The following is a 55168-nucleotide window of genomic DNA, read 5'->3' on the forward strand; positions in this document are numbered from 1 at the left end:
TGTTCTGTACTGCCTTGCTGCACTTGCGAATCGTTGTGTTCGTCAGCAGCAGAGGAGTGAGATTATGGGGGAGCGGCTGATCCGCGTCAACCCCATTTTTTGCGCAAGCGCACAATTTTAGCCCGCCCTAGACATATCGGCCGCGCCGACGGGCGGCGTACAATCTCTCCTTTCACCGACCCGCCCCGCATCATGACGATCCTGCTCTCCACCCTCAATGCGCGCTACACGCACGCGTCGCTCGGCCTGCGCTACCTCCTGGCAAACATGGGCGAACTGCAGGCGCAGACGCGGATCCAGGAATTCGTCATCGGCGCCAAGACCACCGACCTGGTCGAACGCCTCCTGGCCCACCAGCCGCGGATCGTCGGTTTCGGCGTCTATATATGGAACGTCGAGGAAACGACCAGGCTGGTCGCCATGCTCAAGCGCGTGGCGCCCCAGCTCACCATCGTGCTGGGCGGCCCGGAAGTCTCCTACGAAACCGGCGAACAGGAGATCGCCCGCCTGGCCGACTACGTCGTCACCGGCTGGGGAGACGTCAGCTTCCCCAAGCTGTGCAAGGAGATCCTGAACGGCCCCAAGCCCCTGATGAAGGTGCACGCCGGGGTCCAGCCGCCGATGGGCGACATCGTCTTGCCCTACTCCTTATATGACGAGGACGACATCGCCCACCGCACCCTGTATGTGGAAGCCTCGCGCGGCTGCCCGTTCAAGTGCGAGTTCTGCCTGTCCTCCCTGGACAAGACGGCCTGGCCCTTCCCGCTCGCGTCCTTCCTGGCCGAGCTGGAGTCGCTGTACGCACGCGGCGCGCGCCTGTTCAAGTTTGTCGACCGCACCTTCAACCTGAACGTCAGGACCAGCCTGCAGATCATGCAGTTCTTCCTCGATAAGATCGAGGCCAACCCGACTGATCCGGTCTACGCCCACTTCGAGCTGGTGCCCGACCACTTGCCGGAAGCGCTGAAGGAGACCATTGCCAAATTCCCGCCGGGCGCGCTGCAGTTCGAGATCGGCATCCAGAGCTTCAATCCCGAGGTCCAGGCATTGGTGAGCCGGCGCCAGAACAACGAGAAGGCGGCCGACAACATCCGCTGGCTGTGCGAGCACTCGACCGCCCACCTGCACGTGGACCTGATCGCCGGCCTGCCGGGGGAGGACGTGGCCAGTTTCGCGCGCGGCTTCGACCAGCTGGTGGGCCTGGGCGCGCAGGAGATCCAGTTCGGCATCCTCAAGCGCCTGCGCGGCACGCCGATCATCCGCCACACCGAAGCCTTCGGCATGGTCTACGATCCCTATCCGCCCTACACGGTGCTGGCGACGAACAAGGTGGACTTCCCCACCATGCAGCGCCTGGTGCGCTTTGCCCGCTACTGGGACCTGGTGGCCAACTCGGGCCGCTTCGCCAACACCACCCGTGCGATGCTGGCCGATGCGCCCTTCGAGCACTTCATGGCCTTTTCGGATTGGATCTATACGAAAACGGACGCCACCCACCGCATCGCCCTGGACCGCCTGGCCAAGCTGGTGCAGGAATGGCTGCAGCTGCGCGGCATGGATCGCGCGGAGGCGGCCGCCCTGCTCGCCAGCGACTATGCCGGCAAGGCCGACAAGCCCGCGCCAAAGGCGAGCGAAGCCGCTCACGCGGCCGCCGTCGCCCCGCAGCGCCAGGTGCGCCACCTGGCCGCATGACACGGTAGAGGATCGTCGCTGGCGGCGCAAACGATTCTCTTTTACACTGCGACAATGCAGATTGAAAATGCGCCAACATTAACTATCCAGCATTCCGCCTCTGGAGCGGGTCAATCTGTCGTGGCGAACGGGGTCTGGCAGGTGCATGCGCTATCGCGGCGCGGCACCCTGAAAGGCATCACGCGCCAGCTGGCCACCCTGAAAGACAAGGGCGCCTGCGACTGGGACCTGTCCGGCATCGAAAGCCTGGACCACATCGGCGCCCAGATGTTCTGGAACGCCTGGCACAAGAAGCGCCCGCCCCACCTGAAGCTCGACCCGCGCCAGGAAGACCTGTTCGCGCGCATCGAGAAGGCGAGCAGCATCAAGCTGGCGCGCCACCGGGTCAGTCCCCTGCACTGGATCATCACGCTGGGCGGCGGCATCCTGAATTTCTTCGAGCACCTGCGCGCCTTCGTGGGCCTGATCGGGGTCGTGGTCCAGGACCTGGGACGCTTCGTGCGCCGCCCGCAGACCGGTCCCTGGCGCGAGATCTCGGCCAACATCTATCATTCCGGCTTCCAGGCGCTCGGCATCACCGCGATGGTGGGCTTCCTGATCGGGATCGTGCTGTCGTATTTATCCTCGCAGCAGCTGCGCATGTTCGGCGGCGACATCTACCTGGTCAACATCCTCGGCATGGCCGTGATCCGCGAGCTCGGCCCCATGCTGGCCGCGATCCTGGTGGCCGGCCGCTCCGGCTCCTCGATCACGGCGCAGCTGGGCGTGATGCGGGTGACGGAGGAACTCGACGCCATGCTGGTGATGGGCATCTCGCATGGCTACCGCCTGATCATGCCCAAGGTGATCGCGCTGGCGATCTCGATGCCGCTGCTGGTGGTGTGGACCGACGCCATGGCCCTGATCGGCGGCATGGTCTCGGCCAAGATCGAATTGAACCTGTCCTTCCGCTACTTCATCCAGAAGCTGCCGGACGCCGTCCCCTACGTGAACTACACCATCGGCCTGCTCAAGGGCGTGACCTTCGGCGTGCTGATCGCGCTGATCGCCTGCCATTTCGGGCTGCGCATCAAGGCCAACACCGAAAGCCTGGGACGCGGCACCACCACCTCGGTGGTCACCGCGATCACGGTGGTGATCCTGGCGGACGCGGTGTACGCGATCATCTTCAGCGGAGTGGGGTTCTGATGCCGAATACCCATCGCGGCCCCCAGCGCCTCAACATGCGCCCCGAGGAGGAAGTCGGCGCCCCGGTGGTCCAGATCCGCAAGCTGTGGACGCGCTTCGGTCGCACCGTGGTGCACCAGGACCTGAATCTCGATATTTACGCGGGCGAGATCCTGACCATCGTCGGCGGCTCGGGCACCGGCAAGACCGTGCTGCTGCGCCAGATGCTGGGCCTGGAGCGCCCTTCGGAGGGCACGGTGCACGTGTTCGGCGAGGACATCAGCGCGGCCGAGCCGGAAGACCTGCAGCGCATGCGCAACCACTGGGGCATGCTGTTCCAGCAGGGCGCGCTGTATTCGGCCCTGACCGTGTTCGACAACATCGCCCTGCCGATGCGCGAGCTGCGCGCCCTGCCCGAGGACGTGATCCGCGACGCGGTGCTGCTCAAGATGGACATGGTGGGCCTCGGCCCCGAGCACGCCAACAAGATGCCGTCCGATTTGTCGGGCGGGATGGTCAAGCGCGCCGCGCTGGCGCGCGCCCTCGCGCTGGAACCTCAGTTATTGTTCCTGGATGAGCCCACCGCAGGCCTCGACCCCGATTTGTCGGATGCCTTCGTGGCCCTGATCCAGACCCTGCACCGCGAGCTCAAGCTCACGGTGGTGATGGTCACCCACGACCTCGACACCTTGTTCGCCCTGTCCTCGCGCATCGCGGTGCTGGCCGAAAAACACGTGCTTGCGGTCGGTCCGTCGTGCGACGTGCTGCGCGTCGACCATCCGTTCATCAAACACTTTTTCCTGGGCCCGCGCGGCCAGCGGGCGCTGGAAGTGCTCGAAGAGCGCCAGGCCCAGAACGATTCGGAGACTTGATATGGAAAACAGGTCATATGCCCTGATGACCGGCGTGTTCACGATCGCACTGTTGATCGCAACGGTGCTGGTGGGCCTTTGGCTCAATCGCGACAAGACCGATTTCGTTCCCTACGAGATCGTCACCACCCAGTCGATCCCCGGACTCAACCCGCAGGCCACGGTACGCTACCGCGGCCTGGAAGTGGGCCGCGTCGACGAGATCGTGTTCGACCCGCGCGTCACCGGCCAGATCCTGATCCGCCTCTCGGTGGACGAGAATTCGCCGGTCACCACCACCACCTTCGCCACCCTGGGCTACCAGGGCGTGACCGGGATCGCCTTCATCCAGCTCGACGACGACCGCACCGGCTCGCCGCGCCTCAAGACCGGCGCCGACCGGACCGCGCGCATCCCGCTGCGTCCGGGCCTGCTCGACATGCTCGAAAAGCGCGGCCTGGCGATCCTGGAAAAGACCGAGCAGATCACCGACAGCCTCTCCAAGATGGTGGGCCCGGAAAACCAGCAGACCATCATCGGAGCGTTCGACAGCATCGGCAAAGCCGCCGACGCCTATGCCGCGATTCCGCAGAAGCTGGAGCCGACCATCGAGCGCCTGCCGCAGCTATCCGCCAAGCTGGAGCGCAGCCTGGACTCCTTCGACACCGTCGCCGGCAGCGCCAACAGCATGATCAAGAACTACGACCAGCTGGCCATCCGCCTGCAGTCGCCGGACGGCCCGGTCGAGCGCCTGAACACGGCCATCGGCTCGCTGCAGGCCGCCACCAGCGAGTTGGAACTGGAAACCCTGCCGCACGTGGTGCAGATGACCGACGAAGCGCGCCTGTCGCTGCGCGCCGTGCGCCGCACCGCCAATTCGCTGTCCGAGCGCCCGCAAAGCATCCTGTTCGGCGCGCCGGGCGAGCAGCCCGGCCCGGGCGAGCCCGGCTTCGCGCCCCCGACCAAATGAGGACCATCTTGAACGCACAATTGAGCGCACAGCGCCTCCTGCCTCTCCTTGCCTGCGCCGCCATCCTGGCCGGCTGCGCCAGCAGCAAGAACTCGACGCCGTCGACCGTGTTCGACTTCGGTCCCGCCCTGCCCGCCGCCCAGGCCGCGGCAGCGCCGCCGGCCCTGCCCGCCATCGTCGTGATGGACGCCACCGGCGCCGCCATCCTCGACAACGAGCGCATGTACTACCGCCTGAATTATGCCGACGCCCTGCAGGCGCGCACCTATGCCAACAGCCGCTGGAGCGGCAACCCGCTGTCCCTGGTGACCCAGCGCATCAAGGCGCGCCTGTCGCAGTCGGGCATGAAGGTGCTGTCCGCCACCGACGCCTCGACCGGCGTGCCGATCCTGCGCATGGAAGTCGACGAGCTGATGCACAGCTTCTCGGGCGTGGCGCAGAGCGAAGGCCGGCTGGTGCTGCGCGCCTCCGTGTTCAACGAGCACCGCCTGGTCGATCAGCGCACGTTCTCGCGCACGACGCCGGCCGGCAGCGCCGATGCCGCAGGCGGCGCGCGGGCGCTGGCCGAGAGCCTGGACGCCAGCGCGGCCGACATCCAGGCCTGGCTGGCGACCCTGGCGCCGCAGACCGTGCGCAAATGACCGAGCCGGATGTCGCGGGCCGCCCGCGCGGCTCGCCGATCTCGCGCGCCACGCTGCTGGCCTTCCTGCTGCTGATCGTCTACGCCAGCTGGTATCCGTTTTCCGGCTGGCGCGACAGCGGCGTGCCGCCCTTCGCCTTCCTGAACCTGGTCAAGCAGCGCTACTGGACCGGCTTCGACGTTACCGTCAACATCGTCGGCTACATCCCCTTCGGCATCCTGCTGGTGCTGTCGCTCTACCCGCGCATCCGCGGCGTCTGGGCGGTGCTGGTGGCGGCCCTGGCCGGTGTGCTGGTGTCGGGCGCGATGGAGGCGGTGCAGAGCTACCTGCCCAGCCGCGTGCCCTCGAACCTCGACTTCCTCACCAATGCCGGCGGCTGCCTGATCGGCGCCATCCTGGGCGCCCTGTGGGCGCCGGTGCTGCTCGACCGCAGCCGCCTGTTCCAGCTGCGGCGGCGCTGGTTCGCCCCGCACGCCAGCCAGGGCCTGGTGCTGGTGGCCTTGTGGCCGCTCGCCCAGATCTACCCGCAGAGCTACCTGTTCGGCCACGGCCAGGTGCTTCCCGTCATCTCTGGCTGGCTGTCGAAGTGGCTGGACGAGGACATCGACCTGGTCGCCAGGCTGCGTCCCGGCGCCATCATGAGCGTGGAGCAGTACTGGCTGTCCGAGACCATCATCACCGCCTGCGGCATGACGGGGGCGGCGCTGACTCTGATGTGCCTGGTGCGCCGGGGCGCGCCGCGCTTTTCGCTGATGCTGGCCCTGCTGGCGGCGGCCCTGGTGGTGAAATCGCTGGCCAGCTCGCTGCTGTTCCGGCCCGATAACGCCTTCGTGTGGGTGACGCCGGGTGCGGAAGGTGGTTTCCTGATCGGCCTGATCATGCTGTCGGGCCTGGTGTTCGCGCCCCAGGTGGCCCAGCGCCGGCTGGCCGTGGTCACGCTGGTGCTCAGCCTCATCGTCGTCAATACGATCCCAGTCAACCCGTATTTCTCCTCGACCCTGCAGGGCTGGGTGCAGGGCAAATTCCTGAACTTTAACGGGGCGGCCCAGTTCCTTGCCCTGATGTGGCCGTTTTTCGCGCTCTGGTTCCTGCTGCTGCCCTCGCATAAACTCAATCGCCAGTGACAAGGGTTATCATTGCGCTTTGGCGCGCACCATCTTTTCGACGAGAACACCATGACGGACGACAAACAGTTTTATCAGTACCACGTGTTTTTCTGCATGAACGAGCGCGAAGGCAAGGATGCACGCCAGAGCTGCGGCAAGTGCGGCGCCGAGAAGGCGCAAAAGCATGCCAAGAAGCGCATCAAGGAACTGAACCTGAGCGGTGAAGGCAAGGTGCGCATCAACCAGTCCGGCTGCCTCGACCGCTGCGAGGAAGGCCCGGTGGTGGTGGTCTATCCCGAGGGCACCTGGTACACCTATGTGGACAATGCCGACATCGACGACATCATCGACCAGCACCTCATCGGCGGCAAGCCGGTCGAGCGCCTGAAGATTTAATCCAGATTTGACAAGAAGGACAATGAATATCCATTCGCACAAGTTCACCCTGGACGGCCACGCCGGCAAGATGCAATGCCTGCTCGACCTGCCCGATAGCGAACCGCGCGGCATCGCGCTGGTGGCCCATCCGCACCCGCTGTACGGCGGCACCATGGAAAACAAGGTGGCCCAGACCCTGGCGCGCACCTTCGTCAACATGGGCTATGCCGCGGCGCGCTTCAATTTCCGCGGCGTGGGCGAGTCCGAGGGCGTGCACGATGACGGCAAGGGCGAAGTGGACGACATGGCCATCATGTACGCGCACATGCGCGAACGCTACCCGGACCTGCCGGTGACCCTGACCGGCTTCTCTTTCGGCACCTTCGTGCAGGCCCAGTTCCAGCAGCGATTGACTGCCGAAGGCCGCCCGGCCGAGCGCCTGGTGCTGGTCGGCACCGCGGCCGGCAAGTGGCCGATGCCCCCCGTGCCCCAGGACACCATCCTGATCCACGGCGAACTTGACGATACGATCACCTTGCAGGAAGTGTACGACTGGGCGCGCCCGCTGGACATCCCGGTGATCGTGATCCCGGGCGCCGACCATTTTTTCCACCGCAAGCTCGGGCATATTAAAAATCTCGTTGCACAAATGTGGCGGCGGTGAACATTTCGGCGTAACACTGTCCTATAATGTTTGACTTCTCTTGAGGCAATGCTCTGAAGCATTGTCTTGCGCTTTACCACCTACTGATTGACGACACACTCCCATGAAAAAACTGTTCGCGGCCTTTGCCGCCAGCCTGGTGATGGTTTCGGCCAGCGCGCAAACCGTGCCGGCCCCGGCGATCGCCGCCAAATCGTGGCTGCTGCTCGATGCGACGAGCGGCCAGGTCATCGCTTCGCAGGATCAAGCTGCGCGCATCGAACCGGCCTCGCTCACCAAGATCATGACTGCCTATGTGAGCTTCGCCGCGATCCGCGACAAGCGCCTGGCGCTGAACCAGATGGTGACCGTTTCGACCCGCGCCTGGAAGGTCGACAACTCCAGTTCGAAGATGTTCATCGATCCGGCCACCCCGGTCTCGGTGAACGACCTGCTGCATGGCCTGATGGTCCAGTCGGGCAATGACGCGGCCGTGGCGCTGGCCGAAGCCGTGGCGGGCGACGAGGGCACCTTCGTCACCCTGATGAACCGCGAAGCCCAGCGCATGGGCCTGAAGAACACCCGCTTCGCCAACCCGCACGGCCTGCCGGACGCGAACAACTATTCGACCGCGCAAGACCTGGCGACCCTGGCCGCCGCCGTGATCCGCGACTTCCCCGAGTTCTACAAGATCGATTCGGTCAAGCAGTTCACGTATAACAAGATCACCCAGCAGAACCGCAACCGCCTGCTGTGGCTGGACCCGACCGTGGACGGCATGAAGACCGGCCATACCAATTCCTCGGGCTATAGCATGATCGCCTCGGCGCGCCGCCCGAACGGCACCACCGGCCAGCGCCGCCTGATCTCGGTCGTGCTGGGCACCAGCTCGGACGCCGTGCGTACCCAGGAAAGCCAGAAGCTGCTGAACTGGGGCTTCCAGAACTTCGACACCGTCAAGCTGTACGCCAAGGGGCAAGCGATCTCGACTCCGGAAGTGTGGAAGGGTTCGCAATCGACCGTGAAAATCGGCTTCACCCGCGACGTGCTTGTGACCGTGCCGAAGGGCGTGGCTGGCAAGCTCAAGCCGGTGCTGGAGCGTAAGGATCCGCTGGTCGCGCCGCTGGCCCTGAATGGCCAGGTGGGCACGCTCAAGATGATGGCGGACGGGAAGCCGCTGCTGGTGCTGCCGGTGGTGGCGCTGGAAGAAGTGGGCGAGGCCAGCATCTTTGGCCGTGCGTGGGATTCGATGCGGCTCTGGCTGAAGTAATTCTTTGTCATTGCTGATGAAAGCCCGTCCGTGCGTGAAGCCGGGCGGGCTTTTTCTTTTCGTGGCTACTCGACGGACTTGGGTCCCCGCCTTCGCGGGGATGACGTTCGGAGGGCGCGGGCCAACAAAGCTTATCGCAGTACGCGCCGTGTAAATGTCATCCCCGCGAAGGCGGGGATCCAAGTTTGCTTGCGCAGCCAACAACATTTCCCCCTCCCGCTATAATCGAGCATCCCGCCACACGAAGGATCGCACGATGACCGCCCAGCTCCCCGCCGACCTGCACTGCCCCCGCATCACCACCCGCGAAGGCGGCCCGGAACTGTCGCGCATCGTGGCCGGCATGTGGCGCATGACGGAATGGGACATGACGGTCGAGCAGCGCGTGGGCTTTATCGAGCAGTGCGTCGCCTTGGGTGTGACCACCTTCGACCACGCCGATATCTACGGCGGCTACGGCGTCGAGGGCCTGTTCGGCGAAGCCCTGCGCGCCCAGCCCTCGCTGCGCGACCGCATCGAGCTGGTGAGCAAGTGCGGCATCAAGCTGATCTCGTCCGCGCGCCCGGAACACACGATCCAGCACTACGACACCAGCGCGGCGCACATCGTCGCGTCCGCCGAGGAATCCCTGCGCCAGCTGCACACCGACCGCCTCGACCTGCTCCTGATCCACCGCCCGGACCCGCTGATGGACTTCGACGAGATCGCCGACGCCTTCACCCGCCTGAAGCAAGGCGGGAAGGTGCTGCACTTCGGCGTGTCGAACTTCACGCGCCACCAGTTCGAATGCCTGAACCGCCGCATCCCGCTGGCCACCAACCAGGTCGAATTCTCGCCGCTGTTCACGGCGCCGATGTTCGACGAGACCTTCGACGGCCTGCAAGACCTGGGCATCGCCCCGATGGCCTGGTCGCCGCTGGGCGGCGGGCGCCTGTTCAATGCGGGCGACGCCGGCGCCGAGAACCTGCGCCTGGTGATCAAGGAAGTCGCCGACCGCCTGCGCCAGCCCTTCGCCAGCGTGGTGTTCGCGTGGATCATGCAGCTGCCGAGCCGGCCGATCCCGCTGACCGGCACCGGGCGCCTGGAAGCGATCGGGGTGGCGGTGGCCGGCGCCGGCTTTACCCTGGCGCGCGAGGACTGGTTCCGCATCCTGCGCGCGGCGCGCGGCCACGAGGTGGCCTGAGATGGCGGAAGGCCAGCTGAAGATCGTGGAAGGCCGGGCCCTGAGCGCCCAGCAGAAGAAGGACCTGCTCAATCGCCTGGCCCGCATCGAAGGCCAGCTGCGCGGCGTGCAGAAGCTGATCGCGCTGGCCGACGCGCCCTCGGATTGCGATGCGGTCGCCCAGCAGATGGCGGCGGCGCGCAAGGCCCTGGACCGCTCCTTCGTCCAGCTGCTCACGGCCTCCATCCTGACCCAGACCGGCGACGCGGCCGACCTCGAGGAAGCACGCGCGCGAGCCGCCCACCTGGCGGCGATGCTGGATAAATTTGCGTAAACGCTTAGTCTTCGTAGACTTTCGGCGGAGCCACCCCGGTCCAGCCGGTCTTCCAGCCGATGTTCAGCAGCAGGGTGGCGCACACGTACAGCAGGAAGAACAGCACGAAGAAGCGCGTCTGCAGCAGCGCCAGCAGCACCGCGCACACGGCCAGCAGGCCGATCATCACCTTGCCTTTCGGGTGCTTGGAGCTGGGGAAGCGGATGGTCGACACCATCAGCGCGCCCACCGCCACCATCAGGCCCGCGATCAGGAAGGCCTGGGTCATCGAGGTGGCCGGATCGGGCCAGGCCACCACCACCGAGGCCACGCAGGCCGCGCCGGCGGTGATCGGCATGCCGACGAAATAACGCGGGTCGGTGCGCCCATGGCTGATATTGAAACGCGCCAGGCGCAGCGCGCCGCAGGTGACGAACACGAAGCAGGCCAGGCCGCCCATGCGCACCAGGGTCGGATGCGCGACGCTCATCTGGGCAAAGCCGTAGCAGTACAGCAGCAGGCCCGGGGCGCAGCCGAAGTTCATCACGTCGGCGATCGAATCGAGCTGCACCCCGAAGCTGGACTGGGTATTGGTGGCGCGCGCCACGAAGCCGTCGAGCGCGTCGAACACGCCGGCCAGCACCAGCAGGATCGCGGCCAGGCGGTAGTCCGCCGGATTGCCGATATGCGCATTGTCGACCGAAATCACGATGCTGCCGAAACCGCAGGCGATCGAGAGCAGGGTCACGAAACTGGGCAGGGCGAACTTGGCGCGCGCGAGGCGCTGCTGGCGGGTGGGGTTCAAGTTAGTGGCTCGGCAAGAGGATTGATGCCTTATTCTACAGGGAGCAAAATAAGATTGTGGCGCAGACGCAGACACCCCGTCACAAAGGATGGATTTGCCCTAGAATGTGGCATCGTTGCTGTGTATTGACGGGAGTTGCAAGATGAGCTATGTGCCTCGCTGGCGGACAATTGTTTCGGCATTGGGCGCCGCCTTGGCCCTGGCCGCGTGCGGCGGTGGGGGCAGCGACGGCCCCGCGGCGGCCACGCCTTCCGCGACCGGCTCCGTCGCGCCACCCTCGGGAGGCACGGCCATCCCGCCGGCGGCGGATGCCTCCGCGCCCAGCCTGAGCGGTAACATCGCCTCCGACGGGCGCAACTGGATCAACTACCGCCGCGCCCAGGCCGGCGTGCCGGCCGTGACCGAGAACGCCCAGATCAACGCCGCGGCGCTGGGCCACTCCGAGTACCTGCGCGTCAATAACCTCATGAGCCACGACCAGGTGCCCGGCCGCCAGGGCTTCACCGGCGCCACGCTGACGGACCGCCTGGCCGCGGCCGGCTATACCCTGCCCGCCAACGGCGGCTATGCCTACGGCGAGATCATCTCGGGCACCACCAACCGCTCGGGCTTCTACATGGCCGAGGAACTGATCACCGCGATCTACCACCGCTTCGTGATGTTCGAACCGATGTTCAAGGAAATCGGCACCGGCGCGGCCACCTCCGCGAGCGGCTACAACTACTTCACCGCGGACTTCGGCGCGCGCGGCGGCTATGGCACCGGCATCGCGCGCGGCACCGTGGTGACCTGGCCCTTCAACGGCCAGGCCCAGGTGACGCCCAACTTCTACAGCGACACCGAGGCGCCGGATCCGGTCCCGAGCCAGAACGAAGTGGGCTACCCGATCAGCGTGCACACCAACCTCGATACCTCGCTCACGGTGCAAAGCTTCACCGTGCGTCCGCGCGGCGGCGCCAACCTGACGACCCAGCGGGTCGACCCGGCCGGCGGCCAGAAGACCGCCGCCGCCATCGTCCCTCTACAGCCGCTGAAAGGCGGTACGACCTATGAGGTCAGCTTCTCCGGCGCCGTCAACGGCACGCCGGTGACGCGCGAGTGGGCGTTTACGACGCGCTGATGCTGGAAACCCGCCCACGACAGGATAGGCTGGAAGCCCCGGCCCAGGCGCTCGACCTGGCGGCCGGCCTCGAACGGGTCATGGGCGACCGCGCCATGCACCTGCGGGTGCTCGGGCGCTTCCGCACCGACTACCGCGATACCATCCCGCGCCTGCGCCAGGCGCTGCTGGCGGGCGACACGGTGCTGGCCCAGCGCATCACCCATACCCTCAAGGGCGCCGCCGCCATGATCGAGGCGCGCAGGCTGCGCCAGCTGGCGCTCGACACCGAACACGCCGTGCGCGCACAAGGCGGCGCGGGCGCCGTCCCGACCGGCGAACTCGAAGCGGAACTGGCGCGTGTGCTGGCCGAGGTGGACGCGGCGCTGGCGGCGCCGCATGCGGCCACCGGCCTCCACGGCGGCGGCGCGGCCAGCAACGGCGAACTGGCCAGCCTGCGCGCCATGCTCGACCTCGGCGACGGCGCCGCCCCTGCCCTGCTCGAAGCACGCCGCGGCGCCTTCCTCGCGACCCTGGGCGCGGAACGCATGCGCCGGCTCGACGCCGCGGTCAGCAGCTTCGACTTCGAACAGGCACTGGCGGTACTGGAAGAAAAAGGCGGGAACTGAAGCGTCCGCGCGCTGAACGCTTCAGCGCGTGTACTCGGCTTCCTCGTCGAAGGAATCGGCGCAGGTCTTGCCGCAGAATCGGCGCACGCTGTCGAGCGGTTTCTCGCAGTACCAGCACGATCCCTTGGCGGGAAGGCTTTGCCGGGAGGGCGCGGCGGCATGGACTACCCCGGCCACTGCGGCCATGGGCGGCTCAGCGGGCAGCCCGTTGTCCGGAAAACTCTCGTGTGTCGTTTCCAAGATCCACCCCCTAACACGGCTGCCTGAAGTCTAAAAAGATTACTTCGGCGGAATACCGTGTGCATGAGAAAGCTCAATCAGCCGGACACAGTGTGCGCCCAATGCCGAAGCTGCGCAATCCTGTGCTTATCGACAGGCTTGGTTTTGAGCATCATCGCAACAGCTTCCCTGGAACGTGCTCAGCGCGCCGGTTCGAGCGTGACCAGCAGGCCGCGCCGCGTCGTCTGGATGCGGGTCGGCACGAACTGCACGCCGGCATAGCGCAAGTCGTCCATGTTGAAGGAATAGACAGGGATGTCGCGCGCCAGCATGCCGATCATGCCGTTGGCGACGTTCGCGACCTGGCGCTCCGCCAGGCCGCTGCCGGCGCCGAAATCGAGGCGTTCCACGCGCGGCTCGGCCATCATCACCGCCGAGCGGCCGGGATCGACGAACAGGCGCCCGGAAAACGCCAGGCTGCCGTTCCAGGACTGGCCCGTGAAAGGCGGGCTGACCGAGGCGTCGAGCGCCAGCGCGACGCGGTCGAGCTCGGGCTGGAGCGAGAGCATCGGGCGAGACAGGCGGACGTTGAGCACGTCCAGCATGCGGTTATCGAGCGGGAAGCGGCGCTCCAGGCCGGCCTGCAGCTTGTGCAGGGGCAGCTCGACCTGGCGCGGCCCGGCCAGGTTGGCGCAGGAAGCCAGCATGCCGGACAGGGCCAGCATGCCGGCCAGGCGCAAGACGGTTCGGCGGGGAAAAGCGGGGGCCTGCGGCATCGTGGCGGTTCTCCTTGTCGGCATGCGGCAAGCCTAGCACGATTGCCGGGGACTCATTTTCCGATACAGAAGCGGCTGAAGATCACGCCCAGCAAATCGTCCGGCGTGAACTGGCCGGTAATGCTGGAGAGCTGGTCCTGGGCCAGGCGCAGCTCCTCGGCGAACAGGTCGAGCGACTGGTCGTCCTGCATCGCGTGCTGGCGTGCGAACTCCAGGTGCTCGCGCGCGGCGCGCAGGGCGATCAGGTGGCGTTCGCGCGCCAGGTAGAGCGATTCGCCGGTCTGCTGCCAGCCGGCGATGCGCAGCAGCTCGGCGCGCAGCAACTCGATGCCGATCTTCTCGTGGGCCGACAGGTACACGTGGGTGGCGTCCGCGCCTTCTTCCTTCGAGGGCTTGTGGCCCGACAGGTCGATCTTGTTCCAGATGCGCACCACCGGCACGCCCTGCGGGAAAGCGGCCACGATTTCCTCGTCGGCCTTGCTCGGCCCCAGGCTGGCGTCCAGCAGGTGCAGGATCACGTCGGCCTTGCCCACTTCGCCCCAGGTGCGCTCGATGCCGATCGCCTCCACCACGTCCACGCCTTCGTCGAGCGCGCGGATGCCGGCGGTGTCGATGATGTTCAGCGGGATGCCTTCGATCTGGATGGTCTCGCTCACCTTGTCGCGGGTGGTGCCGGCGATCGGGGTCACGATGGCCACGTCGGCGCCGGCCAGGGCGTTCAGCAGCGAGGATTTACCCACGTTCGGCTGTCCCACCAGCACCACGTTCAGGCCTTCGCGCAGCAGGGCTCCTTGCGCCGCCTGGCGGAATACGTTCTCGAGTGCCTCGATGATGCCGGCCAGCTGGCCGCGCGCGTTGGATTTCTCGAGGAAGTCGATTTCTTCTTCCGGGAAGTCGAGGGTGGCTTCGACCAGCATGCGGAGGTTGATGGTCTGGTCGACCAGCTTGTGCACCACCTGCGAGAAGGCGCCGGACAGCGACTGCGAGGCCGACTTGGCGGCAGCTTCGGTGGATGCGTCGATCAGGTCGGCCACGGCTTCGGCCTGGGCGAGGTCGAGCTTGTCGTTCAGGAAGGCGCGGCGGGTGAATTCGCCCGGTTCGGCCAGGCGCAGGCCGTGTTCGGCGCCCGCCTCCAATACGCGTTGGAGCAGCATCTGCAGCACGATGGGACCGCCGTGGCCTTGCAGTTCGAGCACGTCTTCGCCGGTATAGGAATGTGGGCCCTTGAAGTAGAGGGCGATGCCCTGGTCGATCACGGCGCCGCCGGCATCCTTGAAGGGGATGTAGGTGGCATGGCGCGGGGCGAGTTTGGTGCCGGGGAACAGGGCGTCGATCAGCGCGGCCAGCGACTTGCCGGAAGCGCGCACGACGCCGATGCCGCCGCGGCCGGGGGCGGTGGCGATGGCGGCGATGGGGGAGGTGTCGAGTTTCATGGGGGGATTGTAAAGGATACGGGTGCGAGCGGGCTGCGGGGGTATGCGGCAAACTTGGGCGGAACAATGCCAGTGGCATTGTTCCGGCCTTCGCCGGAACGACGGGCTGAGGGTGCGGGCCGATAGCAGGTCCGTCATCCCGCTACTCATGAACGTCATCCCGGCGAAGGCCGGGATCCAAGTTTTCCCGCTCAGTGAAAACGCATAAAAAAACCCGCGCATCGCGCGGGTTTTTCACGACCAGGCGAACAACTTACTTCGCCGTCTCGTACTTCTTGGTAATCACCCACTGCTGCGCGATCGACAGGATGTTGTTGACCACCCAGTACAGCACCAGTCCCGACGGGAAGAAGAAGAAGATGACCGAGAACGCCAGCGGCATGAACAGCATCATCTTCGCCTGCACCGGATCGGTCGGCTGCGGGTTGAGCTTGGTGGTGATGTACATCGACACCGCGTACAGGATCGGCAGGATGAAGTACGGGTCCGGCTGGGTCAGGTCGGTGATCCAGCCCACCCACGGCGCACCGCGCATCTCGACCGACGCCTGCAGCACCCAGTACAGGGCGAAGAACACCGGCATCTGCACCAGGATCGGCAGGCAGCCGCCCAGCGGATTGATCTTCTCGGTCTTGTACAGCTCCATGGTGGCCTGCTGCATCTTCATCGGGTCGTTCTTGTAGCGCTCGCGGATCGCCTGCATCTTCGGCGTCACCACGCGCATCTTCGCCATGCTGCGGTAGCCGGCGGCCGACAGCGGGAAGAAGGCCAGCTTGATCAGGATGGTCAGGGCCACGATGGTCCAGCCCCAATTGCCCAGCAGCGAATGCAGCTGGTCCATCACCCAGAAGATCGGCTTGGCGATCACGGTCAGCATGCCGTAGTCCTTTACCAGCTCCAGGCCCGGGGCGATGGTTTCCAGGGTCTTCTCGTCCTGCGGACCCGAGTACAGGCGGGTGTCGGTCGACACGGTCGCACCCGGCGCCACGCTGCCCAGCGACTGGACGGTGCCGATCGCGTACAGGTTGGTGGCGATCTTCTTGGTGTAGATGTCGCGCTGGACCTTGTCGGCCGGGATGAAGGCCGAGACGAAGAAGTGCTGCGAGATCGCGACCCAGCCGTTGTCGGCCTTGGCCGAGTGCTCGGCCTTGTTCTTCTCGATTTCCTCGAAGGTCAGCTTCTGGTACTTGTCGGCGTCGGTGTACAGGGTCGGGCCGGTATAGCTCGACATGAACCACGAATCGTTGGCCGGCGCGTTGCCGTCATGCTGGAGCTGCAGGTAGAGCGAAGGCTGGACCGGCGCGGCGCTGACGTTGGTCACGTCGTGGCGGATGCCGATCACGTAGTCGCCCTTGCGGAAGGTGAAGGTCTTGGTCAGGCGCACGCCGCCCTGCTCCGCATCCATCACCAGCTGGACCTGGTTGCCGCCATTCAGGCTGCGCACGCCCGGACGGACGGTGTACACGGTGTTATGGTTCGGCAGCACGCCCGCCGGGCTGTTGCCGATCAGGCCGGTCTGGCCGAGGTAGACGTTGTTGCCGCTGACGTCGAACAGGACCTGGTTCCGGGTCTTGTCGGTATGGTCCGGATAGTGCAACAGTTCCAGGCGCTTGATGACGCCGCCGGCGCTGTCGATGTTGACCTTCACCACGTCGGTGGTGATGGTGACGATCTGGCTGACCGGGGCGGCGGGCGCGGCCGGAGCGGCGCCTGCGACGGCGGGTGCGCCAGGCACGGCGGTGCTGCCCGGCTGGGCGGCGACCGGCACATCGGACGGCTTGGCCGGCTGCTGGGCGACCTTGGCCGGCGGCGCCGGCGAGAACAGCGACTGCTTACCGTTGGCCACCATCCAGTTGTTCCAGAGAACAATCAGGGAAATGGCGAACACGATCCACAGGATGGTACGTTTATTGAGTTCCATTGGGGGTCTAGTCAGGAATGATGACAGCCTTTGGGGGCTGAGGAAGAATCCTTGGTGCGCGCGGGCGGCACCAGGTCGACGCCACCCGCATTCCACGGATGGCAGCGGCACACGCGGTGCGCGGCCAGCAGCGAACCGCGCGCGGCGCCATGGGTGCGCAGCGCTTCGATCGCGTAATTCGAGCAGGTCGGGTAGAAACGGCATTTCTGCCCGAGCATCGGGGACAGCAGCAGCTGGTAGCCGCGGAGCAACCAGACAAGCAGCGTCTTCATGATGAAGGCTGGGCAGGGTTGCCGGCGCCGCGGCGCGGGCGCTGCGAAGCGAACAGGCGCGCCAGCTCGGCGCGCAGCTCGGCCTTGAGGGCGCGCGTGGTGGCGGGGCCGTCCTTGCTGTTGACCGGGCGCGACAGGCGCACGATGCAATCGACCGCCTGGAGTTCGCTGCTGCGGAACAGTTCGCGCGTGACGCGCTTGATCGTGTTGCGCGTTACCGCGCGCGGGGCGAAACGCTTGGCCGCAACGACGCCCAGCCGCGCATGCGGCAGCGTGGTCGGGCGGGTATAGAGCACGAAATGCGCGGATTTTTGTGTCGGCCGCAAACGAAAAACGGATGAAAATTCATCCGTTTTAACGATGCGCCGAGCGCGCGCGAAGTCGTGTGAACCTTCGCCTGTCATGGCCAACCGCGTCGCTCTGCGGCGTGCTGGCTTAGACGACTGCCAGGCGCTTGCGGCCCTTGGCGCGGCGGGCGTTCAGAACCTGACGGCCACCACGGGTAGCCATACGTGCGCGGAAGCCGTGCGTGCGCTTGCGACGAACGACGGAAGGTTGGTAAGTACGTTTCATGGTGGTCTCGCTTAAAGCAAAAGAAATTGCAAAATCGGGTCTGACGTCTCGTCGTCAGGATTCGGCGCCAATGACAGTTCGCAGATGTTAAGCCAGCGTCAGCCACAGCAAATACTCTTAGCCCGGACTATCCGCTGTTATGGACAGCTTGACAGGGTGCACGGGCGGGGAACCCTGAATTAGACCCTAGTTCCAGCCCAGCTGTCAAGGCAGCTGTTGTTTCGTGGATCACTCTCGGCCCCGCGCCGGGCTTCCCCAAAGGTGCTCCGCCAAGCCCCCATCTAGTTGAAAATAGTCGATACAACCTGTGGATAACTACGGAAGAGACAGGTAAAATAGCGTGTTACGTATCAATTAGCGAAGTATGGAAAACTTTTGGCAGACCTGTTCCGCGCAGCTGGAGCTCGAATTGACGCCCCAGCAATACAGTGCGTGGATCAAACCGCTGGTCGCCCTCGACTACGAAGACGGCAAGCTGCGCATCGCCGCGCCCAACCGCTTCAAGCTCGACTGGGTGAAGACGCAGTTCGCCACGCGCATCACCGAGCTCGCCGCCCAGTACTGGGAAGCGCCGGTCGAGGTGCAGTTCGTGCTCGACCCGAAGACCAATCCGGCCCGCAAGCCGGCGGCGCCGATCGCCCCTACTTCCGATGGCGCGGCGCCGGGCACCGGCCTGCTGCGCCCTGCTCCGGTCGGCCAGGAGAACCAGACCCAGAACCTGAACATCGCCAACTCGCCCAAGCGCGAGCAAAGCCGGATCAACACCGAGCTGACCTTTGACAGCTTCGTGACCGGTAAGGCCAACCAGCTGGCGCGCGCCGCTGCGATCCAGGTCGCCAACAACCCGGGCATCTCGTACAACCCGCTGTTCTTCTACGGCGGCGTGGGCCTGGGTAAAACCCACCTGATCCATGCGATCGGCAACCAGGTCATGGCCGACCAGCCGGGCGCGCGCATCCGCTACATCCACGCCGAGCAGTACGTGCGCGACGTCGTCACCGCCTACCAGCGCAAGGGCTTCGACGACTTCAAGCACTATTACCACTCGCTCGACATGCTCCTGATCGACGATATTCAGTTCTTTGGCGGCAAGAGCCGCACGCAGGAAGAATTCTTCTATGCGTTCGAAGCGCTGATCGCGGCCAAGAAGCAGATCATCATCACCTCGGATACCTATCCGAAGGAAATCACGGGCATGGACGACCGCCTGATCTCGCGCTTCGACTCGGGCCTGACGGTGGCGATCGAGCCGCCGGAACTCGAGATGCGCGTGGCGATCCTGCTCAAGAAGGCGCAGTCCGAGGGCGTGACCCTGAACGACGACGTGGCCTTCTTCGTGGCCAAGCACCTGCGCTCCAACGTGCGCGAACTCGAAGGCGCGCTGCGCAAGATCCTGGCCTACTCGCGCTTCCACGGCAAGGACATCACCATCGACGTGGTGAAGGAAGCCCTGAAGGACCTGCTCTCGGTGCAGAACCGCCAGATCTCGGTGGAGAACATCCAGAAGACGGTCGCGGACTTCTTCAACATCAAGGTCGCGGACATGTACTCCAAGCGCCGTCCGGCGAATATCGCCCGGCCGCGCCAGATCGCCATGTACCTGGCCAAGGAACTGACGCAGAAGAGCCTGCCGGAGATCGGCGAGCTGTTCGGCGGCCGCGACCACACCACCGTGCTGCATGCGGTGCGCAAGATCGCCCAGGACCGCCAGAAGAACGCGGAATGCAACCACGAGCTGCACGTGCTGGAACAAACCCTCAAAGGGTAGAACGCCTCCCTGGCCCGGGGTTTGTGTTTAAACCGGGCAATGGCAAAATAGTGCAATAGCAATAAATTACCAAAAACAACTCACATCGAGGATAACTATGCAATTGGTCAAATCCACCCGAGATACGCTTCTCCGGCCACTGCAGATCGTGAGCGGTATTGTCGAGCGTCGGCACACTATGCCGATTCTGGCCAATATCCTCATTCGCAAGAACGGCGAAAGCGTGTCCTTCCTGTCGACCGACACCGAAGTCCAGATCACCACGCTGGCCAACATCGGTTCGGGCGACGAGGTGACGGGCACGACCGTGGCTGCACGCAAGCTGCTCGACATCCTGCGCGCGCTGCCGGAATCGGGCGACGTGACCATGACCCTGCAGAACAAGCGCCTGGCCGTCCAGAGCGGCAAGTCGCGCTTCGCCCTGCAAACCCTGGCGGCCGAGGAATTCCCGACCGTCTCGGTGGCCGACAGCTACAACGCCTCGGTGACCCTGCCGCAGAAGACCCTGAAGCACCTGTTCAACATGGTGCATTTCTCGATGGCCCAGCAGGACATCCGCTATTACCTGAACGGCCTGCTGCTGGTACTGGACGGCAACAACATCATCGCCGTGGCCACCGACGGCCACCGCCTGGCCTTCTGCCAGGTGGAGTCGGAGCAGACCTTCGAGCGCCAGGAAGTGATCATCCCGCGCAAGACCATCATCGAACTGCAGCGCCTGCTGGAAGAAAGCGACGAGGAAGTGCGCCTGGATATCGCGGCGTCGCAGGTCAAGCTGACCTTCGCCGACATCGAGCTGGTCTCGAAGCTGGTCGAGGGCAAGTTCCCTGACTACACCCGCGTGATTCCGAAGGGCTACAAGAACGACTTCACGATCAGCCGCGACGAGCTGCTGCGTTCGCTGCAGCGCGCCGCGATCATGACCAGCGACAAGTTCAAGGGTGTGCGCTGCATCATCACCCCGGGCAGCATGAAGATCAGCTCGACCAATGCCGATCAGGAAGAGGCGGTGGAAGAACTCGAGATCGACTACGGCGGCGACGCGATCGATATCGGCTTCAACGTCACCTACCTGCTCGACGTGCTGAACAACCTGAAGTGCGACCAGGTGAACATCGCCCTGGGCGACTCGAACTCGTCGGCGCTGATTTCGATTCCCGACAATGGCGACTTCAAGTATGTCGTCATGCCGATGCGTATTTAAGCGCTGATAGGAACCGGTCTCGACGAATAGTAATTACCGTCATCCCCGCGCAGGCGGGGACCCAAGTTTCGCCGAGTAGCAAACGAACTTGGGTTCCCGCCTACGCGGGAATGACGGTTCAAGCTGTAGCGCTCACGAAGACTGCAGCTTGAATCACCCGTTTTATAGAAAGCAGTCCATGTCCGAGAATACCCAAGCACAAATGTCCTCCGCCCCGCAGGGCGATGAATACGGCGCCTCCTCGATCCAGATCCTGGAAGGCCTGGAAGCGGTCCGCAAGCGTCCGGGCATGTACATTGGCGACACCTCGGACGGCACCGGTTTGCACCACCTCGTGTTCGAGGTGCTGGACAACTCGATCGACGAGGCGCTGGCCGGTTTCTGCTCCGAGATCCACGTCACCATCCACTCCGACAACTCGATCTCCATCACCGACAACGGCCGCGGCATCCCGACCGGCATCAAGATGGACGACAAGCACGAGCCGAAGCGCTCGGCGACCGAGATCGCCCTGACCGAGCTGCACGCCGGCGGCAAGTTCAACCAGAACGCCTATAAGGTGTCGGGCGGCCTGCACGGCGTTGGCGTGTCTTGCGTGAACGCGCTGTCGAAACTGCTGCGCGTGACCGTGCGCCAGAACGGCAAGGTCCACCAGCTGGAATTCTCGCGCGGCGTGCCGATGGACCGCCTGATCGAGGTCGTCGACGGCGTCGAAGTGTCCCCGATGAAGGTCATCGGCGAGACCGACAAGCGCGGCACCGAAGTGCATTTCTGGGCCGACGAGGAAATCTTCACCACGGTCGAGTTCCACTACGAGATCCTGTCGAAGCGCATCCGCGAGCTGTCCTTCCTGAACAACGGCGTCAACATCAAGCTGAGCGACCAGCGCAGCGGCAAGGAAGAAGTGTTCGCCTTCGAAGGCGGCACCCGCGGCTTCGTGGAGTACATCAACAAGGCCAAGACCGTCCTCCACCCGACCGTGTTCCAGGCGACCGGCGACCGCCTGTCGGACCAGGGCACGAACATCTCGGTGGACGTGTCGATGCAGTGGAACGACGCCTACAACGAGCAGGTGCTGTGCTTCACCAACAACATCCCGCAGCGCGACGGCGGCACCCACCTGACCGGCCTGCGCGCGGCGATGACGCGCGTGATCAACAAGTACATCGACGAGAACGACTTCGCCAAGAAGGCCAAGGTCGAGATCTCGGGCGACGACATGCGCGAAGGCCTGACCTGCGTGCTGTCGGTGAAGGTGCCCGAGCCGAAGTTCTCGTCGCAGACCAAGGACAAGCTGGTGTCGTCGGAAGTGCGCGGCCCGGTCGAAGAGATCGTGGCCAAGACCCTGACCGACTTCCTGATGGAGAAGCCGAACGACGCCAAGATCATCTGCGGCAAGATCGTCGAAGCGGCGCGTGCGCGCGAAGCGGCGCGCAAGGCGCGCGACCTGACCCGCCGCAAGGGCGTGATGGACGGCCTGGGCCTGTCCTCGAAGCTGGCCGACTGCCAGGAACGCGACCCGGCGCTGGCCGAACTCTACATCGTCGAGGGTGACTCGGCAGGCGGCTCGGCCAAGCAGGGCCGCGACCGTAAATTCCAGGCCATCCTGCCGCTGCGCGGCAAGGTGCTGAACGTGGAAAAGGCGCGCTTCGAGAAGATGCTGTCGTCGGAGCAGATCACCACCCTGATCGCGACCCTCGGCACCTCGATCGGCCCGGACGAATTCAACGTCGACAAGCTGCGCTACCACCGCATCATCATCATGACCGACGCGGACGTCGACGGCGCCCACATCCGTACCCTGCTGCTGACCCTGTTCTACCGCCAGATGCCGCAACTGGTCGAGCGCGGCCACATCTACATCGCGCAGCCGCCGCTGTACAAGGTCAAGGCCGGCCGCGACGAGCGCTACCTGAAGGACGACACCGAGGAAGCCAGCTACATGATGACGGTGGCGCTGAACGGCGCCTCCCTGATCCCGCGCGACGGCGCCGAGCCGATCAACGGCGAAGCCCTGGGCGAACTGGTGCGCCAGTACAACCTGGCCAACGCCATCATGATGCGTCTGACCCGCGTTATCGACCGCGCCGCGCTGACCGCCATCATGAGCGGCGTCACGCTGGACATGAGCTCGGCGGAAAACGCCGAGGCCTCCGCCCGCGCAATGGAAGCGGCGATCAAGGACCCGGCCGTCAAGGTCGTGGTGCGTTCGGACGAATTGTCCGAGAAGTACTCGCTGCGCATCGAGCGTATGCGCCACGGTAACGTGAACGTGACCGCCATCGACGCCGACTTCGTGCAGAGCAACGACTACGCCGTGCTGGCCAATGCCGCAGCGACCTTCCAGGGCCTGATGGGCGAAGGCGCCATCATGCGCCGCGGCGAAGGCGAGAAGATGAAGGAATTTGCGGTGCGCGAGTTCCACGAGGCGATGATCTGGCTGCGCGAAGAAGCCGAGCGCGGCGTGAGCAAGCAGCGCTACAAGGGTCTGGGCGAGATGAATCCGGAACAGCTGTGGGAAACCACGATGGATCCGACCGTGCGCCGCCTGCTCAAGGTACAGATCGAGGACGCCATCGCGGCGGACCAGATCTTCACCACCCTGATGGGGGACGAGGTGGAACCGCGTCGTAACTTCATCGAGAGTAATGCGCTGCAGGCGGGGAACATCGACGTCTGATCAGCATTTAAAGGTTGAGCAAATATGGTTGATGATGAACAGGGGGTTACCCGCGCCCTTGCCTCGCGGGAAACTGTTATTGAAATAATCTCCGTTGCAGTTGTCCTAGCAGTCAGCATCAACCTTATTACGTCTTACATGGCTGAGAGATTAGGAGCCGATTCTCTCGGCACTCTAATTTTAGGAACTTTATTTTTTTTGATCCCACTTATTCACCTGATCAAAAACATAAGGAATTCCCTAAAAACGACTACAGAAATTGACGGGGTAGTTGCCTTTGATATAAGGCAAAAGGAATTAGTAGATATTCCTGGGTATAATTTCTCAGAAAAGTTGGGAAAAACCACGAAAGCTGCTTTTTTCGAGAATCCCGCTTTCCAAAAAATGTGGGATGACAACCCATTAATTCCACCACAGCAACATCAGCATGAGTCTCCTCATTCACGAATAGACGACGCTGTTGTTGTATATTCGGCAATTTATGTCGATGGGCCTTCGATGTTTTCTCACTCGCCCAGTAGTAAATTGCTAACGGAAGCTTGCGAATATTATGTAATCGAATTGCTCTCCGATCATCTTGCAAACTATTTTCAAAATAGAGATGCTGGGGGCCAAAGCATTACTGAACTGACGGGATCTGACATACCGCAAATCTTGCTCAGCAATAGGTTTTTAAAACTTTTAACAACGCCCTTCGAAGAACGCCCAATTTATACGCAGGCAAGTATTCCTGCGCAAGCGCCAAATGGTGGAAAATTAAAATATATTCAAGGCTCTGATGGATCTATCTTCTCGACCTTAAGCCTTTGGCTTCCGAGAAATACACAGGTAACCAGATCGGATCAAGGGCCAGGATCTTTAGAGCTCAACGGCAAAAAAGCTTGCATTCGCTTTTCAATTGCATACTCGCAAGAACGCATTGCCGCGCCTACTCATTTCATTGAAATGTATCTGGGGAAAATGCCCTCTAATATAGCCTTATTAAAAGTTAAGGTAACGGTCGACGTCAAAGTAAAAGCGACTGCCCTGCTTTCGCCAAACGGATGGAGACTCTACCGTTGGGCAGACACTTTGCCTGCGAAAATGCGTAAAAGTATCGATTTTAACGCATTTATCGAACGAGTTAATTGGGAACAAATAAAAACACAGGCAAGAGTTTCAAAAATTCTTAAAAGAATCGAAGATAATATGGAGCGCAGAGCTTCTAACTAATTGGCAAGGTAGATCGTGGCCCGCTATATTCACTCAAGTATTCTTTTTCAATCGTACGTTCATATTGATGGATCATTTAATGAAATTCGCGAAGAGATTGATAATTTAAGTGAGGGGCTGGATTCATTCATTACAGATCGAGCAAGACATTTTTTATATCCCGATATTGATGTCGACCTTGAATTAAAAGAAGGCTCGATAAAAACGTATGCCACCGTTCGAGGCACTTTATTCGATTGCCTTCCAGCAGCATATAAAGATTTTTCGACAGAAATTGACAAGTTATGGTGGTTTGCAAAACGTCTCTCTGACGCGGCCGTAATGGAAATCGCTTTCAGAACCGGCTCATTTCTAGGCGCAATTGAACACACCGAGGCTCGGCCCGGAGTCATAGGTACAACAAAGAGAATTGTTGATGGAATTCTTTCGATCCAAACCGTTGAAACAGAACGTGCGGCTGCACAACTAATAAAGCGTGTTAGAAGTTATAGAATTCAGACCGAGAAAATATTGAAGCTCGTAGATGAAAGAGATAAAAATCTTCTAAAGGCGGAACTAAATAATTTGCTGAAGCTGGCCCCCAAAAAAGCAACCGCTTCTAAAGTAATCGCAAAGAAGCTAGAAGATGACTATAAAGAAGCTTTAGAGAAATTCTCGAAAGTTCTTGGCGACTAATATCGATTCGGTTTCGCCGAATAGTTTCTCTGAACGATGATAGGCATTGTAGCTGAGTGAAATCGCTGTAATGTAGAACTTCTGCTGAAATAACTTCTTTTCACTTTTCTTCTAGAATCGGCCTGGTCACCAGGAACAGATAGGACATGGCGCCGAGGAAGGCAATACCGGCGCCGGTCAGCAAGGCCGGTACGAAGGACCAGGTCTGGGCGATGTAGCCGGTGAGGATGGGCGCCATGGCGCCGCCCAGGAAGCCGCCGAAGTTCTGGATCGCGCCGAGCGAAGCGATGCGGCTGCGCGGGGCCACCACCGTGGCCAGCGACCACGAGCAGGCCGACGAGGCGTTGGCGAGGAAGATGACGATCGAGATGCAGGCCACCGCCACGGTATTGCTCTCGACCAGGGCCGCCGGAATCGTGAACGCCACCATGCCCAGCATGGACGCCACCACCGCATTGCGCCGGCCGGACACCGGCGAAGCCGCGAGTTTCGCCACGCGATCGGAAGCCCACCCAGCGATCAGGGCGCCGGCGAAGCCGCAGAAGAAGGGAATCGAGGCCGCCAGGCCGGAATAGGCCAGGTCCATGTGGCGCTCGGTGCGCAGGTAGCCCGGCAGCCAGGTCAGGTAGACCCAGTTGAGGTAGACCGAGCCGGAAAATCCGAGCAGCATGCCCCAGGTGGCGCGGTGCTTGAACAGTGCGCCCCAGGAGGACAGACCGGTCTTTGGCGCCTCCTCGGCGGCCTGGCCCGCGTCGAGGTAGGCGCGTTCTTCGGCGGTGAGTTGATCGCGCACGGGGTCGCGGTACAGCGCCACCCAGACCACGGCCGCCACCAGGCCCATGCCGCCGGTGACGAAGAAGGCCCAGTGCCAGCTGGTCGCGGCGATCAGGGGCGCCAGGCACAGCGGCGCGAGCGCGACGCCCAGGGGCGAAGCGGAATTGAAGATGCCTGTCGGCGTGCCGCGCGAGCGCGGCGGGAACCAGTTGCTGACCACCCGCGCCGCCGCCGGGAATTGCGGCGCCTCGCCGATCCCGAGCACGACGCGCGCGAGCACGAACCAGCCGAAGGTCGACACCAGTCCGCCCGCGGCCTGCGCCAGCGACCAGATGACCAGCCCCATGCCGAGCAGCCAGCGCGGCCCGATCTTGTCGACCAGGGCGCCCACCGGCAGCTGGCACAGGGCATAGCTCCAGGAGAAGGCCGACAGCAGCAGGCCCATCTGGCCCAGCGACAGGCCAAGGTCGGCGCGGATGTATTCGTTGGCCACGGCCAGGGTGGCGCGGTCCAGGTAATTGATGACGCCGGTGACCACGAGCAGCACGAGGGCCAGGGTTTGGCGGCGGCGGATACGCGGCGGCGTGTCTTGATTAGAGGAAATATCGATCATCCCGGGATGCTACCAAAGGCCGGTGCGCAGGGCGAAAGATATTCTCGCCAAGGACAGCATGAGTGTCTTGGCGACAACAGTTCAGGCAAGCCTAGGCGCGTTCGATTGCAGGAATGCAAGCCAGCATTTGGAAGCCGGCTTGCTATAGTAGGTTTCCGCAACCAGCTGGAGCATACGCCCATGCGACTTCGAAAAGCCGCCGTGACGCTTGGTGGAAGCCTGCTTCCCACCCTCGCCGTCGCCTCTCCGGACCTGCAGGCCTCGGCATTCATGGATATCTATGCCTCGCACTGCATCAAGTACCTGCATGACTTCGACGGCTTGCGCCGCCACCTGGGCGCTGCGCCGCGCCTGTCGCCCGACAAGGCGGCGGTGTTCCTTAAAGGCTCCCAGGGGAATGCGTGGATGGTGCCCAGCCCGCATGGCCAATTCATCCTGGTGATCAACCAGGACAAGCAGCTATGCGCGCTGTATGCGAAGACCGTTCCGGCCGCGCCGGCGCAGGAACTGTTCGAGAAGGTCGTGAGCAATGCCCCCGCGCCCTTCCGCAGCAAGCAGATGCGCAATACATCGTCGCCCGGGACGGACGGCGTCACCCGCACCGTGGCCTACGAATGGAGCACCGACAGTTCGCCGCGCAAGCCGTTGTTCTCGCTGACCGTCACCACCAACCCCAAGAGCGTGGCCCAGGGCGTGGCGATTGCCGCCCTCGGACACTAAGCTTGCCGGCGTCTCAGGCGTCTTAAGGACTTGGGCACCGACCGAGGGGGACGCCGAGTCCCGGTGCGACGGTCTTACGCTAACGGATGTGAGGATCACGCGTAGCCGCGCAGCTCGCGGGCGAAGGAGCGCAGCTGCGGACACATGGCCCTGGTCGCGCGGGCGCACCATCCCGACAAGGCCTCGCGCAACTGGTCCTCGGTGGCGAGCGAACGCTGCCACAGGGCGGCCAGCTGCTCGCGCAGCGCCTGCACCTGGCGCAAGCGTTCGCTGGTACCGAGCAGGGCGCCCAGCACCGATTGTTCGTCGTCGTTCAAGTAGCCGGGATCGCGCGCCAGCAGGCGCAGGGCCATGCGGCGGCTGACGCCGGGCGGCAGCGCGATGTTGCGCAGCTCGCGGTTCCAGACCGGCGCCAGGCGCGCCGACAAGGCCGCCATCACGCGCGCCCGGTTGGCCAGTACGGCGCGCAAGGTGTGGTCGTCGACTTCCATGTGCCGGTAGCGGATATGGGGCGCTGCCGGCACCGGCCTCGCCCGCGCCAGGCCGAACAATTGCAGGATGCGGATATAGAGCCAGCCGGCGTCGAACTCGTACCATTTCACGGACATCTTGGCCGAGCTGGCGAAGGTGTGGTGGTTGTTGTGCAGCTCTTCGCCGCCGATCAGGAGGCCGATCGGGACGATGTTCGTGGCCGCCTCGGCGCAGTCGAAATTGCGGTAGCCGATGGCATGCCCTGCACCGTTGATGACGCCGGCGGCGAAGATCGGAATCCACAGCATCTGGATGCCCCAGACCGACAGGCCGATCACGCCGAACAGCGCCACGTCGAGCATCAGGAGCACGCCGACGCCCTGCCAGGTCCAGCGGCTGTACAGGTTACGTTCGATCCAGTCGTCGGGACAGCCGGCGGCATAGCGGTCGATCGCGGGCTGGTCGCGGCTGGCAGTGCGATAGAGTTCTGCGCCGCGCAACAGCACCGTGCGCAGGCCTTCCAGGCGCGGGCTATGCGGATCGCCTTCGCGTTCGCAGAAGGCGTGGTGCTTGCGGTGGATGGCGACCCACTCGCGCGTGACCATGCCCGTGGTGAGCCAGAGCCAGAAGCGGAAGGCGTGGCTGGCGACGGGATGCAGGGTGAGGGCGCGATGCGCCTGGTGGCGGTGCAGGTAGACGGTGACGGCGATGATGGTGAGATGGGTCGCCACCAGGGTATAGACGACGATGCCGACCCAGGACGCGTGGCTGAGTCCGGAATCCAGGAAACGCAACAACTCCGTCATTGCTTTCTCCTCGTGCAGGCTGGCGCATTCCCGTGGGCGGTACGCGCCGATCCATGTTACGGTGCCATCAGGACAAAGCGCCGACAGCGGCCGCATGAAAGGCCAGCGTGATTTCCCAACACTACCGTGGATACGACATCGAGGTAAGCTGCTTGCAGAGCGAGGAACGCTATGCCTGGCAGGTCACGATCCTCGACCGCCAGGCGGGCGCCCAGCATGCCCATGCAAGTTCGCCCGGCAGCTGCGCCGCTGCGGCCGAAGCCCAGGACCGCGCCTTCCAATACGCCCGCGCATGGGTGGAACTGCACCCTTTGCACTGGCCTTTCGACGATACCCGTTAGGCATTCCCGCCGCCTGGCCGCGCTGGCGGCGGCCAGACCTCAGTATGCGCGTTTTGCAGGACAGGCGCGCACGACAAACATGTCACGAACACGCACCCGACCATCAAGAGTTGCGAGACCGCGACGGTCTCGCGGGATGGCTTAGCGGCGGCGCATCGGGGCGCTGCGCGGTCCGACCGGGCCGCGGTTTTCGATATGGCGGAACACGATGCGGCCCTTGGTCAGGTCGTAGGGCGACAGCTCCAGGGTGACACGGTCGCCCTGCAGGATGCGGATGTGGTTCTTCTTCATGCGGCCCGAGGTGTAGGCAATCATTTTGTGACCATTGTCGAGGTCGACGCGGAAACGCATCTCGGGCAGGACCTCGGATACCAGGCCATTCATTTCAATCAGTTCTTCTTTTGCCATGCGGTTTCTCCAGTGGCGTTGAGGACCGTGCACGCGCACGTTCCAGGAAATTGCGGAAAAGCGTCGCGAGCCGAAGGTGGTCGCGAAGTGAAAAGGCCTGGCCGGGAGCGCAGGAGGAGGAGAAAGCGCCCGCATGCCGCGGACGTCGTTTCACATGATGCTGGACAGGTTATTGCTCGAATACACGCACGCTGCGGTGCGCCGGACCTGTCGATAGTACCGCCAGTATAACAGGAATGAATGTGCGCCGCACAAAACCCCATCGACTGCTTATGACAGCTGGCTTGGCTCTTCGTGGGTGGCGGTCGAGTGCTCGGTCTCGACAGACAGGCTGAGCTCGCTACTACCTTCGAGCACGACCTCGGGCGGATCGAGCATGTCGACAAGCATGGCATGCAATTCCTCGGTATCCCATGGCCGATTCGCATGCTGTTGCCGATGGATATAGGACATGACCTGCCGGTTTTGCTCGGCAGAGAGCGGCAGGCCATGGAAGGTGGACTGCGGAGACGATTCGATCATGACGACCTCCCTTTCTGGCCAAGGTGGTCAGATAAGACCACTATACGCCCGGCACCCGCGCGCGTCGCACGGCTGGCGGCGGCAAAGCAAGCATTGACAGCCCCTGCGGCCGTGCTACCATTCCCCCTGGGCTGAGCAGGACGCCCACTCTCGCGAAAGCCAGCGCACCTGCCAACGTGGTTCATACGTTCGTTTCAAGGTTCATACCATCCCATCATGGATGCCGCGGCGAGAACGGCATGCACATATGAAAAGGAATCCGGTATGCACTTGCCATCCCGTCCAGCGGACTCGTCCGAAACCAACACCGACTTCTTGCGCCGGGTTGCGCGCCTCATGCTGCGCGCGGCGCGCTCGGACCACCCCAGCAAGGCCTTGCCCGTTATCCGCCGCGTGCATGCGGCGCGCGCCGTCTCGGCCGGGAAGGTGACCGAGCTCTACCACGCGCGCCAGGCCCTGCAGCTCAAGCACATGTTCCGCACCGTCGCCGCCGAACTGGGCTACGACAGCTGGGACGCCTGCAAGCGCGATATCGAATCCCGTCCTTCCACCCTGCTCGACCGCTTCCGGCTCGACCTGGGCGCCTTCGGCGACTATGAACACGTGTGGTTCTCCGATGCCCCCGCCGCGCAGGCATGGCAGCGCGCACACGGCGGGCGCGTGGTCGTGTACGGCAGCCAGGCGGTGGTGATGTCGACTTGACGCACAGTACGCGTTCTTAGCGCCGGTTGCCCATCTTCGCTTGCGATGGCGCTTCGATCCGCGCTTCATACTGCGCCAGGCGCCGCGTGACAGCGGCATGCCTGGCGTATTTCTTCCTGAGCGCGGCCAGCCGCCGGTCGGTGCCGCGGCAGAACCTGCCGAGTTGGCGCGCGACTTCCTTGGTTCGCTCCACGTCGCCCGGATCGGGTAATTCGCCGCGAAAATGCTCGCAGGTTTCGCGCAAGCCGATGAAAGCCCGGACTTCTTGCGGCAGCGTTTCCGCCGCATGCAGCGAAGACGCCATCAAGAGCAGCAGCAGCAGAACGGCAGCTTTCATCATCGCCTCCGGCATCGAACCTTACCTTCCGGATTAAAGTCCGTCCGGCGCCGCCCTGTATTGCGCTAATGCAGATGCAGATGCAGACGCATCATGCCCAGCTCATTATCCGGCATGCAGATGTTCATTAGTGAAGCGCCCTTCTCTACAATCGCTTGCATACCAATCCGATTCGAGGAGGAATATGAAGTCCGCATTGCTCTCAGCCCTGTTCGGCATTCCGATGCTCGCCTTGCCGCCCGCCTGCGCCGCCGGCCCGGCCGCGCCCACCCAGGCCAGCGCCCCCGCGCGCCTTGACTTCGCCTTCGACTACGAGTTGGCCAGGCTGGTCAGCCAGTCGGTGGCGCAAGGCCAGTTCAGCGAAGCGGCGATCGCCGCCATCCGCAGCCATCCGGCCAGCGCGGCGATGGTGCGCAAGATGAAGCTCAAGGGCATGGACGAGCTGATCGCCTACCTGCGCACCCTGCCCGCCAACCCGAAGATGGCGCCGGCCGCCGAAGCGATCCATGCCAGGCTGGGCGGCGCGGCGGGCGACGGCTACGCGCCGCTGGCGGACGAGGTCACGCGCCTGCTCAGGCAGTACGTGCCGGCCGACTTCGCGGGACGCCTCACGGTCTATTTCATCTTTGGGGGCAATGCGGGCGGCTTCGCCTTCGACGACAACCGCAACGACGTGTACGTGAACCTGGCGCGCATGTCCGAGGCGAGCACGCAGGAGCTGGCCGAGCTGGTCGCGCACGAGCTGTTCCACGGCGTGCAGGCGCAGCTGATGCCGCCGCCGCCCCGCCCCGCGGCCGATACCCCGGCCGCGGCGCTGGGCCAGGTCTGGACCCGGCGCTTGCTCTACGACCTGCTGCAGGAAGGAACGGCTGAACTGTTCACCCATCCGCTGGCCGACCGTCCCGCGAACGGCTACTCGATGCGCGGCAAGGCGCGCATCGAACGCAACACCAAGCGCATGGAATCCATCGTGACCATGGTCGAGACCATCGGCCTGCGCCTGCTGGCCAGCCCGCCGCGCGACGAGGATGGCTATGAAGCCATCTACGGCTTGCTGTTCTACGGTACTTTCGACGAGCCGGCCTATGACCTGGGCTGGGTCATGGCCAGCACCATCGAGCGGCATGAAGGCAAGGCGGCGGTGTATGCGCTCCTGAAGGCGGAGCCGAAGCGCTTCCTGCTGCGCTACCAGGAGCTGGCGCAGCAGGATCCCAAGCTGCCGAAGTTCAGCGAGGACTTCGTGCGCGCGGTCCGCGCGCTGTGAGCGCAGGCTGAAGGATCAGGGCAGCACGATCTTGACGATCGCGTTGCCGGAGGTGACGTAGAGATTGCCCTTGCCGTCCGTGACGATGCCGCGGATGTCGGCCAGGCTGCCGGGCAAGGCGCCGGTGCGCACCAGGTTGGCGCGGGTGGTGCCCGCCACCGTGGTGACGACGCCGGCAGGCGTGATCCTGCGCACCAGGTTGTTGGTGGTATCGGCGGCGTACACATTGCCCTGCGGGTCGACCGTCATGGCCAGCACGTGTTCGAAACGCGCGTCCAGGCCGGTGCCGTTCGCCGCGCCCTTGGTGTTGGCCGCGCCCGCCAGGCCGACCAGGGTGGGCGTGCCGAAGGGACCGCTCGGCGTCCACTTGCTGATCTTGCCTTCCAGGTCGTACAGGTAGGCGCTGCCCGCGCTGTCGGTCGCCACGCCGCGCGGCAGGAACAGCCGGGTGCCGAGCAGGTCGTTCGCCACCGCCTGGCCTTCCAGCATCACGACTTCGTTGGCGGCAGACAGCCTGCGGCTGCCGTAGCGGTTGGTGATGAACAGGTTGTTGTTCGTATCGACGGCGAGCCCGCCGGCCACGACGTCGGCCATGCTGCGCCCATCGACGTTGGTCCCGACCGGCAGCGTGTAGCGGGTGCTTACCTGCCCGGCCGGGGTGATGCCGCGGATGGCCAGGTTGTCGGCGACGAAGACCGTGCCCTGGCTGTTGACAGCCACGGCCGCCGGGTTGGCGAAGCGTGCATCGGACGCGCTGCCGTTGGCGGTGCCCGTCACGCGCGCCGCGCCGGCCAGGGTGGTGACCACGCCGGCCGGCGTGATCTTGCGGATCGTGGCATTGCCGGTGTCGGCCACGTACAGGTTGCCGCTGGCGTCGATCGCCAGGCCGCGCGGATTGGTGAAGCGCGCCGCCGTTCCCGTGCCGTCCATGGTGCCGTCCGCCGTCGGGTCGCCGGCGAACACCGTCAGGGCGGTCGACTGCGGCGGCGGGTCGTCGTCGTCATCGTCGCGGTCCTTCGGAATGCCGTCGCCGCAGGCGCTACACAGGAACATCAGGGCGGCCGCGCCGAGGAGCTTCAGGCGCCAGCGGGCCGCATGCGAGACGGGAAGACGGGACATGGACATCTCCGAAAAAATAGTGCAGAGATGCTAGCACGCAGCTCCGCCCTCCGCCTGCGGATGGGCCATGAGGCCCGCATAATCTGCGCGGCGCCAGATGCCTCCGGGGCGCCTGGACTTTTGTGAATTCCCGTACTTTCTTCGCCACGGACGCCCATCATCCGCTTGACATACGGTAAAGCTTGGCATAAAGTCGAAATTATGTCCTTCCCACTGCATCTATCGACTTCCCTACCAGCTGCCGGCGCACGATCGCTGGCCGCCCTGCTACTACGCGCGTAATCCCCCCGCGCCTCGTCCGGTCACCGCCGGCCTCCCCAGCAGTCAGGAAAGTTGCACCGATGTCAGCCAGTCTCACCACCACGTCTTCGCTTCGCCACCCCCGGATCCTCCTGGCGATGGGCGCGCGCGCTCTGCTCCGCCTGCTAAAGCTACCGACCGGTTGCCGGGCCTAGCGTTCGTGGCCCGTCCGGCAGCCTGCGCCACACGCCGTACACCGTCCAGTCAGACCCTTGTGACCACCATTCAGGAGCACCCGATCATGTTGCAGAATCCCGCCGCCAAGTACCGCCCCTTCCCCGCCGTCGACCTGGCCGACCGCCAATGGCCCAGCCGCACCATCACCCAGCCGCCAATCTGGATGAGCACCGACCTGCGCGACGGGAACCAGGCGCTGATCGAGCCGATGAGCCCGGAGAAGAAGCTGCGTTTCTTCGAGATGCTGGTCAAGGTGGGCGTGAAGGAAATCGAAGTCGGTTTCCCGTCCGCGTCGCAGACCGACTTCGACTTCGTGCGCATGCTGGTTGAAGAGAACCGGATTCCGGACGACGTCACCATCATCGTGCTGACCCAGGCGCGCGAAGAGCTGATCCGCCGCACCGTGGAATCGGCGGTGGGCGCCAAGCGCGCCGTCGTCCACGTCTACAACTCGGTGGCGCCGGTGTTCCGCCGCGTGGTGTTCAACATGGCGCGCGAGGAGATCGTGCAGATCGCGGTCAAGGGCACGCAATTGATCAAGGAGCTGGTGGCCCAGCATCCCGAAACCCGGTGGGGCCTGGAATACTCGCCGGAGTCGTTCTCGACCACCGAGCTCGATTTCTCGAAGCAGATCGTCGACGCCGTCAGCGCCGTGTGGGAGCCGACCCCGCAGAACCGGATGATCGTCAACCTGCCGTCCACCGTGGAAGCGGCCACGCCGAATGTATACGCCGACCAGATCGAGTGGATGTGCCGCCACCTGGAGCGCCGCGAGTCGCTGGTCATCAGCGTCCACCCGCACAACGACCGCGGCACCGCCGTGGCGGCGGCCGAACTGGCGGTGATGGCGGGCGCCGACCGCGTCGAGGGCTGCCTGTTCGGCAACGGCGAGCGCACCGGCAACGTCGACCTGGTCACCCTGGCCATGAACCTCTACACCCAAGGCGTGCATCCGGGCCTGGACTTCTCGGACATCGACGCGGTGCGCCAGCTGGTCGAGGACTGCAACCAGCTGCCGGTGCACCCGCGCCATCCATATGCGGGCGACCTGGTGTTCACCGCCTTCTCGGGTTCGCACCAGGATGCGATCAAGAAGGGCTTCGCCCAGCAGAAGGCCGACGCGCTCTGGGAAGTGCCCTACCTGCCGATCGACCCGGCCGACCTGGGCCGCAGCTACGACGCCGTCATTCGCGTCAACAGCCAGTCGGGCAAGGGCGGCATGGCCTATCTGCTCGAGCAGGAATACGGCCTGCAGCTGCCGCGCCGCCTGCAGATCGAATTCTCGCGCGCCGTGCAGCGCGTGGCCGACGAGAGCGGCCGCGAGATCGCGGCGAGCGACCTGCACGCGCTGTTCGCCAGCGAATACCTGGAGCAGGACGAGCCTTACCACTATATCGGCCACCGCATGACCGAAGCCAGCGGCGAGGACGTGCAGCTCGAGGTGAACGTGGCGCGCCACCATGCGCCACAGGCCTTCAAGGGCACCGGCAACGGCCCGATCGACGCCTTCGTCAACGCGCTGGGACTGGAGATCCGCCTGATGGACTACCACGAGCACGCGATCGGCTCGGGTGCGGACGCGAAGGCGGCCTGCTATGTGGAGCTGCGCGTGGGGAACGGGCCCACCTTGTTCGGCGTCGGGATCGACAGCAATATCGTGACGGCCTCGTTCAAGTCGGTGCTGTCGGCGGTGAACCGGCATGTGCGGGCGGCTGGGGTGGACGCGGGGGAGATGGCAGCCTAATCGCCTCCCTGGCTAAGCATGGAAACTTGGGTCCCCGCCTTCGCGGGGATGACGGTCTTGAGGTTATAGGCAAACTCAAACAACGTCATCCCCGCGCAGGCGGGGACCCAAGTCCGCACCGCAGCCACTAACGCATTCTTTAGCCGCTGCTCACCCGATCCAGTATCTGCACCGAGGCCCTCTCGCTCATCACCAGCACCAGCTTCAGCCTCGCCCGCGTCATCCCCACGAACAGCTTGCGCAATGCCAGCTCGTCGAGCTCCTCGAAATCGATCTCGGTAAAGATCAGCGCCGGCGCCGACTGTCCCTTGAAGCGGTAGACCGACTCCGCCAGCAGCCCCCCTTCGCGGAATAGCGGATTCCCGAAGAGGTCGTACCCCCCCGTGAACGAACGCAAGCTGTGCGCGTCGCTCAGCTTGTCGAGCTTGAGAATGGTCGACTTCTCGCGCCCGCGGAAGGAACAGATGGCGATGTCCTGGCGCCCGAAGCCGGCCGCCAGGCACAGGGTGACGGCGCGCCGCGTCTGCGACAGCATCGCTTCCGTATCGCCTTCCGGATAGGTGAGTTCCTCGATGTCCGCCCCTTTGAAAGGACTGCCCGCTTCCACCGGCTGGCGCGCCGCGCCGATGGAGGTCAGCATGTCGACGATCTGGCGCGGGCTGCGGTAATTGGTGTTCGAATGCAGGGTCACCCAGCCCGGCAGCGGCACCATCTCGCGGCCATACAGGTTCTGGTCCGGATCCTCCAGCCAGATCGCACGCCCGCCCTCCTTCAGCATGCGCAGCACGATGTCGCGCCAGACGGTCGAGAAATCCTGGCCCTCGTCCACGATCACCACGTCGTAGCGCCAGGTCTCGGGCAGGTCGGCGGCCGCCAGCGATTTTTCGATGTCGGTCCAGACGTCCGGCGAGGAATAATCGGGTGTCATGTCCTGGGCGCGCAGCCAGGCGTCGCATAGGGTGTGGAAAGTGGCCACACGCCCGCCCGCCGGCACCAGGCGCTCGATGTGGTCGGCCAGCGGGCGGTTGAAGCAGACGTAGAGCGGGCGCAGGCCGGCGTCGATGGCGGCCGTGTACTCGGCCAGCGCCAGCTGGGTCTTGCCGCTGCCGGCCGTGCCCACCACGCGCAGGCGGAAGGGCGCGAACTCGAGCCGCCGCGCCCAGGTGGCCAGGCCGCCCGACAGGCGCGTCACCATGTTCACCGCGTGGCCGATCATCGAGCTGGGGTCGGGCCGCAGGTTCAGGGTGTCGCCCAGGAAGCGCGAGACCTTCTCGAACTCGTCGTTCCTGGGCGTGAGCGGCAGGGCCTCGCGGATCACGCGTGCCAGTTTGGGCTTGTTGGTGGCGTCGATGATGTGGTGCGGGTCGATCCCGGCCAGCTGCTGGTCGCGCACGATGTAGTCGGGGCAGTACAGCAGGTAGTCGATCGACAGCTCGCCCTGGAAGCGCTTGGCCAGGCCCTCGATGGTCGACAGGATCTGGTTGCGGATCTTGCGCGGCTTGCCCAGGTAGTTCTTGACCAGTCCGTCCTTGGTCTCGGTCAGGAAGCCGGCCACCTGCTCGATCACCAGCATGCGCCCGTTCGGCGCCACCACGATGAAGTCGATATCGCCGTAGACCGAATAGCCCTGCTCGACATTGGTCCAGTGCACGCCGTGGTAGATGTGGTAGGGCGCGTCGGACAGGCGCTGGTCGAGATAGGCGAGGGTTTCGATCTCGCGCGCCGCGGCGCCGGTCACGGACATCTCGCGCCAGCCGGCAGGATGGATGTAGGCCATAGGTCGTCAACGCCTCCCTGGGAAATTATCACTATTGTAAGGCTGTGCGCTCTCTGGAAACACACTATTGGATCTGGCGCTTGGGATAGCGCATTGTTGAGCGATATGGAATGAAGTTACCCACAGGCAGGCAATGATCTTTATGCGCTAATAGTCGATCATGCTCGTATCCACTTCACGCACAGGAGCCAGCATGAATAGCAACACACAGCAGCAGGTCGCCATCGTCACCGGCGCGTCGCGCGGCATCGGCGCCGCCATCGCCCGCCGCCTGGCGGAGGACGGCTACCGGGTCGTCGTCAACTATGCGCGCGATGCCCGGGAGGCGGAACGGACGGTGGACAGCCTGCGCGCGGCCGGCCATGCGGCGCTGGCGGTGCGCGCCGACGTGTCGAAGGCGGAGGAAGTGCGCAGCCTGTTCGACACGGCCGAACGCGAACTGGGCAAGGTCGACGTGCTGGTGAATAACGCCGGCATCCTGCAGGTGATGCCGCTGGCCGACACCTCGGACGAGCTGTTCGCCCAGACCTTCGGCATCAACGTGCAGGGCAGTTTCAACACCATGCGCGAGGCGGCGCGCCGCCTGAACGATGGCGGGCGGATCGTGAACTTCTCGACCAATGTGCTGGCGATGAAGCTGCCCGGCTACGCCGCCTACGCCGCCAGCAAGGCGGCGGTCGAGGCCCTGACCGGGATCTTCGCCAAGGAACTGCGCGGCCGCCAGGTGCGGGTGAACGCGGTGGCGCCGGGGCCGGTCGCCACCGAACTGTTCTTCAAGGGGAAGACGCCCGAGCAGATCGAACAGTTCGCCAGGATGCCGCCACTGGAACGCCTGGGCGAGCCGGAGGACATCGCCAAGGTCGTGTCCTTCCTGGCGGGGCCGGATTCCGGCTGGGTCAACGGCCAGGTGCTGCGCGCCAACGGCGGCCTGTCCTGAGCGGATGTGCGGCATCCATGCAACAGCCGCCCGGCCGGCCGGGGAGCGGGGCCGCCCGCGCGCCCGCATGAACGCCATTGATTGCTTTGTCATTTGCAAAACTATGCGAGAATTGTCCGGTAACAAACGCCTTGTCCGTCGTTCGACCTTTCTCTTCTATCATGCAAACCAAAGTCTGTATCAGCGTCGATACTGAATTCAGTATCGCCGGCGCCTTCCACGACCACTCCCTGTCGCCGGTCGCCGAGCAACGCGTCTGGTGCGTGGTGGACAACAAGTCGCACGGACTGGGTTTCATGCTCGACTGCTTCGCGCGCCACCGCATCACCGCGACCTTCTTCGTCGAGGCGATGAACCGCCACTATTTCAAGCACGACCCGATGCGCAGTATCGCCGAGCAGCTGCACACGGCCGGGCACGAGGTGCAGTTGCACGTGCATCCCTGCTGGACCGTGTTCCAGCACGAGGACTGGCGCGAGCGGGTACGGGTGCGCACCAAGCCGGGCATCGACGACTTCTACCGCCGCCCGGAGGACGAATCGCTGCGCCTGATCGAGGCCGGCATGCAGACCTTCCATGACTGGGGCCTGCCGGCGCCGACCGTGTTCCGCAGCGCCAGCCTGCAGCACGACGACACCTTGTTCCGCGCCCAGAAGCGCGCCGGAATTCCCTTCAGCTCGCACGTCGGGCTGGCGGTGTTCGACAGCGGCGATCCCCAGTACCGCCTGTACAGCGGGCGCCACGAGCGCCATGGCGTGATCGAATGCCCGATCCTGACCTTCTGCGACTGGAAGCTGCCGGGCAAGCAGCACCTCAAGACCCTGACCATCACCGGCAGCAGCTTCGCCGAGATGCGCATGCTGCTCGAAGAAGCGCAGCGCGAAGGCGTCGAGCAGGTCGTGATCCTGACCCACCCCTTCGAATTCGTGCACAACCGCGATTTCACCGTGCGCCAGATGCGCCGCCACGCGCTGAACCAGCGCCGCCTGGAAAAGCTGTGCGCCTTCATCGACGCCAACCGCGACCGCTTCGCGCCGGTCGGCGTGGCCACCGCGGCCAGCGCGCCGATGCTGCCGCAATCCAGCCGCAACCTCCTGATCCGCGGCAGCCTGCTCACGGCGGTGCCGCGCATGGCCGAGCAGTTCGCCTACGAGAAGTACAGCCACTGGCAGCTGGTGCGCCAGTAAAGCCGGGCCGATGCGGGGCCGCGCCCCGCTCCCTCCTTACGACTTGGTCTGCAGCAGGTAGGCCGAGTTGCCCACCACGTCGGTCAGGCGGAACACTTCGTCCCGGTGCAGCAGCAGCGCCTTGGCCAGCTGGCCGAAGGCGCGCGGGTTGCGGCGCGGCGGATGGTCCAGCACCGAGGGCGCTTCGCGCAGCAGCGACAGGCCGTAGCGCACCGCCGCGATGCGGCTGACCGAGGCGTTGCGCGGCCGGGTTAGGTCGACCCGGTGCGCGCCCGGCTGGAAGAAGGCGGCCGGCAACATGGCCGGTTCGTCGTAGCCGGCCGCGTAGACCTTGGCCGTGGTGCCGCCCAGGCGCGGGTTCACCTCCAGGAAGAAGGCTTCGCCGGTCTCCGGATTGAGGATGAAGTCGTAATGGAAGACGCCGCGCAGCCCGGCCGCCTGCTCGAAGCGGCGGCAGGCGTCCAGCAGGCCCGCCGGCAGGGCGTAGGGCTGGAGCGCCACCGCCAGGCCGGCCGACTTGATCGAGGTGCAGAAGGCTTCGTGGTGGTCCCAGGAGCCGTCGGCCGCGCGCGCCGCGTGGATCACCAGGTTCGGACCGGCCACGAAGGGCTGGGCCACGATCCGTCCTTCCGGCGTGGTCATGGCGCGCGCCACGGCCACCGCCTCGGCCGCGGTGGCGACCAGCTTGACCTTGAACGAAGGCCGCACCAGGCGCGTGATGTCGGGACGCAGCACCAGCGGCCCGGCCACGCCGGACAGCTCGCTATCGCGCTCCAGCACGTGGGTCGGCATCACCGGCAGCCCGGCCTGGCGCGCCAGCTCCACCTGGCGCGACTTCGATTCCAGCACCTCGTACAGCTCCGGCGTATTGAGCATCAGCGTGGTGGCGCCGAAGGCGCCGGCGCGCTGGCGTTCGTGCAGCTTCAGGGCCAGCGACTCCGACAGCGCGGCCAGGCCGGCCACCTGCAGGCGAACGCATTCTTGCGCCACCTTGTCCAAGATCTCATCGAGCGCCGTACCGGCCGGGTAGAAGCGGTAGGCGTCGGTCAGCCGCTGCAGGCCGGCGGGTACGCGCCGTCCTCCGGTCTGGAAGAACGCGGTCCGGTAGCCAGCGCGGCGCCAGCTGCGGATGCAGGCCAGTTGCGCCGGGCCGAAGGGACCTATGATGCCAAGAAGGGGAGCTGAAGACATGGTGTGAAGGAAGCGATAGCGAAGAAGGCCTTGCGGCCGCGGGACGCCGGCGCGCGGGCAAAAAAAATGCACTCAGAAAATTTTATCACTCAACGCGGGTGTTTTCATTTTTTTAATGAATCGTGCTCCCTTTATAATTCCCTCATCTACCTTCCGTGTGCGCGCATGACTATCCGCCTGGCGATTTTCGATTTCGACGGCACCCTGGCCGACTCGTTCCCCTTCTTCATGAGCGTGTTCAACGAGATCGCCGACCAGCACGGCTTCCGGCGCGTCGACGCCCAGCAGGCCGAGCGCCTGCGCCACTACGGGCCGCGCGACATCATGCGCCACGTGGGCATGCCGGCCTGGAAGCTGCCGCTGGCCTCGCGCTCCTTCGTCGAGCGCATGCGCGAGAACGCCGCCCGCATTCCGCTGTTCGATGGCGTCGACGGCATGCTGCGCCACCTGGCGCGCAGCGGGCTGGAACTGGCGGTGGTGTCCTCGAACTCGGAACTGAACGTGCGCCTGGTGCTCGGTCCCGAGCTGGCGGCCCTGGTGCGCCAGTACGAATGCGGCATGTCGATCTTCGGCAAGGCGGCGCGCATCCGCAAGGTGCTCAAGGCCGCGGGCGTGGCGGCGCAACAGGCGCTGTACATCGGCGACCAGACCACGGACGCCGAGGCCGCGCGCAAGGCCGGCGTCGCCTTCGGGGCGGTGAGCTGGGGCTACGCGCCGATCGAGGCCTTGCGCCGCGCGGCGCCCCAGCGCGAGTTCGCGGCGCCCGGCGACCTGCTGGCGCTGGGCGCGTGAAGGCCGCGCAAGCGGTTCAGGCGCCGAAGCCGGCGTTGCGTTCCACGGCACTGCGCACCGCGGTCACGATGCCGGCATAGGTCGTGTCACGGCACAGGGGGCCGCCCTCGCCTGCGCAGGGATCGGCGCCGTCGGCCGCCACGATCGCGTGGACAGGCTGGGCGCTGCGCGGGCCCTGGCGCATGCGTTCAGGGGCGGGCGTGCGCCGCCGGCCGGTCAGGCTCTGGTCGTCTTGCATCGGATTGCTCGCTTGGGTCGGGGGAACAGCAAAAACGCGGACGCCGTCGCGCCCGCGGTCGGAAACACTCATCCCTTCACGCACACCACCTGCTTCAGGGTATGGACCACTTCCACCAGGTCGCGCTGGGCGTCCATGACGGCGTCGATGTCCTTGTAGGCCATCGGGATCTCGTCGATCACGCCTTCGTCCTTGCGGCATTCGACGCCGGCGGTGGCGCGCTCCTGGTCCGCCAGGGTAAACCGGCGCTTGGCCTCGGTGCGGCTCATGACGCGGCCGGCGCCGTGGCTGCAGCTGTTGAAGCTCTCGGGGTTGCCCTTGCCGCGCACGATGAAGCTGCGTGCGCCCATCGAGCCGGGAATGATCCCCAGCTCGCCCTCGCGCGCCGACACCGCGCCCTTGCGCGTGACCAGCACGTCCTTGCCGAAGTGGCGTTCCTTCTGCACGTAGTTGTGGTGGCAGTTGACCGCTTCGACATGGGTCTCGAAAGGCTTCCTGATGACGCTGCGCACCGCGTGGACCAGGTTGTGCATCATGACTTCGCGGTTGATGCGGGCGAACTTCTGCGCCCAGCCGACCGCTTCGACGTAGTCGTCGTAGTGCTGGGTGCCTTCTTCCAGGTAAGCGAGATCCTGGTCGGGCAGGTTGACCATGTGGCGCCGCATGTCCTGGCGCGCCAGCTCGATGAAGTGGCTGCCGATCGCGTTGCCGACGCCGCGCGAACCGGAGTGCAGCATCAGCCACACGAAATTGTCCTCGTCCAGGCAGACTTCGACGAAGTGGTTGCCGCTGCCGAGGGTGCCCAGGTGCTTGTAGTTGTTGGTGCCGCGCAGCTTGGGGTACTTGCGGCAGATCTCGTCGAACTCGTCCTTGAGCTTCATCCAGCCGGCCTCGGCAGCGGGCGGCGGACTGTTCCAGGAGCCGACGTCGCGCCCCTTGGCGTTGCGCGTCTTGGGCGACATGCCGTGCGGGATCGCCTGCTCGATGGCGCTGCGCAGCTTGTGCAGGTTGTCGGGCAGGTCGTCGGCGCGCAGCGTGGTCTTGGCCGCCATCATGCCGCAGCCGATGTCCACGCCCACCGCCGCCGGGATCACCGCGCCCAGGGTGGGGATCACGCTGCCGATGGTCGATCCCTTGCCAACATGGACGTCCGGCATGACGGCGACATGGTGGAACACGAAAGGCAGCTGCGCCAGTTTCGACAGCTGTTCCTTCGCTTCCGCCTCGACCGGCACGCCGCGGGTCCACATCTTGACCGGACGTCCCTTGGCGCCGCCGAGCAGTTCGTACGCGTTCTGGTCCATGCGGCCTATCATCGCGTAAATCGAAAAACCATGGAGTCCGGCTGAAACGCGCGGCGATCCTGTTTCAGATCAAAAAAATCCTGTGTGCAGGTTCGACACTGGGTGGTGTGTTGAACAGGAAAGGCCATCGATGCCGAGCCCGCTCTTTTTCCGCCTGTCCGCGCTCGCGGCCCTGCCCCTGCTGCTGGCGAGCCTTGCCGCCGGCGCCCAGGACGCACGCTTTCTCACCTACGAGAACGACGAATTCTTCAACACCGACCGCTATTACACCAACGGCATCCAGCTCGCCGCGCGCCACGCGCAGGACACGCGTTCGCCAAGCGAGCGCCGCCTGCTCGACGGCCTGTGCCGCTGGCTGGGATGCGCCGAGGGCCGCCTGCTGTTCACGCAGGACAGCTTCGGACAGCTGATGTACACGCCCAGCGATATCACGGTCGCCGCCCGCCAGGACCAGGACCGGCCCTACGCCGGCCTGCTCTACCTGGAGCGCGACTACCTGTTCCTGTCGCCCGACGGGCACACTTTGACCACGCTCGACGGCCAGGTCGGGTTCACCGGGCGCCTGTCCCTGGCCGAGCACACGCAGAAGCTGGTGCACCGCATCGGCGACCGCTTGGCGCCGCGCGGCTGGAGCCATCAAGTCGGCAACTCGGTGGCCTTCCTGCTGTCGGTCGAGCGGCGCAGCGCCCGCCCCCTGCTGTCCGGCGAGCTGGGCGCTGGCGTGCGCCTGCAGACCAATACCTACTGGCGCCTCACCGCCGGCACCCTGATGAGCCATGCGGCGGGCGGCATCTCGCTGGCCATCGGCAAGGATCTGCCGGCGGTGTCGCCGATGCCGCCCGGGATCACCCACCGCCTCGGTGGCGGCAGGCTGGGCACGTCCTGCCTGTGGGACTGGGTGCAGTGCACCGCCTTCGCCGGCCTCGAGGGACGCTACGTGGGCTACAAGCTCTTTCTCCAGGGACGACCCGGGCGCGAGGATCCCGGCGTGCGGCCGCGGCGCTGGGTGGGCGATGCGATGCTGGGCCTGCGCCTCGATTTTCCGCGCACGCGCGGGCCGGACCACGGCCCCTGGTTCGTGCAGTTCCGGGCCACGCGGCGCTCGGCGGAATTCCACGCGCCGGTGCGGGTGCCGCGCCATACCTTCGGCGCGCTGACGCTCGGCACCGAATTCTGATGCCGGCGCGCGGTTGCGGAAGGGCGGTGGCGCTTCTATACTCGGCGGGACATGCACTGTTGCATTATCGAACGGAACTTCATGCGCCTTCCTCTCACCCTGCTGGCTCCCCTGCTCCTGGCCGGCTGCATCAGCGAAACCGCCCGCTATGACATCGACGACAACCACCAGGCGCTGATCGTGCGCGTCGACCAGGATGTCTTCTGGAGCAAGCGGGCCAGCCTGCGCGTGATCGTGACGCGCATGCCGGACTGCCAGCGCCAGCTGGAGCTGGGCGAGGTGCGCCTGCCGGGCCTGGAAATCGAACTGTTCGACAACGGCAACGGCACCTACACCCTGCGCGCCGGCGACGAGGCCTGGCAGGTCGAGACCCGTGGCTGCTCCCAGCTCGAAGCGCCGGAAGCGGACGCCGTCACGGGCCAGGCGCTGGGCCTGTTCCACCTCGACGCCGGCAAGAAGCTGGTGTTCGAGACGCCCGAGGAATAAACGGGAAGAAGTTCAGGGACGCAGCCAGCCGCGCCCGATCGGCAGCGCCAGCACGCGCCGGTACAGCGTTTCCAGCCCCGGCAGCACGCGTGCGCAAGCAGCGCGGGCCGCGGGCGTATAGGCCAGCAGGGCCATCGTTCCCGACACCAGCAGTGCACCCATCATGTCCTTGGGCCAGTGGACGCCCAGGTAGACGCGCGACCAGGCGACCAGCAGGGCCAGCGGCAGCAACGCCAGGCCCAGGCGGCGTGCCGGCCGCACCCCGCTGAAGGCCAGCACCAGGGCCACCGAGAAGATGCTGGTCGCATGGTCGCTCGGGAAGGAACTGTCGGGGTCGTGGAACAGGAAGGTATGGCCGACGTCGGCGACGAAGGGACGCGGGCTGTACCACAGGTGGCCGATCAGGCCGTTGAGCGCGAGCGCGCACAGCGCCGCCAGGCAGGCGCGCAGCGCCACTTCGCGGCGCGCGCCGGCGCCGCCCGCCCACAGCATCAGCAGTGCCAGCGGCATCAGGAAAATCAGCCAGCGGGCCGCGAACACGGCGCCCAGCAGCTGCCAGCCGGTCAGGCCGGCATGCGCATTCAGTGCGGAAAACAGGATGAGATTCAGGTGCTCGAGCATCGCTTTTTTGATAACAATATAAATTTGATAATTTTATTGTTAGCTTAGCTCAAGTGCCCCTGCACACTTTACAAAAGTGCAACTGAATGTGACAAAAAGATGACAGCTCCGCCGCGAGGCGTGTTCAAGCGGCGCTTCAGTGACCGTGCAGCAGCTTGCGCAGCTGGGCCGCTTCCGGTTCGCGCTCCAGTGCATCCAGGGTGTTTTCGAGCAGGGTGCGTTCGCCCTCCCGCTGCATGTTCCACTGGGTGAAGTACTCGTGCACGGTGCGCCAGGGCGGGAAGTCCGCGGGCAGGCTGCGCCAGGTGGCGCCGGTGTGCAGGAAATACAGCACCGCGCAGAACACGTCGTACAAATCGTGCTTGCGCGGACGGGTCTTGCGCCGCGCCGCCTCGAGCATGCTGCGGATGCTCTCGAACTGTTCGCGCGAGACGTCGCTCGGGTAGGCAGGGCGCTCCATGTCGGCCTCCAAAACATCTTGGAGGGCCGGGATACGGAACCGGTTCCCCGGTCGGGGCGGAAGACGCGCCGCGCTTGGCGCCGGCGGCGCCAGGGAGGCGGTCAGGCGCCGCGGTCGTCGCGCGCCAGCGACAGGAACTCGGTGCGCAGCGCCAGGTTGGGCTGCAGCTCGCCCAGCATGGCCGAGGTGATGGTTTCCTCGCCCGGGGTGCGGATGCCGCGGCTTTCCATGCACATGTGGCGGCACTTGATCACCACGCCCACGGCCTTTGGCTCCAGCACTTCCATCAGCGCGTTGGCGATCTGGATCGTCAGGCGCTCCTGCACCTGCAGGCGCTTGGCATAGATGTCGACCAGGCGGGTCAGCTTGGACAGGCCGACGATCTTCCCGTTCGGCAGGTAGCCCACGGTCGCGCGGCCGAAGAATGGCGCCAGGTGGTGTTCGCAATGGCTGTACACCGGGATGCCGCGCACCACGATCAGCTCGTTGTACTCCTCGGCGCCGTCTTCGAAAGCCTTCAGGACTTCCACCGGATTCTGGTCGTAGCCGGAGGTCCAGTGTTTCCAGGCCTTGGCCACGCGCGCCGGCGTTTCGTGCAAGCCCGGGCGCTCAGGATCCTCGCCAAGGCTGGCGAGCAGGCGACGCCAGTCGTGTTCGGTGAAAGCTTCTTTGTCAGACATGGTAAATCCTAGAAAATCGATTGCCGCAAGTATATAGAAACTAAGTGGAAAATGCGGGCAGGCGGCCCGCTCCTGCCGATTTTTTGAGCAGGATTAAGCCAGCAATACCACAGGCGGCGTAGCGTAAGGACGATTCCGTCACGGGAGAAGCGCCATGTTCGGCAGCACCGTCCTCGAAGTCGCCATCGGCCTGGCATGTTGCTACGGCACCCTGGCCCTGGTCGTCAGCACCTTGCAGGAAGCGCTCGCGGCCGCGTTCAGCCTGCGCGCGGGCATGCTCCAGGAAGGCATCAAGCGCATGCTGGCCGATCCGCGCTTCGACGCGCTGGCGCGCATGCTGTACGCGCACCCGCTGGTCAATCCGCAGGGGGCCGCCACGGTGCAGGGCGGCGCTGCGGGCGGCCGCCCGCCCGCATCCGCACCTTCGTACATCGACCCCAGGCACTTCGCGGTGGCCCTGGTCGACACCATCCGCCATGGCGAGATGTCGGTCGGCGCCGCCATCGCCGGCGTGGACGATCCGCAGCTGCGGCGCACCCTGCAAGCCCTGTATGCGCACGCGGGCGGCGACCTGCAGCGCTTCCTGGACTGCATCGCCGGCTGGTTCGACAGCGCCATGGAGCGCCTGTCCGGCGTCTACAAGCGGCGCCAGCTGCTGGTGTCCTGGCTGCTGGCGCTGCTGCTCGCAATCCTGTTCAACATCGACAGCATCCACCTGTTCCGCACCCTGTGGCAGCACCCGGTCCTGGCAGCCCAGATCGGCGCGGCGCCGGGCGCGCTCGATACCGCCACCCTCCAGCAGCTGTGGGCCCTGCCCATCGGCTGGAACGGCTTCCCGCCCACCCTCGACGCGCGCTTCGCCCTGCAGGCAGCGGGCTGGCTGGTGACCGCCAGCACCACCCTGTTCGGCGCGCCGTTCTGGTTCGACCTCCTGCAGCGCGCCATCAATCTACGCAGCACCGGCGCCAAGCCCGCACCGTCACAAGCCGCCGCCGGGCGCCTGCCCAAGGTGGCCGAAGTGCATGCGCTGCACGACGGACAGGCCCAGCCTGCGCGGCGCTAGCACCCGGGCGGACGGTGAGCGTCGACCAGGACGCTCGAGATCGAGATGTGCGGCACGCGTTCCGGCCAGGCGTCGTCCGGGCCGAACCAGCGCGCCTCGGCGATCTCGGACGTGTCGACACGGATCTCGCCGTCCAGGTAGTCCGCCGTAAAGGCCAGCATCAGGGAATGCGGGAAGGGCCAGGACTGGCTGCCGAAGTAGCGCAGGTTCTGCACCCGCAGCCCCACCTCTTCGTACACCTCGCGGTGGACCGCCTCCTCGACCGATTCGCCCGCTTCCAGGAAACCGGCCAGCGGCACGAAGCGCTTGGTGGGCGAGGCCAGGTGCATCGCCAGCAGCACCGCGTCGCCCTTGCGGATCAGGACCATCATCGCCGGCGAGATGCGCGGATAGGCCATGTGGCCGCAGTTGACGCACTTGAAGCAGCGCTCGCCGGCGGCCAGCACGGTCCCGCTGCCGCAGGCGCCGCAGAAGCGGTGGGTGCGCGCCCATTCGGCCACCTGGGCCGCGCGCGCCGCCAGGCCCACCAGCTGCTCGTCCATCTCGCCGAACAGGGAGCGCAGCCCGCGCCAGGCATGGCCGGGCGGCAGCGCCGGCTCGTGGTCCAGCCAGCCGGCCTGGCAATAGCGCTCCTCGAGCAAGCCGAGCGGCTGCACGTTCGCCTCCGGCACGCCGAGCTGCGCCAGCAGCGCGGCATCCGGCAGGGCCGGGCCGTCCTCGCGCACCAGCAGGCGTCCTTGGTGGAACAGGAAGCTCAGGGGAGCGGAGGCGAAGGTGGAGGCAGAATCGGGAGGCGGGGCGAACAGCGGCGTGAAGCTGGCGGGCGTCTGGAGCATGGTCGGCGGCGTCGGGTTGGGATCGCTCGATCATACCGCCTTTCCCTGCGGCGCTCCGGGCGCGGCCCTGGAAACGGCAACGCAGACGGCCCTTGCGGACACGTCTGCGCTGGAACGCGGCCAGGCCGCGCGAGGAGGACTTTACTTGAGCAGGCGGGTCCGGCTCGCAATGAGGGCAATCACCACCGACAGGCCGCCGACGTAGGCGATGGCCGCCTGCATGCCGACATAGTGGGCGACGGCGCCGATCACCGGCGGGCCCATCAGGCTGCCGCTGTAGGCCATGCTGGCCACACCGGCCAGGGCGATCGGGCCTTGGGCGCCGGCCGCGCTGAAGACGAACGGGAACAGCAGCGACAGGCCGAGGCCGGCGATCGCGAAGCCGCCCAGGGCGACGTAGGCGTTCGGGGCCAGCACCGCGAAGAACAGGCCGCATGCCGAGACCAGCGAACCGACGGTCACCAGGCGCTGGGCGCCGAAGCGGCCCTTCAGCTTGTCGCCGACCATGCGCGACAGCAGCATCATCACCGAGAAGGACGACAGGGCCAGCGGGGCCAGGCCGTCCGACGCGCCGAAGTGTTCTTTCAGGAACACGCCGCTCCAGTCGGCGATGCTGCCTTCCGACATCGAACCCAGGAAGCCCAGCAGACCCAGCAGTGCCAGCGGACCGCGCGGCAGGGAGAAGGCCTTCTTCTCGACCTTTTCCACGCTGTCGTCGGCTTCCAGCATCGAATAGCCCATATAGAGCAGCGCGGCCAGCGGCGCGGCCAGCATCACGAAGTGGGTGGCCGGAGCAATCTTGAGACTGGCCATCAGGCTGCCCAGGGTTGCCCCCGCCAGGCCGCCGGCGCAGCCGAGGCCGTGCAGCTTCGACAGTTCCGACTTGCCGGTCTGCTTTTCACGCTTGGTGGCGACCGAGTTGATCGCCACGTCGAAGGTGCTGGCGGTGATGCCCAGGCTCAGGACAGCCAGCATCAGGCGCGGCACGGTCGGGGCCATGCCGATCGCCACCAGCACGCACAGCAGCGCCATGCCGGAGACCAGGAGGGTCTTGCGGGCGCCGAAACGGCCCATCAGATAGGACGAGATCGGGTAGGACACCACGGCGCCGAGGCCGCCGCACAGCAGCACCATCGACAGCGCCGAGTGCGACACGTGGACGCGCTCGGCCAGCGCGGGAATGCGGCCGGCCCAGGAACCCATGATCATGCCGAATAGCGTGAACAGGAGCGGAAGTGCATATTGCTGGAGCTGCGCAAGCGAAAAAGTGGTGTTGCGCGAAATGGAAGCAGTCGTGTGCATCGGCGTCGGATTGTTAAATATTTTGAGGGTTAAAGCAGTTGCCAACTTGGCTGAGCAGCCCTGACCCGCATAAAAATTGCCGTCAGGAAGCTGATGGAGAGCAATTCTAAACACCTCAAAAGCGGGTGCGTTTTCCGTACGGAAAAAAATTCCGAATCGTTGTATCGCACCGACGCAAGGATGGCAACTTCCTTGTCATATCGCAAAAATCCCTTGTCAGGGACTCAAATACATGGGAACTAAATGCATTCAATTTGCGCGCAGATAGGGATATTTACCGTGCAGATAGCAGATATATGAAATCGTGATCGAGCACCGCAGGACACCGTTTCTCGTGCTTTTTCAATCATGTTTCGGCCGCTTTAGGACCTAGAGTCTGGAATGCTCCGATGGCCGATCCAGCAAAAATATGTCCGCATCTTCCACCTCCGGGGATGCGCCAGGCAAGTATTTCCTTTCTCGCCAGAATGTAAAATCCGTGCCGATCAATGCCGAGCCCGCAGATACAACAACGCCGCCCGAAGGCGGCGCACATGCATCCGACGTGCAGGCCAAGGTGACCTGCGACAGGGTCACTTCGCCAAGTGCTTCTTGAGTTCGCTACCCGCCTGCAGCACCTGGGAGCGCACGCCCGGCAGGGTAGCCAGGGGATTGAGCAGCCCAAAGTCGTGGATCATGCCGTTGTAACGTGTCACGGTGACGTCCACCCCAGCCTGGTCGAGCTTGCGGCCATAGGCTTCGCCCTCATCACGCAGCACATCGAACTCGGCGGTCTGGATCAGGGCCGGCGGCAAACCTTTCAGCTGAGCCAGGCTGGCTTGCAGCGGCGAGGCGGTGATTTCCTTGCGCTTGCCGGCATCCGTCGTGTAGCTGTCCCAGAACCAGGTCATCATATTCTTGGTCAGGAAATAACCCTCCGCATACTGTTTATACGAGGCGGTCTCGAAATTGGCATCGGTCACCGGCCACATCAGCACCTGGTAGCGCAGCTTCGGGGCGCCCTTCTCCTTGGCCATCAGGGTCAGGGCCGCCGACATGTTGCCGCCCACGCTGTTGCCGGCCACCGCCAGGCGGCTGCCGTCGATACGCAGTTCCTTGCCATGCTCGGCCACCCATTTGGTCGCGGCATAGATCTCATTGATCGCCACGCCGTAGCCGGCTTCCGGCGAGCGGGTGTAGTCGACGAACACGGCCACGGCGCCCGAGCTCTCGACCAGGTCGCGCACCAGGCGCTCGTGGGTCGGGAAGTCGCCCAGCACCCAGCCGCCGCCATGCACGAACATGAAGGCCGGCAGCACGCCCTTCTGGCCGGCCGGACGCACGATCTTCAGCTTGATCTGCTTGCCGTCGACGGAGATGGTCTTGTCGGACACCTCGGCTTTCGGCAGGACCAGCTTGACGCTCTTCTGCGCACCTTCCAGCACGGCTCTGGCGTCGGCCGGGGACAATTGCTCGAGCGGCTTGCCGCCGCCGGCTTCCAGGGCCTGGAGGAATTCCTGGGTACGGCGTTCGACACCGGGGCCACCGGCGGCGGCCGAGGCGGTGCCATAGGCCAGGGCAAGGGTGGCGGCTGCGAGGGTTTTGGTCAGTGCTTTCATGATATTTCCTTTCTATAATTTCGGTCTGGGTCAGGACACCGTCGAGCTTAGCGAGGGCGTCCCGGTTTTCATTGGAAAAACGAACCATCTTTACAGCCACCGAACTCCGGCATGGTTAGCGATTAAATCGCGTGCTACTTATTTGTTCCGCTAACCAGGCTGTCGTTCGGCCAGGTGTCCCGGTCGGGACACCTGGCTGCGGCTTATACCAGCTGCAGGGTGACGTTGATGTTGCCGCGGGTGGCATTCGAGTAGGGGCAGACGATATGGGCGCGGTCGATCAGGACCTGGGCTTCCTCGGCAGGCACGCCCGGCAGGCTGATGTTCAGCTGGACTTCGATGCCGAAGCCGGTCGGCAGCGGGCCGATGCCGACACTACCCTCCACCGATACATCCGGCGAGATCTTCAGCTTGTCGCGGGCGGCGACAAATTTCATCGCGCCCAGGAAGCAAGCCGAGTAGCCGGCCGCGAACAGCTGTTCCGGGTTGCTGCCTTCCAGGCCATTGCCGCCGAGTTCCTTCGGGGTGGTCAGTTTGACGTCGAGCACGCCGTCCGACGAGATGGCGCGGCCTTCGCGGCCACCGGTGGCTTTGGCAGTTGCACGGTAGAGGACTTTGTCGATTGCCATGGTGAGACTCCTTTTCAGTTTAGTTAAATCGCTATTTGATAGTGCGCTACTTAAATACTTTGCTGCCGGGGAGACGGTTGCTCCCTGCCTGCTGCGGGCTTCGCGGAACCGTTTGCTGTTCTGCGCTGCCATGGAAAGCATATTACATAGCACGCGATTTATTTGCAAGCGATTTGTGTAACGAGATGTTACGGCGAGTTGTTGGAGGCTAAAGGAAACCATGGGAATGCCGGGGAACCGGGTTGCGGCCTGCGCCGGAACGACGTGCTAAAGCCAGCGGTGAGAAGAAACGCCGTAGTCCGCGCCCGCAGTACATCGTTCCGGCGAAGGCCGGAACCCAAGTCCTCAGCGCGGCGAGAAAACAGGCAAAAGCCAAACCTGGATCAACCCAGGCCCATAAGCCACCATCAGACCAGCCGCACCGACTCCCTGACAATCAAGCTCAGCGGCGGCACTTCCGCCGGCGGCTGCGCATGCCCCAGCAGTGACAGCATCCGCCGTCCGATCCCGACGCCCACCTCATACAGCGGCTGGCGCACGGTGGTCAGCGGCGGCGTGGTGTACATCGAGCTGTGCAGATCGTCGAAACCGACGATCGAGATGTCTTCCGGCACCCGGATGTTGCGGCGGTACAGGGCCAGGCGCGCGCCATAGGCGCTCAGGTCGTTGCTGGCGAAGATGGCGGTGAAACGGCGGTTGGCGCTCAGCAGCTGGTTCACGGCCAGCAGGCCGCCGGATTCCTGGAAGTCCCCCGGCACCACCAGTTCCGGATCGGCGGCTATCCTGTGCCTGGCCAGGGTGTCGTGGTAGCCGGCCAGGCGCGCGCGGGCGTCGGCATGATCGGCCGGGCCGGTAATGAAGGCGATGCGCCGGTGGCCCTGCTGGACCAGGTAGTCCACCGCTTCGCAGGCGCCGGCATAGTTGTCGAGGCAAAAGCCCTGCATGCGCTCGCCCGCCAGCTGGCGCCCGAAGGCGACGATCGGCACGCGCCGCGAAAAGTCCAGGATCTGTTCGTCGCTCAGCTTGCCGGTCAGGATGGCCACGCCGTCGACCCGGCGCCCGATCAGGAGCTCGACGCGCTCGGCTTCCTCGTCCGCATGCCAGTGGCCGCTCATGATCAGGAGCGCATAGCCGGCCGACTTGACCGCATCCTCGATCCCTACCATGGCGCCGTTGAAGTAGCCGCTCTCCAGCGCCTGGGTCAGTACTCCGATGGTGCGCGTACTGCCCATTTTCAGGCTTTGCGCCAGGCGGTTCGGCTTGTAGTTGAGCTCTTCGATGACGCGTTCGATCGTGCGCCGCTTGTCGTCGGAGACCTTGGCGGTACCGTTCAGGAAGCGTGACACCGTGGCGGGAGAGACACCGGCCGCACTGGCGACCTGATACAAAGTGGTAATGGTGCTCTCGTCGTTTTTCATGAATTCCGGTAGCCGGCCAGGCAGATGTTGTCCTGAGTATATCACGCGTATTTTCCTCTTCCTTCACTCATGCAAGTCTTATGAAACTATTTCATAAACGGCGCGATGGTAGCGCTATCGCAACAGCTTGTCTGTTTACAAAAATTCCATTTGACATTTCGTCATGGGGAAAATTACTATGAAATCGGTTTCACACTTTATGAAATCGGTTTCTTGATGTGCGCCGTATCTGCTGTAGAACGACCCCTACTTAAAAATCAATAATTCAAAGATTGGAGACCGTATGACGAACTCCGTACCTCAAGGTGTGCGGGCGCTCGCGCCCATTCCATTTGCAGTTCTCACCCTGCTCGCCGCCATGGGCGGCGCCCAGGCCCAGAGCACCGAAGCAGCTGCCTCGACCCCGGCCGCGGCAGCCACCGGGACCGCCCCGAGCGGCACACCCGGCACCGCCAACGACGGCAAGATCGCCGAAGTCGTGGTTACCGCGACCAAGCGCTCCACCTCGCTCCAACGCACTCCGGTGGCCGTGACCGCGCTGAACGCCGCCACCCTGGCCGACAACCACGTCCAGACCATGCTCGACGTCGTCAACCTGGTGCCGGGCTTCCAGGCCACCGCCCAGGGCGACCACGGCGTGACCACCATGACCCTGCGCGGCATCGGCAACGACAGCGCCAAGACCCAGTACGCCGACCCGGAAGTGGCCAGCTTCGTCGACAACGTCTACTCGCCGCGCGCCGAAGGCGCTACCGCCCTGATGTTCGACGTCGAGGGCATCGAGGTGCTGCGCGGGCCGCAGGGCACGCTGTGGGGCCGCAACTCCACCGTCGGCGCGGTCAACATCACCACCGTCAAGCCGGAACTGAACAGCCGCTCCGGCTATGTCGAAGGCGGCATCGGCGACTACAACCGCTTCGGTGCGCGCGGCGCGGTCAACATTCCGCTGGCCGACAACGCCGCCCTGCGCTTCGCGGTGGTGCATGAGCGCCATGACGGCTATGTCGACTACCAGAAATTCCCGGGCGTGCCGGTCGAACAGCAGCGCGCGGCCTTCCTCGCCGCCGGCGGCAATGCGGCCGCCTTCCGCCCGATCAACGCGAACAACTACGTCACCGACGGCGACAAGTACAGCGCGCAGGACCAGACCGCGGCCCGTTTGTCGCTGCTGTGGCAGCTGGCCCCCGACCTGCGCTGGGACATCGCCTACGAGAAGTTCATCGACCGCGGCACCCCGAGCGCCAACCTGATGCAGACTCCGCGCGCCGGCCAGGACCATTGGTCGACGCTGAGCGACAGCGCCCCCTGGATCCGGCGCGACAGCCACAACCTGCGCAGCCGCCTGAGCTGGGACATCAACCCGGACATGTCGCTGCACTACGTCGCCGGCGCCTCCAAGTACAAGGGCAGCATGCGCTTCGACCAGGACGGCGGCGCGGTGCTGCCCACCTCGATCATCTCGGGAGGCGTATGGCAGGAGCACACCACAGTCGACTCGGACTACCGCAGCCAGAGCCACGAACTGCTGCTGCAGTCGACCGGCACCCGCACGGTCGACTGGCAGGCTGGCGCCTACTACGCCAACGAGAAGAACAGCATCCGCTTCGACATCCCGATCATGAACGGGACCGAGGACGGTACCGTCGTGTGGCAAGGCTCCTTCATCCAGCCGAAGGAAACCGTGGATTCCTACGCGGTATTCGGCCAGGCCACCT

General features: G+C 64.7%; 55 protein-coding genes and 1 pseudogene (1 of these 56 cut by a window edge). 30 read left to right on the forward strand and 26 right to left on the reverse strand.

What is annotated here, in order from left to right; all coding sequences use genetic code 11:
• Nucleotides 1–192: 192 nt before the first annotated feature.
• The 11 genes from V7778_RS17210 to V7778_RS17260 all read left to right on the forward strand — a co-directional run bounded on the left by V7778_RS17210 (nt 193) and on the right by V7778_RS17260 (nt 10214).
• Nucleotides 193–1692 (forward strand): B12-binding domain-containing radical SAM protein, encoded by a 1500-nt coding sequence (locus V7778_RS17210; RefSeq protein WP_335557482.1) that lies wholly within the window; start codon nt 193–195, stop codon nt 1690–1692.
• Nucleotides 1693–1746: 54 nt separating this feature from the next.
• A complete protein-coding gene (locus V7778_RS17215) occupies nt 1747–2880 on the forward strand; it encodes an MlaE family ABC transporter permease (protein WP_335557484.1) in 1134 nt (377 codons plus the stop codon).
• A complete protein-coding gene (locus V7778_RS17220) occupies nt 2880–3731 on the forward strand; it encodes an ABC transporter ATP-binding protein (RefSeq protein ID WP_335557486.1) in 852 nt (283 codons plus the stop codon). Before V7778_RS17215 ends, V7778_RS17220 begins: the two co-directional genes overlap by 1 nt.
• Nucleotide 3732: 1 nt before the next feature.
• Nucleotides 3733–4680 carry an MlaD family protein gene (locus V7778_RS17225; protein ID WP_335557488.1) on the forward strand — a complete coding sequence of 316 codons (948 nt, stop codon included), beginning with the start codon at nt 3733–3735 and terminating at the stop codon, nt 4678–4680.
• Between the two features lie 8 nt (nt 4681–4688).
• Nucleotides 4689–5321, forward strand: coding sequence for an ABC-type transport auxiliary lipoprotein family protein (locus tag V7778_RS17230; RefSeq protein ID WP_335557490.1), 633 nt, complete (start codon nt 4689–4691; stop codon nt 5319–5321).
• On the forward strand, nt 5318–6445 hold the full coding sequence (locus V7778_RS17235) for a VanZ family protein (RefSeq protein WP_335557492.1): 1128 nt from the start codon (nt 5318–5320) through the stop codon (nt 6443–6445). The genes V7778_RS17230 and V7778_RS17235 overlap by 4 nt, the downstream gene beginning before the upstream one ends.
• A gap of 51 nt (nt 6446–6496) precedes the next feature.
• On the forward strand, nt 6497–6823 hold the full coding sequence (locus V7778_RS17240) for a (2Fe-2S) ferredoxin domain-containing protein (RefSeq protein WP_211522539.1): 327 nt from the start codon (nt 6497–6499) through the stop codon (nt 6821–6823).
• Nucleotides 6824–6845: 22 nt separating this feature from the next.
• On the forward strand, nt 6846–7469 hold the full coding sequence (locus V7778_RS17245; protein ID WP_335557494.1) for an alpha/beta hydrolase: 624 nt from the start codon (nt 6846–6848) through the stop codon (nt 7467–7469).
• Nucleotides 7470–7572: 103 nt separating this feature from the next.
• On the forward strand, nt 7573–8718 hold the full coding sequence (locus V7778_RS17250) for a D-alanyl-D-alanine carboxypeptidase family protein (RefSeq protein WP_335557496.1): 1146 nt from the start codon (nt 7573–7575) through the stop codon (nt 8716–8718).
• A 256-nt stretch (nt 8719–8974) separates the two neighbouring features.
• Complete coding sequence (locus V7778_RS17255) at nt 8975–9901, forward strand: aldo/keto reductase (RefSeq protein WP_335557498.1); 927 nt, start codon at nt 8975–8977, stop codon at nt 9899–9901.
• Nucleotide 9902: 1 nt separating this feature from the next.
• Complete coding sequence (locus V7778_RS17260) at nt 9903–10214, forward strand: metal-sensitive transcriptional regulator (protein WP_335557500.1); 312 nt, start codon at nt 9903–9905, stop codon at nt 10212–10214.
• 4 nt (nt 10215–10218) lie between these two features.
• Here the strand turns inward: V7778_RS17260 and pssA are convergent, their stop codons facing one another.
• The gene (gene pssA / locus V7778_RS17265; protein WP_211520918.1) at nt 10219–10998 is read right to left on the reverse strand and encodes a CDP-diacylglycerol--serine O-phosphatidyltransferase; all 780 of its coding nucleotides are present in this window, start codon (nt 10996–10998) and stop codon (nt 10219–10221) included.
• Between the two features lie 142 nt (nt 10999–11140).
• Between pssA and V7778_RS17270 the strand changes: the two genes are divergently transcribed.
• A complete protein-coding gene (locus V7778_RS17270; RefSeq protein WP_335557502.1) occupies nt 11141–12118 on the forward strand; it encodes a CAP domain-containing protein in 978 nt (325 codons plus the stop codon).
• A complete protein-coding gene (locus V7778_RS17275; protein WP_335557504.1) occupies nt 12118–12726 on the forward strand; it encodes an Hpt domain-containing protein in 609 nt (202 codons plus the stop codon). The genes V7778_RS17270 and V7778_RS17275 overlap by 1 nt, the downstream gene beginning before the upstream one ends.
• Before the next feature lie 21 nt (nt 12727–12747).
• On the opposite strand, the gene V7778_RS17280 is transcribed toward V7778_RS17275, so the two are convergent.
• From V7778_RS17280 to rpmH, 7 genes are all read right to left on the reverse strand, one after another.
• Complete coding sequence (locus V7778_RS17280; RefSeq protein WP_211520958.1) at nt 12748–12966, reverse strand: hypothetical protein; 219 nt, start codon at nt 12964–12966, stop codon at nt 12748–12750.
• 179 nt (nt 12967–13145) lie between these two features.
• Entirely contained in the window at nt 13146–13721 is a 576-nt protein-coding gene (locus V7778_RS17285; RefSeq protein ID WP_335557507.1) for a DUF1439 domain-containing protein, read from the reverse strand.
• 53 nt (nt 13722–13774) lie between these two features.
• Nucleotides 13775–15154 (reverse strand): tRNA uridine-5-carboxymethylaminomethyl(34) synthesis GTPase MnmE, encoded by a 1380-nt coding sequence (gene mnmE, locus V7778_RS17290; RefSeq protein ID WP_335557508.1) that lies wholly within the window; start codon nt 15152–15154, stop codon nt 13775–13777.
• A gap of 253 nt (nt 15155–15407) precedes the next feature.
• Complete coding sequence (gene yidC / locus V7778_RS17295) at nt 15408–17075, reverse strand: membrane protein insertase YidC (RefSeq protein WP_335557510.1); 1668 nt, start codon at nt 17073–17075, stop codon at nt 15408–15410.
• 11 nt (nt 17076–17086) lie between these two features.
• On the reverse strand, nt 17087–17347 hold the full coding sequence (gene yidD / locus V7778_RS17300) for a membrane protein insertion efficiency factor YidD (protein WP_335557512.1): 261 nt from the start codon (nt 17345–17347) through the stop codon (nt 17087–17089).
• Nucleotides 17344–17751 carry a ribonuclease P protein component gene (gene rnpA, locus V7778_RS17305; RefSeq protein WP_335557514.1) on the reverse strand — a complete coding sequence of 136 codons (408 nt, stop codon included), beginning with the start codon at nt 17749–17751 and terminating at the stop codon, nt 17344–17346. Before rnpA ends, yidD begins: the two co-directional genes overlap by 4 nt.
• A 31-nt stretch (nt 17752–17782) precedes the next feature.
• Nucleotides 17783–17920, reverse strand: a complete 138-nt coding sequence (gene rpmH / locus V7778_RS17310) for a 50S ribosomal protein L34 (RefSeq protein WP_078035393.1) — start codon at nt 17918–17920, stop codon at nt 17783–17785.
• A gap of 364 nt (nt 17921–18284) precedes the next feature.
• On the opposite strand from rpmH, the gene dnaA reads away from it, so the two are divergent.
• From dnaA to V7778_RS17335, 5 genes are all read left to right on the forward strand, one after another.
• A complete protein-coding gene (gene dnaA / locus V7778_RS17315) occupies nt 18285–19688 on the forward strand; it encodes a chromosomal replication initiator protein DnaA (protein WP_211520924.1) in 1404 nt (467 codons plus the stop codon).
• A 97-nt stretch (nt 19689–19785) separates the two neighbouring features.
• Nucleotides 19786–20892, forward strand: a complete 1107-nt coding sequence (gene dnaN, locus V7778_RS17320) for a DNA polymerase III subunit beta (RefSeq protein WP_335557517.1) — start codon at nt 19786–19788, stop codon at nt 20890–20892.
• Between the two features lie 178 nt (nt 20893–21070).
• The gene (gene gyrB, locus V7778_RS17325) at nt 21071–23572 is read left to right on the forward strand and encodes a DNA topoisomerase (ATP-hydrolyzing) subunit B (RefSeq protein WP_442920736.1); all 2502 of its coding nucleotides are present in this window, start codon (nt 21071–21073) and stop codon (nt 23570–23572) included.
• Nucleotides 23573–23596: 24 nt separating this feature from the next.
• Nucleotides 23597–24784 carry a hypothetical protein gene (locus V7778_RS17330; RefSeq protein WP_335557518.1) on the forward strand — a complete coding sequence of 396 codons (1188 nt, stop codon included), beginning with the start codon at nt 23597–23599 and terminating at the stop codon, nt 24782–24784.
• Between the two features lie 15 nt (nt 24785–24799).
• Nucleotides 24800–25459: a hypothetical protein gene (locus V7778_RS17335; protein ID WP_335557520.1), complete on the forward strand. Its 660-nt coding sequence runs from the start codon at nt 24800–24802 to the stop codon at nt 25457–25459.
• Nucleotides 25460–25559: 100 nt separating this feature from the next.
• Here V7778_RS17335 and V7778_RS17340 read toward each other — a convergent pair whose 3' ends face one another.
• Nucleotides 25560–26846 carry an MFS transporter gene (locus V7778_RS17340; protein WP_335557521.1) on the reverse strand — a complete coding sequence of 429 codons (1287 nt, stop codon included), beginning with the start codon at nt 26844–26846 and terminating at the stop codon, nt 25560–25562.
• Nucleotides 26847–27026: 180 nt separating this feature from the next.
• Between V7778_RS17340 and V7778_RS17345 the strand changes: the two genes are divergently transcribed.
• Nucleotides 27027–27566: an NMCC_0638 family (lipo)protein gene (locus V7778_RS17345; RefSeq protein WP_335557524.1), complete on the forward strand. Its 540-nt coding sequence runs from the start codon at nt 27027–27029 to the stop codon at nt 27564–27566.
• A 95-nt stretch (nt 27567–27661) separates the two neighbouring features.
• Here the strand turns inward: V7778_RS17345 and V7778_RS17350 are convergent, their stop codons facing one another.
• Entirely contained in the window at nt 27662–28843 is a 1182-nt protein-coding gene (locus tag V7778_RS17350; protein WP_335557525.1) for a DesA family fatty acid desaturase, read from the reverse strand.
• Between the two features lie 107 nt (nt 28844–28950).
• On the opposite strand from V7778_RS17350, the gene V7778_RS17355 reads away from it, so the two are divergent.
• On the forward strand, nt 28951–29184 hold the full coding sequence (locus tag V7778_RS17355) for a hypothetical protein (protein WP_335557527.1): 234 nt from the start codon (nt 28951–28953) through the stop codon (nt 29182–29184).
• 141 nt (nt 29185–29325) lie between these two features.
• Here the strand turns inward: V7778_RS17355 and infA are convergent, their stop codons facing one another.
• Both infA and V7778_RS17365 read right to left on the reverse strand, forming a co-directional pair.
• Nucleotides 29326–29592: a translation initiation factor IF-1 gene (gene infA, locus V7778_RS17360; protein WP_335557529.1), complete on the reverse strand. Its 267-nt coding sequence runs from the start codon at nt 29590–29592 to the stop codon at nt 29326–29328.
• A 270-nt stretch (nt 29593–29862) separates the two neighbouring features.
• Complete coding sequence (locus tag V7778_RS17365) at nt 29863–30114, reverse strand: hypothetical protein (RefSeq protein WP_335557531.1); 252 nt, start codon at nt 30112–30114, stop codon at nt 29863–29865.
• A gap of 264 nt (nt 30115–30378) precedes the next feature.
• Here V7778_RS17365 and V7778_RS17370 point away from each other — a divergent pair, with 264 nt between their 5' ends.
• Nucleotides 30379–30816: a hypothetical protein gene (locus V7778_RS17370; RefSeq protein ID WP_335557533.1), complete on the forward strand. Its 438-nt coding sequence runs from the start codon at nt 30379–30381 to the stop codon at nt 30814–30816.
• A 16-nt stretch (nt 30817–30832) separates the two neighbouring features.
• On the opposite strand, the gene V7778_RS17375 is transcribed toward V7778_RS17370, so the two are convergent.
• On the reverse strand, nt 30833–31168 hold the full coding sequence (locus V7778_RS17375) for a hypothetical protein (protein WP_335557536.1): 336 nt from the start codon (nt 31166–31168) through the stop codon (nt 30833–30835).
• Nucleotides 31169–31337: 169 nt separating this feature from the next.
• On the opposite strand from V7778_RS17375, the gene V7778_RS17380 reads away from it, so the two are divergent.
• Nucleotides 31338–32417, forward strand: a complete 1080-nt coding sequence (locus V7778_RS17380) for a DUF5700 domain-containing putative Zn-dependent protease (protein ID WP_335557538.1) — start codon at nt 31338–31340, stop codon at nt 32415–32417.
• 15 nt (nt 32418–32432) lie between these two features.
• Here V7778_RS17380 and V7778_RS17385 read toward each other — a convergent pair whose 3' ends face one another.
• Complete coding sequence (locus V7778_RS17385) at nt 32433–33536, reverse strand: NHL domain-containing protein (RefSeq protein WP_335557539.1); 1104 nt, start codon at nt 33534–33536, stop codon at nt 32433–32435.
• Nucleotides 33537–34074: 538 nt separating this feature from the next.
• Here V7778_RS17385 and leuA point away from each other — a divergent pair.
• The gene (leuA, locus tag V7778_RS17390; protein WP_335557613.1) at nt 34075–35757 is read left to right on the forward strand and encodes a 2-isopropylmalate synthase; all 1683 of its coding nucleotides are present in this window, start codon (nt 34075–34077) and stop codon (nt 35755–35757) included.
• A 139-nt stretch (nt 35758–35896) separates the two neighbouring features.
• Here leuA and V7778_RS17395 read toward each other — a convergent pair whose 3' ends face one another.
• Nucleotides 35897–37534, reverse strand: a complete 1638-nt coding sequence (locus tag V7778_RS17395) for an ATP-binding domain-containing protein (protein ID WP_335557541.1) — start codon at nt 37532–37534, stop codon at nt 35897–35899.
• Nucleotides 37535–37727: 193 nt separating this feature from the next.
• Here V7778_RS17395 and V7778_RS17400 point away from each other — a divergent pair, with 193 nt between their 5' ends.
• The gene (locus tag V7778_RS17400) at nt 37728–38471 is read left to right on the forward strand and encodes an SDR family oxidoreductase (RefSeq protein ID WP_335557542.1); all 744 of its coding nucleotides are present in this window, start codon (nt 37728–37730) and stop codon (nt 38469–38471) included.
• A 161-nt stretch (nt 38472–38632) separates the two neighbouring features.
• Entirely contained in the window at nt 38633–39658 is a 1026-nt protein-coding gene (locus V7778_RS17405) for a hypothetical protein (RefSeq protein WP_335557544.1), read from the forward strand.
• Between the two features lie 36 nt (nt 39659–39694).
• Here V7778_RS17405 and V7778_RS17410 read toward each other — a convergent pair whose 3' ends face one another.
• A complete protein-coding gene (locus V7778_RS17410; RefSeq protein ID WP_335557546.1) occupies nt 39695–40849 on the reverse strand; it encodes a hypothetical protein in 1155 nt (384 codons plus the stop codon).
• 165 nt (nt 40850–41014) lie between these two features.
• On the opposite strand from V7778_RS17410, the gene V7778_RS17415 reads away from it, so the two are divergent.
• Complete coding sequence (locus V7778_RS17415) at nt 41015–41641, forward strand: HAD hydrolase-like protein (RefSeq protein WP_335557548.1); 627 nt, start codon at nt 41015–41017, stop codon at nt 41639–41641.
• A 16-nt stretch (nt 41642–41657) separates the two neighbouring features.
• On the opposite strand, the gene V7778_RS17420 is transcribed toward V7778_RS17415, so the two are convergent.
• Both V7778_RS17420 and V7778_RS17425 read right to left on the reverse strand, forming a co-directional pair.
• A complete protein-coding gene (locus V7778_RS17420) occupies nt 41658–41879 on the reverse strand; it encodes a hypothetical protein (RefSeq protein WP_335557550.1) in 222 nt (73 codons plus the stop codon).
• A 68-nt stretch (nt 41880–41947) separates the two neighbouring features.
• A complete protein-coding gene (locus V7778_RS17425; protein WP_335557552.1) occupies nt 41948–43183 on the reverse strand; it encodes an RtcB family protein in 1236 nt (411 codons plus the stop codon).
• Between the two features lie 130 nt (nt 43184–43313).
• Here V7778_RS17425 and V7778_RS17430 point away from each other — a divergent pair, with 130 nt between their 5' ends.
• Nucleotides 43314–44360 carry a lipid A deacylase LpxR family protein gene (locus V7778_RS17430; RefSeq protein WP_335557554.1) on the forward strand — a complete coding sequence of 349 codons (1047 nt, stop codon included), beginning with the start codon at nt 43314–43316 and terminating at the stop codon, nt 44358–44360.
• A gap of 81 nt (nt 44361–44441) precedes the next feature.
• A complete protein-coding gene (locus V7778_RS17435) occupies nt 44442–44846 on the forward strand; it encodes a hypothetical protein (RefSeq protein ID WP_335557555.1) in 405 nt (134 codons plus the stop codon).
• Nucleotides 44847–44858: 12 nt separating this feature from the next.
• Here V7778_RS17435 and V7778_RS17440 read toward each other — a convergent pair whose 3' ends face one another.
• The 3 genes and pseudogenes from V7778_RS17440 to folE form a co-directional block, all read right to left on the reverse strand.
• Nucleotides 44859–45467 (reverse strand): phosphatase PAP2 family protein, encoded by a 609-nt coding sequence (locus tag V7778_RS17440; RefSeq protein WP_335557557.1) that lies wholly within the window; start codon nt 45465–45467, stop codon nt 44859–44861.
• Between the two features lie 196 nt (nt 45468–45663).
• A pseudogene (locus V7778_RS17445) lies at nt 45664–45927 on the reverse strand (transposase); the annotation flags it as partial.
• Nucleotides 45928–46028: 101 nt separating this feature from the next.
• Nucleotides 46029–46607, reverse strand: coding sequence for a GTP cyclohydrolase I FolE (gene folE, locus V7778_RS17450; protein ID WP_335557559.1), 579 nt, complete (start codon nt 46605–46607; stop codon nt 46029–46031).
• A 154-nt stretch (nt 46608–46761) separates the two neighbouring features.
• On the opposite strand from folE, the gene V7778_RS17455 reads away from it, so the two are divergent.
• Nucleotides 46762–47670: a hypothetical protein gene (locus V7778_RS17455; RefSeq protein ID WP_335557560.1), complete on the forward strand. Its 909-nt coding sequence runs from the start codon at nt 46762–46764 to the stop codon at nt 47668–47670.
• Here the strand turns inward: V7778_RS17455 and nudC are convergent.
• From nudC to V7778_RS17480, 5 genes are all read right to left on the reverse strand, one after another.
• Nucleotides 47667–48506, reverse strand: a complete 840-nt coding sequence (nudC, locus tag V7778_RS17460; protein ID WP_335557562.1) for an NAD(+) diphosphatase — start codon at nt 48504–48506, stop codon at nt 47667–47669. The genes V7778_RS17455 and nudC overlap by 4 nt on opposite strands.
• Nucleotides 48507–48647: 141 nt before the next feature.
• Nucleotides 48648–49808 (reverse strand): MFS transporter, encoded by a 1161-nt coding sequence (locus V7778_RS17465; RefSeq protein ID WP_335557564.1) that lies wholly within the window; start codon nt 49806–49808, stop codon nt 48648–48650.
• A gap of 572 nt (nt 49809–50380) precedes the next feature.
• Nucleotides 50381–51406 (reverse strand): alpha/beta hydrolase, encoded by a 1026-nt coding sequence (locus V7778_RS17470; protein WP_335557566.1) that lies wholly within the window; start codon nt 51404–51406, stop codon nt 50381–50383.
• A gap of 203 nt (nt 51407–51609) precedes the next feature.
• On the reverse strand, nt 51610–52035 hold the full coding sequence (locus tag V7778_RS17475) for an organic hydroperoxide resistance protein (protein WP_335557568.1): 426 nt from the start codon (nt 52033–52035) through the stop codon (nt 51610–51612).
• Between the two features lie 407 nt (nt 52036–52442).
• Nucleotides 52443–53453, reverse strand: coding sequence for a LacI family DNA-binding transcriptional regulator (locus V7778_RS17480; RefSeq protein WP_335557569.1), 1011 nt, complete (start codon nt 53451–53453; stop codon nt 52443–52445).
• Nucleotides 53454–53736: 283 nt separating this feature from the next.
• On the opposite strand from V7778_RS17480, the gene V7778_RS17485 reads away from it, so the two are divergent.
• A protein-coding gene (locus V7778_RS17485; RefSeq protein ID WP_335557571.1) for a TonB-dependent receptor crosses the window boundary here: on the forward strand, nt 53737–55168 show its 5' portion. The gene runs 1007 nt beyond the window's last position; only the first 1432 of its 2439 coding nucleotides appear in the window; its start codon is at nt 53737–53739; its stop codon lies beyond the right edge, outside the window.

This window comes from Massilia sp. DD77 (genome assembly GCF_036961685.1).
Taxonomy (GTDB): Bacteria; Pseudomonadota; Gammaproteobacteria; order Burkholderiales; family Burkholderiaceae_D; genus Telluria.

What these genes read in the sequence shown, in the direction of transcription:
- V7778_RS17210 (WP_335557482.1), top strand. Translation starts at nt 193, where the DNA reads ATGACGATCCTGCTCTCCACCCTCAATGCGCGCTACACGCACGCGTCG.
- V7778_RS17215 (WP_335557484.1), top strand. Translation starts at nt 1,747, where the DNA reads ATGCAGATTGAAAATGCGCCAACATTAACTATCCAGCATTCCGCCTCT.
- V7778_RS17220 (WP_335557486.1), top strand. Translation starts at nt 2,880, where the DNA reads ATGCCGAATACCCATCGCGGCCCCCAGCGCCTCAACATGCGCCCCGAG.
- V7778_RS17225 (WP_335557488.1), top strand. Translation starts at nt 3,733, where the DNA reads ATGGAAAACAGGTCATATGCCCTGATGACCGGCGTGTTCACGATCGCA.
- V7778_RS17235 (WP_335557492.1), top strand. Translation starts at nt 5,318, where the DNA reads ATGACCGAGCCGGATGTCGCGGGCCGCCCGCGCGGCTCGCCGATCTCG.
- V7778_RS17240 (WP_211522539.1), top strand. Translation starts at nt 6,497, where the DNA reads ATGACGGACGACAAACAGTTTTATCAGTACCACGTGTTTTTCTGCATG.
- V7778_RS17245 (WP_335557494.1), top strand. Translation starts at nt 6,846, where the DNA reads ATGAATATCCATTCGCACAAGTTCACCCTGGACGGCCACGCCGGCAAG.
- V7778_RS17250 (WP_335557496.1), top strand. Translation starts at nt 7,573, where the DNA reads ATGAAAAAACTGTTCGCGGCCTTTGCCGCCAGCCTGGTGATGGTTTCG.
- V7778_RS17255 (WP_335557498.1), top strand. Translation starts at nt 8,975, where the DNA reads ATGACCGCCCAGCTCCCCGCCGACCTGCACTGCCCCCGCATCACCACC.
- V7778_RS17260 (WP_335557500.1), top strand. Translation starts at nt 9,903, where the DNA reads ATGGCGGAAGGCCAGCTGAAGATCGTGGAAGGCCGGGCCCTGAGCGCC.
- V7778_RS17270 (WP_335557502.1), top strand. Translation starts at nt 11,141, where the DNA reads ATGAGCTATGTGCCTCGCTGGCGGACAATTGTTTCGGCATTGGGCGCC.
- V7778_RS17275 (WP_335557504.1), top strand. Translation starts at nt 12,118, where the DNA reads ATGCTGGAAACCCGCCCACGACAGGATAGGCTGGAAGCCCCGGCCCAG.
- V7778_RS17285 (WP_335557507.1), bottom strand. Translation starts at nt 13,721, where the DNA reads ATGCCGCAGGCCCCCGCTTTTCCCCGCCGAACCGTCTTGCGCCTGGCC.
- mnmE (WP_335557508.1), bottom strand. Translation starts at nt 15,154, where the DNA reads ATGAAACTCGACACCTCCCCCATCGCCGCCATCGCCACCGCCCCCGGC.
- yidC (WP_335557510.1), bottom strand. Translation starts at nt 17,075, where the DNA reads ATGGAACTCAATAAACGTACCATCCTGTGGATCGTGTTCGCCATTTCC.
- yidD (WP_335557512.1), bottom strand. Translation starts at nt 17,347, where the DNA reads ATGAAGACGCTGCTTGTCTGGTTGCTCCGCGGCTACCAGCTGCTGCTG.
- rnpA (WP_335557514.1), bottom strand. Translation starts at nt 17,751, where the DNA reads ATGACAGGCGAAGGTTCACACGACTTCGCGCGCGCTCGGCGCATCGTT.
- rpmH (WP_078035393.1), bottom strand. Translation starts at nt 17,920, where the DNA reads ATGAAACGTACTTACCAACCTTCCGTCGTTCGTCGCAAGCGCACGCAC.
- dnaA (WP_211520924.1), top strand. Translation starts at nt 18,285, where the DNA reads ATGGAAAACTTTTGGCAGACCTGTTCCGCGCAGCTGGAGCTCGAATTG.
- dnaN (WP_335557517.1), top strand. Translation starts at nt 19,786, where the DNA reads ATGCAATTGGTCAAATCCACCCGAGATACGCTTCTCCGGCCACTGCAG.
- gyrB (WP_442920736.1), top strand. Translation starts at nt 21,071, where the DNA reads ATGTCCGAGAATACCCAAGCACAAATGTCCTCCGCCCCGCAGGGCGAT.
- V7778_RS17330 (WP_335557518.1), top strand. Translation starts at nt 23,597, where the DNA reads ATGGTTGATGATGAACAGGGGGTTACCCGCGCCCTTGCCTCGCGGGAA.
- V7778_RS17340 (WP_335557521.1), bottom strand. Translation starts at nt 26,846, where the DNA reads ATGATCGATATTTCCTCTAATCAAGACACGCCGCCGCGTATCCGCCGC.
- V7778_RS17345 (WP_335557524.1), top strand. Translation starts at nt 27,027, where the DNA reads ATGCGACTTCGAAAAGCCGCCGTGACGCTTGGTGGAAGCCTGCTTCCC.
- V7778_RS17350 (WP_335557525.1), bottom strand. Translation starts at nt 28,843, where the DNA reads ATGACGGAGTTGTTGCGTTTCCTGGATTCCGGACTCAGCCACGCGTCC.
- infA (WP_335557529.1), bottom strand. Translation starts at nt 29,592, where the DNA reads ATGGCAAAAGAAGAACTGATTGAAATGAATGGCCTGGTATCCGAGGTC.
- V7778_RS17365 (WP_335557531.1), bottom strand. Translation starts at nt 30,114, where the DNA reads ATGATCGAATCGTCTCCGCAGTCCACCTTCCATGGCCTGCCGCTCTCT.
- V7778_RS17370 (WP_335557533.1), top strand. Translation starts at nt 30,379, where the DNA reads ATGCACTTGCCATCCCGTCCAGCGGACTCGTCCGAAACCAACACCGAC.
- V7778_RS17375 (WP_335557536.1), bottom strand. Translation starts at nt 31,168, where the DNA reads ATGCCGGAGGCGATGATGAAAGCTGCCGTTCTGCTGCTGCTGCTCTTG.
- V7778_RS17380 (WP_335557538.1), top strand. Translation starts at nt 31,338, where the DNA reads ATGAAGTCCGCATTGCTCTCAGCCCTGTTCGGCATTCCGATGCTCGCC.
- V7778_RS17385 (WP_335557539.1), bottom strand. Translation starts at nt 33,536, where the DNA reads ATGTCCCGTCTTCCCGTCTCGCATGCGGCCCGCTGGCGCCTGAAGCTC.
- V7778_RS17395 (WP_335557541.1), bottom strand. Translation starts at nt 37,534, where the DNA reads ATGGCCTACATCCATCCTGCCGGCTGGCGCGAGATGTCCGTGACCGGC.
- V7778_RS17400 (WP_335557542.1), top strand. Translation starts at nt 37,728, where the DNA reads ATGAATAGCAACACACAGCAGCAGGTCGCCATCGTCACCGGCGCGTCG.
- V7778_RS17405 (WP_335557544.1), top strand. Translation starts at nt 38,633, where the DNA reads ATGCAAACCAAAGTCTGTATCAGCGTCGATACTGAATTCAGTATCGCC.
- V7778_RS17410 (WP_335557546.1), bottom strand. Translation starts at nt 40,849, where the DNA reads ATGTCTTCAGCTCCCCTTCTTGGCATCATAGGTCCCTTCGGCCCGGCG.
- V7778_RS17415 (WP_335557548.1), top strand. Translation starts at nt 41,015, where the DNA reads ATGACTATCCGCCTGGCGATTTTCGATTTCGACGGCACCCTGGCCGAC.
- V7778_RS17420 (WP_335557550.1), bottom strand. Translation starts at nt 41,879, where the DNA reads ATGCAAGACGACCAGAGCCTGACCGGCCGGCGGCGCACGCCCGCCCCT.
- V7778_RS17425 (WP_335557552.1), bottom strand. Translation starts at nt 43,183, where the DNA reads ATGGACCAGAACGCGTACGAACTGCTCGGCGGCGCCAAGGGACGTCCG.
- V7778_RS17430 (WP_335557554.1), top strand. Translation starts at nt 43,314, where the DNA reads ATGCCGAGCCCGCTCTTTTTCCGCCTGTCCGCGCTCGCGGCCCTGCCC.
- V7778_RS17435 (WP_335557555.1), top strand. Translation starts at nt 44,442, where the DNA reads ATGCGCCTTCCTCTCACCCTGCTGGCTCCCCTGCTCCTGGCCGGCTGC.
- V7778_RS17440 (WP_335557557.1), bottom strand. Translation starts at nt 45,467, where the DNA reads ATGCTCGAGCACCTGAATCTCATCCTGTTTTCCGCACTGAATGCGCAT.
- folE (WP_335557559.1), bottom strand. Translation starts at nt 46,607, where the DNA reads ATGTCTGACAAAGAAGCTTTCACCGAACACGACTGGCGTCGCCTGCTC.
- V7778_RS17455 (WP_335557560.1), top strand. Translation starts at nt 46,762, where the DNA reads ATGTTCGGCAGCACCGTCCTCGAAGTCGCCATCGGCCTGGCATGTTGC.
- nudC (WP_335557562.1), bottom strand. Translation starts at nt 48,506, where the DNA reads ATGCTCCAGACGCCCGCCAGCTTCACGCCGCTGTTCGCCCCGCCTCCC.
- V7778_RS17465 (WP_335557564.1), bottom strand. Translation starts at nt 49,808, where the DNA reads ATGCACACGACTGCTTCCATTTCGCGCAACACCACTTTTTCGCTTGCG.
- V7778_RS17470 (WP_335557566.1), bottom strand. Translation starts at nt 51,406, where the DNA reads ATGAAAGCACTGACCAAAACCCTCGCAGCCGCCACCCTTGCCCTGGCC.
- V7778_RS17475 (WP_335557568.1), bottom strand. Translation starts at nt 52,035, where the DNA reads ATGGCAATCGACAAAGTCCTCTACCGTGCAACTGCCAAAGCCACCGGT.
- V7778_RS17480 (WP_335557569.1), bottom strand. Translation starts at nt 53,453, where the DNA reads ATGAAAAACGACGAGAGCACCATTACCACTTTGTATCAGGTCGCCAGT.